This window comes from Alcanivorax sp. DSM 26293, from assembly GCF_900107995.1.
In the GTDB taxonomy this organism is placed as follows: Bacteria; Pseudomonadota; Gammaproteobacteria; order Pseudomonadales; family Alcanivoracaceae; genus Alcanivorax.
This window is the reverse complement of sequence record NZ_FNUM01000002.1, coordinates 84,283-141,953: the sequence shown is the minus strand read 5'-3', so window position 1 is coordinate 141,953 and position 57,671 is coordinate 84,283. Positions and strand designations below refer to the sequence as shown.

General features: G+C 59.4%; 52 protein-coding genes (1 of these 52 running past the window's edge). 22 read left to right on the top strand and 30 right to left on the bottom strand.

Annotated features, from left to right (window positions below; translation table 11 throughout):
- From C4S63_RS04175 to C4S63_RS04140, 8 genes are all read left to right on the top strand, one after another.
- Nucleotides 1-188: the 3' portion of a MerR family DNA-binding transcriptional regulator gene (locus C4S63_RS04175; protein ID WP_103916798.1), read on the top strand. Its footprint begins 202 nt before the window's first position; the window shows 188 of its 390 coding nt (coding positions 203-390); its start codon lies off the left edge, out of view; its stop codon occupies nt 186-188.
- A complete protein-coding gene (locus tag C4S63_RS04170) occupies nt 188-1,351 on the top strand; it encodes an isovaleryl-CoA dehydrogenase (protein WP_103916797.1) in 1,164 nt (387 codons plus the stop codon). Before C4S63_RS04175 ends, C4S63_RS04170 begins: the two co-directional genes overlap by 1 nt.
- A 97-nt stretch (nt 1,352-1,448) precedes the next feature.
- Nucleotides 1,449-3,056 carry a carboxyl transferase domain-containing protein gene (locus C4S63_RS04165; RefSeq protein ID WP_103916796.1) on the top strand — a complete coding sequence of 536 codons (1,608 nt, stop codon included), beginning with the start codon at nt 1,449-1,451 and terminating at the stop codon, nt 3,054-3,056.
- A gap of 33 nt (nt 3,057-3,089) precedes the next feature.
- Complete coding sequence (locus C4S63_RS04160; protein WP_103916795.1) at nt 3,090-3,863, top strand: enoyl-CoA hydratase/isomerase family protein; 774 nt, start codon at nt 3,090-3,092, stop codon at nt 3,861-3,863.
- A 93-nt stretch (nt 3,864-3,956) separates the two neighbouring features.
- Nucleotides 3,957-5,906 carry a biotin carboxylase N-terminal domain-containing protein gene (locus tag C4S63_RS04155; RefSeq protein ID WP_103916794.1) on the top strand — a complete coding sequence of 650 codons (1,950 nt, stop codon included), beginning with the start codon at nt 3,957-3,959 and terminating at the stop codon, nt 5,904-5,906.
- 89 nt (nt 5,907-5,995) lie between these two features.
- Complete coding sequence (locus C4S63_RS04150; protein ID WP_103916793.1) at nt 5,996-7,936, top strand: acetoacetate--CoA ligase; 1,941 nt, start codon at nt 5,996-5,998, stop codon at nt 7,934-7,936.
- Nucleotides 7,937-8,013: 77 nt separating this feature from the next.
- The gene (locus C4S63_RS04145) at nt 8,014-9,288 is read left to right on the top strand and encodes a hypothetical protein (RefSeq protein ID WP_234999928.1); all 1,275 of its coding nucleotides are present in this window, start codon (nt 8,014-8,016) and stop codon (nt 9,286-9,288) included.
- 90 nt (nt 9,289-9,378) lie between these two features.
- The gene (locus tag C4S63_RS04140; RefSeq protein ID WP_062817221.1) at nt 9,379-11,091 is read left to right on the top strand and encodes a ShlB/FhaC/HecB family hemolysin secretion/activation protein; all 1,713 of its coding nucleotides are present in this window, start codon (nt 9,379-9,381) and stop codon (nt 11,089-11,091) included.
- A 101-nt stretch (nt 11,092-11,192) separates the two neighbouring features.
- Here the strand turns inward: C4S63_RS04140 and C4S63_RS04135 are convergent, their stop codons facing one another.
- Nucleotides 11,193-11,438 (bottom strand): YdcH family protein, encoded by a 246-nt coding sequence (locus C4S63_RS04135; protein ID WP_062817220.1) that lies wholly within the window; start codon nt 11,436-11,438, stop codon nt 11,193-11,195.
- Nucleotides 11,439-11,795: 357 nt separating this feature from the next.
- Here C4S63_RS04135 and C4S63_RS04130 point away from each other — a divergent pair, with 357 nt between their 5' ends.
- A complete protein-coding gene (locus C4S63_RS04130) occupies nt 11,796-12,740 on the top strand; it encodes an oxygenase MpaB family protein (RefSeq protein WP_062817219.1) in 945 nt (314 codons plus the stop codon).
- Between the two features lie 145 nt (nt 12,741-12,885).
- Here the strand turns inward: C4S63_RS04130 and djlA are convergent, their stop codons facing one another.
- The 5 genes from djlA to C4S63_RS04105 form a co-directional block, all read right to left on the bottom strand.
- Nucleotides 12,886-13,704, bottom strand: a complete 819-nt coding sequence (djlA, locus tag C4S63_RS04125; RefSeq protein WP_234999927.1) for a co-chaperone DjlA — start codon at nt 13,702-13,704, stop codon at nt 12,886-12,888.
- Between the two features lie 3 nt (nt 13,705-13,707).
- Nucleotides 13,708-14,490 (bottom strand): hydroxypyruvate isomerase, encoded by a 783-nt coding sequence (gene hyi / locus C4S63_RS04120; RefSeq protein WP_103916791.1) that lies wholly within the window; start codon nt 14,488-14,490, stop codon nt 13,708-13,710.
- On the bottom strand, nt 14,490-15,389 hold the full coding sequence (locus C4S63_RS04115; protein ID WP_103916790.1) for an NAD(P)-dependent oxidoreductase: 900 nt from the start codon (nt 15,387-15,389) through the stop codon (nt 14,490-14,492). Before C4S63_RS04115 ends, hyi begins: the two co-directional genes overlap by 1 nt.
- A 139-nt stretch (nt 15,390-15,528) precedes the next feature.
- On the bottom strand, nt 15,529-17,490 hold the full coding sequence (locus tag C4S63_RS04110; protein ID WP_234999926.1) for an FTR1 family protein: 1,962 nt from the start codon (nt 17,488-17,490) through the stop codon (nt 15,529-15,531).
- A 45-nt stretch (nt 17,491-17,535) separates the two neighbouring features.
- The gene (locus C4S63_RS04105) at nt 17,536-18,204 is read right to left on the bottom strand and encodes a DNA-3-methyladenine glycosylase I (protein ID WP_103917047.1); all 669 of its coding nucleotides are present in this window, start codon (nt 18,202-18,204) and stop codon (nt 17,536-17,538) included.
- A gap of 102 nt (nt 18,205-18,306) precedes the next feature.
- On the opposite strand from C4S63_RS04105, the gene C4S63_RS04100 reads away from it, so the two are divergent.
- Together C4S63_RS04100 and C4S63_RS04095 are read left to right on the top strand one after the other, a co-directional pair.
- Nucleotides 18,307-19,536 carry a pyridoxal phosphate-dependent aminotransferase gene (locus C4S63_RS04100; RefSeq protein WP_063509034.1) on the top strand — a complete coding sequence of 410 codons (1,230 nt, stop codon included), beginning with the start codon at nt 18,307-18,309 and terminating at the stop codon, nt 19,534-19,536.
- 183 nt (nt 19,537-19,719) lie between these two features.
- Complete coding sequence (locus tag C4S63_RS04095) at nt 19,720-20,235, top strand: hypothetical protein (protein WP_103916788.1); 516 nt, start codon at nt 19,720-19,722, stop codon at nt 20,233-20,235.
- A 137-nt stretch (nt 20,236-20,372) separates the two neighbouring features.
- On the opposite strand, the gene C4S63_RS04090 is transcribed toward C4S63_RS04095, so the two are convergent.
- The gene (locus tag C4S63_RS04090) at nt 20,373-21,290 is read right to left on the bottom strand and encodes a class I SAM-dependent methyltransferase (protein WP_234999925.1); all 918 of its coding nucleotides are present in this window, start codon (nt 21,288-21,290) and stop codon (nt 20,373-20,375) included.
- A gap of 123 nt (nt 21,291-21,413) precedes the next feature.
- Between C4S63_RS04090 and htpX the strand changes: the two genes are divergently transcribed.
- Nucleotides 21,414-22,310: a protease HtpX gene (htpX, locus tag C4S63_RS04085; RefSeq protein WP_062817211.1), complete on the top strand. Its 897-nt coding sequence runs from the start codon at nt 21,414-21,416 to the stop codon at nt 22,308-22,310.
- 148 nt (nt 22,311-22,458) lie between these two features.
- Here the strand turns inward: htpX and C4S63_RS04080 are convergent, their stop codons facing one another.
- Entirely contained in the window at nt 22,459-23,601 is a 1,143-nt protein-coding gene (locus C4S63_RS04080) for an ATP-NAD kinase family protein (RefSeq protein ID WP_103916786.1), read from the bottom strand.
- A 73-nt stretch (nt 23,602-23,674) separates the two neighbouring features.
- On the opposite strand from C4S63_RS04080, the gene C4S63_RS17425 reads away from it, so the two are divergent.
- Nucleotides 23,675-23,875 (top strand): PA1571 family protein, encoded by a 201-nt coding sequence (locus tag C4S63_RS17425; RefSeq protein ID WP_348720684.1) that lies wholly within the window; start codon nt 23,675-23,677, stop codon nt 23,873-23,875.
- Here C4S63_RS17425 and C4S63_RS04075 read toward each other — a convergent pair.
- Complete coding sequence (locus tag C4S63_RS04075) at nt 23,847-24,962, bottom strand: 4-phosphoerythronate dehydrogenase (protein ID WP_103916785.1); 1,116 nt, start codon at nt 24,960-24,962, stop codon at nt 23,847-23,849. The two genes, C4S63_RS17425 and C4S63_RS04075, sit on opposite strands and share 29 nt — an antisense overlap.
- A gap of 11 nt (nt 24,963-24,973) precedes the next feature.
- Nucleotides 24,974-25,834: a fructosamine kinase family protein gene (locus C4S63_RS04070; RefSeq protein ID WP_234999924.1), complete on the bottom strand. Its 861-nt coding sequence runs from the start codon at nt 25,832-25,834 to the stop codon at nt 24,974-24,976.
- A gap of 165 nt (nt 25,835-25,999) precedes the next feature.
- Here C4S63_RS04070 and C4S63_RS04065 point away from each other — a divergent pair, with 165 nt between their 5' ends.
- From C4S63_RS04065 to C4S63_RS17255, 9 genes are all read left to right on the top strand, one after another.
- Nucleotides 26,000-26,518 (top strand): hypothetical protein, encoded by a 519-nt coding sequence (locus C4S63_RS04065; protein ID WP_062817209.1) that lies wholly within the window; start codon nt 26,000-26,002, stop codon nt 26,516-26,518.
- Entirely contained in the window at nt 26,515-28,431 is a 1,917-nt protein-coding gene (locus C4S63_RS04060) for a lipopolysaccharide assembly protein LapB (RefSeq protein ID WP_103916784.1), read from the top strand. Before C4S63_RS04065 ends, C4S63_RS04060 begins: the two co-directional genes overlap by 4 nt.
- Entirely contained in the window at nt 28,428-31,367 is a 2,940-nt protein-coding gene (locus tag C4S63_RS04055) for a tetratricopeptide repeat protein (protein WP_234999923.1), read from the top strand. The genes C4S63_RS04060 and C4S63_RS04055 overlap by 4 nt, the downstream gene beginning before the upstream one ends.
- On the top strand, nt 31,348-32,100 hold the full coding sequence (locus C4S63_RS04050) for a tetratricopeptide repeat protein (protein WP_082810878.1): 753 nt from the start codon (nt 31,348-31,350) through the stop codon (nt 32,098-32,100). Before C4S63_RS04055 ends, C4S63_RS04050 begins: the two co-directional genes overlap by 20 nt.
- Nucleotides 32,100-32,387, top strand: a complete 288-nt coding sequence (locus tag C4S63_RS04045) for a hypothetical protein (RefSeq protein WP_062817207.1) — start codon at nt 32,100-32,102, stop codon at nt 32,385-32,387. Before C4S63_RS04050 ends, C4S63_RS04045 begins: the two co-directional genes overlap by 1 nt.
- Before the next feature lie 140 nt (nt 32,388-32,527).
- Nucleotides 32,528-33,217 (top strand): MotA/TolQ/ExbB proton channel family protein, encoded by a 690-nt coding sequence (locus tag C4S63_RS04040; RefSeq protein WP_062817206.1) that lies wholly within the window; start codon nt 32,528-32,530, stop codon nt 33,215-33,217.
- Nucleotides 33,218-33,260: 43 nt separating this feature from the next.
- Entirely contained in the window at nt 33,261-33,791 is a 531-nt protein-coding gene (locus C4S63_RS04035; protein ID WP_062817205.1) for a biopolymer transporter ExbD, read from the top strand.
- Nucleotides 33,788-34,288, top strand: coding sequence for a biopolymer transporter ExbD (locus tag C4S63_RS04030; protein WP_062817204.1), 501 nt, complete (start codon nt 33,788-33,790; stop codon nt 34,286-34,288). Before C4S63_RS04035 ends, C4S63_RS04030 begins: the two co-directional genes overlap by 4 nt.
- Complete coding sequence (locus C4S63_RS17255; RefSeq protein WP_146063350.1) at nt 34,285-35,262, top strand: AgmX/PglI C-terminal domain-containing protein; 978 nt, start codon at nt 34,285-34,287, stop codon at nt 35,260-35,262. Before C4S63_RS04030 ends, C4S63_RS17255 begins: the two co-directional genes overlap by 4 nt.
- 212 nt (nt 35,263-35,474) lie before the next feature.
- Here the strand turns inward: C4S63_RS17255 and C4S63_RS04020 are convergent, their stop codons facing one another.
- The 20 genes from C4S63_RS04020 to C4S63_RS03925 form a co-directional block, all read right to left on the bottom strand.
- Entirely contained in the window at nt 35,475-35,906 is a 432-nt protein-coding gene (locus C4S63_RS04020; RefSeq protein WP_062817202.1) for a thioesterase family protein, read from the bottom strand.
- Nucleotides 35,906-37,063 carry an iron-containing alcohol dehydrogenase gene (locus C4S63_RS04015; protein ID WP_103916783.1) on the bottom strand — a complete coding sequence of 386 codons (1,158 nt, stop codon included), beginning with the start codon at nt 37,061-37,063 and terminating at the stop codon, nt 35,906-35,908. Before C4S63_RS04015 ends, C4S63_RS04020 begins: the two co-directional genes overlap by 1 nt.
- Nucleotides 37,064-37,276: 213 nt before the next feature.
- Nucleotides 37,277-38,875: a GMC family oxidoreductase N-terminal domain-containing protein gene (locus C4S63_RS04010; protein WP_103916782.1), complete on the bottom strand. Its 1,599-nt coding sequence runs from the start codon at nt 38,873-38,875 to the stop codon at nt 37,277-37,279.
- 9 nt (nt 38,876-38,884) lie between these two features.
- Nucleotides 38,885-39,481, bottom strand: coding sequence for a transcriptional initiation protein Tat (locus tag C4S63_RS04005; RefSeq protein ID WP_103916781.1), 597 nt, complete (start codon nt 39,479-39,481; stop codon nt 38,885-38,887).
- A 514-nt stretch (nt 39,482-39,995) separates the two neighbouring features.
- Entirely contained in the window at nt 39,996-41,534 is a 1,539-nt protein-coding gene (locus C4S63_RS04000; protein WP_062817198.1) for a GMC family oxidoreductase, read from the bottom strand.
- Nucleotides 41,531-42,160, bottom strand: a complete 630-nt coding sequence (locus C4S63_RS03995) for a hypothetical protein (RefSeq protein WP_103916780.1) — start codon at nt 42,158-42,160, stop codon at nt 41,531-41,533. Before C4S63_RS03995 ends, C4S63_RS04000 begins: the two co-directional genes overlap by 4 nt.
- Before the next feature lie 118 nt (nt 42,161-42,278).
- Entirely contained in the window at nt 42,279-43,199 is a 921-nt protein-coding gene (locus C4S63_RS03990; protein WP_103916779.1) for a cation diffusion facilitator family transporter, read from the bottom strand.
- Nucleotides 43,200-43,227: 28 nt separating this feature from the next.
- A complete protein-coding gene (locus C4S63_RS03985; RefSeq protein WP_103916778.1) occupies nt 43,228-44,028 on the bottom strand; it encodes a peptidoglycan DD-metalloendopeptidase family protein in 801 nt (266 codons plus the stop codon).
- Between the two features lie 87 nt (nt 44,029-44,115).
- A complete protein-coding gene (locus tag C4S63_RS03980; protein ID WP_103916777.1) occupies nt 44,116-45,024 on the bottom strand; it encodes a DUF368 domain-containing protein in 909 nt (302 codons plus the stop codon).
- A 181-nt stretch (nt 45,025-45,205) separates the two neighbouring features.
- Nucleotides 45,206-45,868, bottom strand: coding sequence for a protein-L-isoaspartate(D-aspartate) O-methyltransferase (locus tag C4S63_RS03975; RefSeq protein WP_103916776.1), 663 nt, complete (start codon nt 45,866-45,868; stop codon nt 45,206-45,208).
- Between the two features lie 38 nt (nt 45,869-45,906).
- Nucleotides 45,907-46,923, bottom strand: a complete 1,017-nt coding sequence (gene truD / locus C4S63_RS03970) for a tRNA pseudouridine(13) synthase TruD (RefSeq protein ID WP_103916775.1) — start codon at nt 46,921-46,923, stop codon at nt 45,907-45,909.
- On the bottom strand, nt 46,920-47,405 hold the full coding sequence (gene ispF, locus C4S63_RS03965) for a 2-C-methyl-D-erythritol 2,4-cyclodiphosphate synthase (protein WP_103917044.1): 486 nt from the start codon (nt 47,403-47,405) through the stop codon (nt 46,920-46,922). The genes truD and ispF overlap by 4 nt, the downstream gene beginning before the upstream one ends.
- A 2-nt stretch (nt 47,406-47,407) precedes the next feature.
- The gene (ispD, locus tag C4S63_RS03960) at nt 47,408-48,121 is read right to left on the bottom strand and encodes a 2-C-methyl-D-erythritol 4-phosphate cytidylyltransferase (protein ID WP_103916774.1); all 714 of its coding nucleotides are present in this window, start codon (nt 48,119-48,121) and stop codon (nt 47,408-47,410) included.
- Nucleotides 48,118-48,423, bottom strand: a complete 306-nt coding sequence (locus tag C4S63_RS03955) for a septum formation initiator family protein (protein WP_062818023.1) — start codon at nt 48,421-48,423, stop codon at nt 48,118-48,120. Before C4S63_RS03955 ends, ispD begins: the two co-directional genes overlap by 4 nt.
- 57 nt (nt 48,424-48,480) lie before the next feature.
- Nucleotides 48,481-49,773, bottom strand: coding sequence for a phosphopyruvate hydratase (eno, locus tag C4S63_RS03950; RefSeq protein ID WP_062818022.1), 1,293 nt, complete (start codon nt 49,771-49,773; stop codon nt 48,481-48,483).
- A 20-nt stretch (nt 49,774-49,793) separates the two neighbouring features.
- A complete protein-coding gene (gene kdsA, locus C4S63_RS03945; RefSeq protein WP_103916773.1) occupies nt 49,794-50,636 on the bottom strand; it encodes a 3-deoxy-8-phosphooctulonate synthase in 843 nt (280 codons plus the stop codon).
- A 17-nt stretch (nt 50,637-50,653) separates the two neighbouring features.
- Nucleotides 50,654-52,282 (bottom strand): CTP synthase, encoded by a 1,629-nt coding sequence (locus tag C4S63_RS03940; RefSeq protein ID WP_062818020.1) that lies wholly within the window; start codon nt 52,280-52,282, stop codon nt 50,654-50,656.
- 426 nt (nt 52,283-52,708) lie between these two features.
- Nucleotides 52,709-54,610, bottom strand: a complete 1,902-nt coding sequence (locus C4S63_RS03935) for an ATP-dependent DNA helicase RecQ (RefSeq protein WP_103916772.1) — start codon at nt 54,608-54,610, stop codon at nt 52,709-52,711.
- A gap of 291 nt (nt 54,611-54,901) precedes the next feature.
- Nucleotides 54,902-56,191, bottom strand: a complete 1,290-nt coding sequence (gene tilS, locus C4S63_RS03930) for a tRNA lysidine(34) synthetase TilS (RefSeq protein ID WP_103916771.1) — start codon at nt 56,189-56,191, stop codon at nt 54,902-54,904.
- Nucleotides 56,192-56,333: 142 nt separating this feature from the next.
- The gene (locus C4S63_RS03925) at nt 56,334-57,305 is read right to left on the bottom strand and encodes an acetyl-CoA carboxylase carboxyltransferase subunit alpha (protein WP_103916770.1); all 972 of its coding nucleotides are present in this window, start codon (nt 57,303-57,305) and stop codon (nt 56,334-56,336) included.
- Between the last annotated feature and the right edge of the window lie 366 nt (nt 57,306-57,671).

Sequence of the window (57,671 nt, the reverse complement as noted above, 5' to 3'; positions counted from 1 at the left end):
AAGAGTTGATCCGCATGTACCAGCCCCAGGGCGATAACCGCAGTCAGCTTCTCGCCCTGCAGGGAAAGATTCACCAGCGCCGAGCACAATTGGAACAACAACTTCGGGATATTCAGGTCATGCAGCGGGAACTCGATGACGCCGAGCAGCGCTGCCTGGACGCCCTTCACGATCTGGAGACACAATAATGTTCAACAGCACTTTCAATTTTCATCTGGGCGAAACTATCGATGCGCTCCGTGATACGGCCCGAGCCTTTGCCCAGAAAGAAATTGCCCCCCTGGCCGCCGAAATCGACCGCAGCAATGAGTTCCCCCTGCCGTTGTGGAAAAAAATGGGCGATCTGGGCCTGCTGGGCATTACCGCTGACGAAGAATACGGCGGCGCCAACATGGGCTACCTGGCCCACACCATTGTGGTAGAGGAAATTTCCCGGGCTTCTGCGTCTATCGGTCTCTCCTACGGCGCCCACTCCAACCTGTGCGTCAACCAGATTGTTATCAACGGTACCGACGAGCAGAAAGCCCGGTACCTGCCCAAACTGATCAGCGGTGACCATATCGGTGCCCTGGCCATGAGCGAGCCCGGTGCCGGGTCCGATGTGGTCAGCATGAAGCTGCGCGCCGAAAAGAAAGGCGACCGCTACATCCTCAATGGCAACAAGATGTGGATTACCAACGGCCCTGACGCCCATACCTATGTGATCTACGCCAAGACTGACAGCAATGCAGGCCCCCGAGGCATTTCGGCGTTCATCGTCGAGCGTGATTTCCCCGGTTTCTCCCGCGCTCAAAAGCTGGACAAACTGGGCATGCGTGGCTCCAACACCTGCGAGCTGGTGTTCGAAGACTGCGAAGTCCCCGCCGAAAACATCCTCGGCAAGGAAAACGAGGGTGTGAAAGTACTGATGAGTGGACTGGATTACGAGCGCACCATTCTTTCCGGGGGCCCGGTAGGCGTGATGCAAGCCTGTATGGACGAAGTGGTGCCATACATCCACGAGCGCAAACAATTTGGTCAGGCCATCGGCGAGTTCCAGTTGATGCAGGGCAAGATCGCCGACATGTACGTGATGCTCAATACCAGCCGCAGCTACCTCTACCATGTGGCCCAGGCCTGTGACCGCGGCGAGACCAACCGCAAGGATGCCGCCGGCGTGATCCTCTACTGCGCCGAAAATGCCACCAAGATGGCACTGGAAGCGATCCAGACCCTGGGCGGTAACGGCTACATCAACGACTACAACACCGGTCGCCTGCTGCGCGACGCCAAGCTCTACGAAATCGGCGCCGGCACCAGTGAAATCCGTCGCATGCTGATTGGCCGTGAGTTGTTCAACGAAACAGCATAAGGGGGTCGGACGTCTGAGGTCGGACGTCTGACGACAAGACAACATCCGCTGGAGAGAACGTCTGACGTCAGACAGCCGACGTCAGACCTCAAATGCCATGCCCAAGATCAACAGTCAGATCAATCCCGCCAGCCCGGAATTTCAGGCCAATCGGGAACACAACCTGACACTGCGCCAGCAGCTGCAGGAAAAACTGGACCACATCGCCCACGGCGGTGGCGAAGCCGCCGAGCAGCGCCTGCGCGAGCGCGGCAAGCTGCCGGTCCGTGAACGTATCAACCTGCTGCTGGACCCGGGCTCCCCGTTCCTGGAGATTTCCGCCCTGGCCGCCGAAGGCGTCTATGGGGAAGACGTGCCGGCGGCGGGCTGTGTGGGCGGCATCGGTCAGATCCACGGCGTGGAATGCATGATCGTCGCTAACGATCCCTCGGTAAAAGGCGGCAGCTACTACCCGCTGACCGTGAAAAAACACCTGCGGGCCCAGGCCATTGCCGCCGAAAACCGGCTGCCCTGTGTCTATCTGGTGGATTCCGGCGGTGCCAACCTGCCCCGTCAGGATGAAGTATTTCCGGACCGGGATCACTTCGGCCGCATCTTCTTCAACATGGCCAACATGTCCGCCCGCGGCATTCCCCAGATCAGTGTGGTACTGGGCTCCTGCACCGCCGGCGGCGCCTACGTGCCGGCCATGGCCGACGAAGTGATCATGGTCAAGGAACAGGCCACCATCTTCCTGGCCGGCCCGCCCCTGGTAAAGGCCGCCACCGGGGAGGTGGTTACCGCCGAAGAGCTGGGCGGCGCCAACCTGCACTGCGAACAATCCGGGGTGGCCGACCATCTGGCTGACGACGAACCCCACGCCCTGGAACTGGCACGTCGCACCATCGCGCACCTGAACTGGCACAAGCCCGATCAGGTCAACCGTCAGCCGGTACGGCCGCCAGCTTACGATCCCAACGAGCTTTACGGCGTCATTCCCACCACCACCCGCCAGCCCATGCCGGCACGGGAACTGATTGCGCGCATCGTGGACGGCTCGGAACTGGATGAATTCAAGGCCCGCTATGGCACTACCCTGGTGTGCGGCTTTGCCCATATCCACGGCTATCCGGTGGGCATTCTTGCCAACGATGGGGTGCTTTATTCCGAGTCTGCCCAGAAAGGCGCGCACTTCATCGAACTGTGCAATCAGCGAAAGATTCCGCTGCTGTTCCTGCAGAACATCACCGGCTTCATGGTGGGCAAGAAATACGAGTCCGAAGGCATCGCCAAACACGGCGCCAAGATGGTCAACGCTGTGGCCTGTGCCAGCGTGCCCAAATTCACCGTGATCACCGGTGGCAGCTTCGGCGCCGGTAACTATGGCATGTGTGGACGCTCCTACGATCCGCGCTTCATGTTCATGTGGCCCAATGCCCGTATTGGCGTAATGGGCGGGGAACAGGCCGCCAGCGTGCTGACTCAGGTAAAGCAGGCCTCGTTGAAGAAGAAAGGTCAGCAATGGAGTGACGAGGAAGCTGCCGCCTTCCAGGCAGATATGACCGAACGCTACGAAGAAATGGCGCAACCCTGGTACGCCAGCGCACGGCTGTGGGACGACGGCGTGATCGACCCCACTGACACCCGAGATGTGTTGGGTCTGGCCATCTCCGCCAGCCTCAATGCTCCCATTGAAGAGACACGCTACGGCGTGTTCCGGATGTGAGCATGACGCCCGACACAAAACAGGAAGCGAGCTATGAGCGTTAACACCTTGATCGAGGGCCCGGTTGCCCGGATTACCCTGAATAACCCGGACAAGCGAAATGCGTTCGACGACAGCATTATTGCCTCGCTGACAGAGGCCTTTGCACAAGCCGGCAACGATGACGCTGTACGCGTGGTGGTGTTGCAGGCCGCCGGCAAGCATTTCTCCGCAGGAGCAGACCTGAACTGGATGCGCGCCATGGGCAAGCTAGATGCGCAACAGAACCGCGACGATGCATTGAAGCTGGCGCGGCTGATGCAGTCTATCGACCAGTGTCCCAAGCCTGTTATCGCCCGGGTTCAGGGCGCAGCCTTTGGCGGTGCTCTGGGCCTGATCTGCGCCGCCGACATGGCGGTGACCGCCGACAATGCCCGCTTCTGCCTCAGCGAAGTGAAGCTGGGCATCGTGCCAGCGGTGATCAGCCCCTATGTGGTGCGGGCTATGGGCGCCCGGCAGGCCAATCGTTATTTCATGACGGCGGAAGTGATCCCCGCCGAGCGGGCCGTAGCGCTGGGCATTGCCCATGAGGTCGTTCCGGAAAGCGAGCTGAACGACAGCGTGGATTCCCTGATCAACGCCCTGCTCGCCGCCGCCCCCCAAGCACAGATCGAAGCCCGCAACCTGATCGCTCGCGTCAGCCACGGCCCCATTGATCAGACCATGCTCGACGACACCGCCGACCTGATCGCCCGGCTGCGAACCGGAGAAGAAGGCCAGGAAGGGCTGAGTGCCTTTCTGGAAAAACGAACACCCAACTGGATCTGATCCACTACCCGTAGGAGCGTCGCTGGCGGCGCGATAAGCCACGACGAAATCGCGCCGCCAGCGACGCTCCTACGGCAGGACAAAGGCAACACCATGGCAACGATAAAAAAACTCCTGATCGCCAACCGAGGCGAAATCGCCCGGCGCATTATCCGCACCTGCCGCCAGCAAGGCATCGCTACCGTGGCGGTCTACTCCGATGTGGATGCCTCCCTGCCCCATGTCCGTGAGGCGGATCAGGCAGTCTGCCTGGGTCCGGCGCCGGCGCGGGAGAGCTATCTGGTGATCGACAAGGTCATCGCCGCCGCCAGAGAAACCGGCGCCGATGCCATTCACCCGGGCTACGGATTCCTTTCCGAGAACACCGCCTTTGCTGCCGCCTGTGAAAACGCGGGTATCATTTTTGTCGGCCCCAATGCCCGAGCCATCGAGGTCATGGGCGACAAGGCCGCTGCCCGACAATTAATGGCGAACAGCGGCGTGCCGGTATTGCCCGGTTTCGATGAGGAAGGCGCCAGTGATGATGACCTGGTTCGCGCCAGCGAACAGGTAGGTTTTCCGCTACTGATCAAGGCTGTAGCCGGTGGTGGCGGCAAGGGCATGCGTGTGGTCAACAGCGCCAGCGAATTCAGTGAAGCGCTGGCAGCGGCACGACGCGAAGCCAGTGGCGCCTTTGGCGATGACCGGGTGCTACTGGAGCGCTATCTGCCAACAGCCCGCCACGTGGAGGTACAGGTATTCGCCGACAATCACGGTAACGCGGTGCATCTGTTCGAGCGGGACTGTTCGGTACAGCGTCGCCACCAGAAAATCATCGAGGAGGCCCCGGCGCCGGGGCTGGACGAGGCCACCCGGAACGCCTTTGGTGACGCCGCTGTTCAGGCGGCCAAGGCCATTGATTACCGCGGTGCGGGTACCGTCGAGTTCCTCTACGGACCCGATGGCCAGTTCTACTTTATGGAAATGAACACTCGCCTGCAGGTAGAACATCCGGTGACGGAAATGATCACCGGTGAAGACCTGGTCGCCTGGCAGCTGGCCGTCGCCGCCGGCGATCCACTGCCCAAAGCGCAGCACCAGATCGAACGTCACGGCCACGCCATGGAAGTGCGCCTGTATGCGGAAGACCCGGAACAGGGCTTCCTGCCCTCCTCCGGCCTGCTGAGCCATCTGCGCTGGCCCCATGAGGTGGCCCGGGTGGATGCCGGATATGAGCATGGCGACCGGGTGGACGATCACTACGATCCCATGATCGCCAAGTTGATCTGCCATGGTGGGTCCCGCCATGAGGCCCGCCAGAAACTGATCACGGCTCTGGACGCCCTGGAGCTGAAAGGCATCCACCACAATGCCCCCTTCCTGCACCGGGTGCTCAACGACGATGCCTTTGCCGATGGCGACCTGGATACCCGTCTTCTGGAACACCGCCCACACCTGCTCGAGGCCACGGTGACCGAACCCGCGCTGCTGGCCCTGGCCGCCAGCCAGGTAATCGCTGCCGACAGCACCAACGACTCCCCCTGGCAAAGTCTGCAAGGCTGGCGCCCCATGGGCCGGCGTTTTCGGCAAACCCTGCTTCAGGTGGATGGCGAGCTGATCACCGTCCGCGAACAGGACGGCGTTGCCTCCGTGGGCGACAAACAGGCGCCCCTTGTTGCGACACGGGATGCCCAGACCATCAACCTGCATTGGGGCACCAACGGTTTGCGCGCACGCCATGCACGCAAAGATGACAGCACCCTGCTGTTGTTCGTGGCCGGACAGGCCCATGAAATCACTCTCAATCCCAGCCGCGACAGTGCCCAACATGACGATGCAGCCGGCTTCATCGCGCCCATGAGTGGCACCATCGTTGCCCTGCATGTGTCCGCGGGCGATGCCGTTGCTGCTGGCGATGCAGTCATTACACTGGAAGCCATGAAAATGGAGCACACCCTGCGCGCAACGGTGCCGGGGACCGTGCATGACTTTTATGTGGCAACCGGAGACAGCGTCAGCGAAGGCACCTTGCTGGTGGAATTTGAAGAGGCCGCTGACGACTGACAGCCGCGGCCTGTGGGCCCGCGCAATGAGCAACCTGATGAAAACCACCGGACACTTGCTGCCGGACACCAGATACTTGGGAGAACAGAATGTCCGCACCGCTTTGGCAACCGGGTGACGCGCAACAGCACAGCCGACTGGCCAGGTTCTGGGAACAGGCCCGCCACCACAGCGGCCAGCCGCTGGCCGACTACAATGCCCTGCATGCCTGGTCAGTGGAGCAGCCGGAGGCGTTCTGGCAACAGGTGTGGGACTTCTGTGGTGTGGTGGGCGAGCCCGGCGATACCGTGCTCACCCGTCGTGATCGTTTCCAGGACACCCACTGGTTTCCCCAGGCTCGCCTGAACTACGCGGAAAATCTGCTGCACCGCAACGACACCCACCCTGCCCTGATCAGCGTGCTGGAGGACGGCACCCGCCGCGAAGTCAGTTACGCTGACCTGCGTGTGGCCGCCGGCAAGGTTGCCGCCCAGTTGCTCGCCGCCGGTGTGAAACCCGGCGACCGGGTCGCCGGCTACATGCCCAACCGGATTGAGACGGTGATCGCCGCCCTGGGCGCGGCCTGGATCGGCGCGGTATGGTCATCCTGCTCGCCGGACTTCGGCGTGTCCGGCGTACTCGATCGCTTCGGGCAGATCGAACCTGCCGTGCTGGTGGCCTGTGACGGTTACCATTACAACGGCAAGTGGATCGATCTTGGGGATCGCATTGATGCCCTGCACGATGCCTTGAAACCGGAGCTGCTGGTGGTAGTGCCCGGCAAAGGCACCAGTACCCCGGTAAGACGGGCATTGATCTGGCAAACCTGGCTGGACAGCGCCGGGCCGGCCCCGGATTTTGCTGCACTGCCGTTCAATCACCCGCTATTCATTCTTTACTCCTCCGGAACCACCGGCCAACCCAAGTGCATCGTGCACGGTGCCGGTGGCACCCTGCTGCAACAGACCAAGGAACTGCAGTTGCACGGGGATGTGGGCCCCGAGGACACCCTGTTCTATTTCACCACCTGCGGCTGGATGATGTGGAACTGGCTGATCTGTGGCCTGCATACCGGGGCCACCCTGGTGCTTTACGACGGCAACCCGGCCTACCCGAACACCGCCCGCTTGTTCGATCTGGTGGATGGCGAAGGCATCACCCATTTCGGCACCAGCGCCAAGTTTATCCAGGCCGTAGAGAAGTCAGGTCTCAAGCCCCGCGACAGCCATGATCTGTCCAGCCTGCGCACCCTCTTTTCCACCGGCTCCCCCTTGCTCCACGAGAGCTACGACTATCTTTATCAGCAGGTAAAACCGGATCTCCTGGTCAGCTCCATTTCCGGGGGAACCGATATCATTTCCTGCTTTGCACTGGGCAATCCGCTGCTGCCGGTCTATCGCGGTGAATTGCAGTGCGCGGGGCTGGGCATGGATGTGGCCGTGTTTGACGACAACGGTGAGCCGCTGGCAGAAAGCAAGGGCGAACTGGTGTGCCGACAGCCCTTCCCTTCCTGCCCGGTAGCATTCTGGAACGACCCGGATGGCAGCCGCTTCCACAAGGCCTACTTTGCCCGTTTCGACGGCGTCTGGGCCCATGGCGACTACGCCCAGCTGGTTCCCCATGAACAGCATACCGGGCTGATCATTCACGGCCGTTCCGATGCGGTACTCAACCCGGGCGGTGTGCGCATCGGCACCGCAGAAATCTACCGCCAGGTGGAAACGCTTGATGAAATCCGCGAGGCCATTGTGGTCGGTCAGGAATGGCAAGGGGATGTGCGTGTTGTACTGTTTGTGGTACTGGCCGATGGCGTCAGTCTTGACGAGGCGTTACAAGCACGAATCCGCAAAGCCATCCGCGAAGGCGCTACCCCACGCCATGTGCCGGCAGTCATTGCCGAAGTGCCGGAAATCCCACGCACAGTGAGCGGCAAGATTGTGGAACTGGCGGTTCGCGAAGTGATCCACGGGCGCCCGGTGACCAACCGCAATGCCCTGGCCAATCCGCAAGCCCTGGAGCACTTCTCCAACCTTCCTGAGCTGGCAAATTGACCACCCGTTTACCGGGCCATTGACGGCCCGGTTTAAAGGCGCATCATGTAAGGTTGTACCGGCCCAGTGATGTAAAAATGAAGAATAATAAATACTTGCCGATATCTACGGTAATAGTTGCCCTGCTGCTGTCGGCAATGTCCGGCTCCCTGCATGCCCAGATCATTACGCTCACCGGCGAGAGCTTCAAAGCACTGCATGGCAAACAGAGCGGTCTGTATTCGTTCTTCGCCATGCAGGATGGCCGACTGGCACCCGTCCCCCACCAGTGGGTGCAGTGGTCGAAGCAGGGTTACCCCTATTTTGAACAGGACGACAGCACCGACCCGGTGGGGGATCCAGCCCGTATCGATGCCGAGGACCGGCTGCTGCTACGTTTCGAGGATGGCGGCCAACCCCTGGACGGTCCGGTCACCGAGCAAGTCGCCGCTGAGCTGGCCGTGGAACAGGCCGGCGAAACCCGCTTTTTCTATCTGGTGAAAAACGCCTATCTGCAGAATACCGACCGCTACGTGCAGTTCGACGCGCAATCCATGACCATCAAAAGCACGGACTACGCCCTGAGTATGGCAGACGGAAATTTGTTCAAATGGAGCGATTTCTACTTCCGCGGCTTTGAGGGTGAAAACGGTGAGAGGCAGAGTATTCTCGATACTCTCAAATTACGGCTCAGTGCGGGCCTGTTCGGCGAAAACAACCGGGTTACCCTGAACAACAACAACCTGGATCCCAAGGTCAAACAGGTGATCAACGGCCCCCTGGCCTCACTGGTCTACGCCTCAACCTCGGTGACCGTGGCCAGGGTTCCTGTTTTGCGTATCAACAACTATTTTCTGGTAATGCCCAAGCAGGTGGAGATACACAGCCGCTTTACCCTGCCGGGCATTGCAGAAACCGTCGTGAAACGGCCCGGACTGGATATCTCCCTGGACGGCAACGGGCTCTATGACAGTCAGCTAATGACCAGTTGGACCGGTAATCATGTGGCCATCACTGATGGGCGACTCTCGGATGCGGAAAACGCCATGCTCGATCAGCCCCTGAAAGGCGACAACTGGATCTGGTTCAGCACTGGTCGGGGCTTCGACCTGCTCGCCCAGCTGGCTTTCCTGAAAGGCTTTGATACCCCTGCCCGCCTGCTCTATCAGGACGATGCGTCACTGGCCAACGAGCCGGAACGATTTGCCGGCCAGCTTCCCAATGTGGGGTTTTCACTGACCGATATTCCGTTTGGCAAAGAGTTTTATTTCGTCACCCGCCTGTACTTCAGCAAGGACAGCCATGGGCTGGCGCCCGGCGACTATGCCAACCAGCAACTGGATAACCCGCACACTCGTCTGAAATTGAAATAGCATGAAAATTGCCACGGACGGCACACCGCGACTTGTCATTAGCGCCATGGGGTTTGTAGAGTGAAGACTCTCCCGGTCAGGCGTTCGTTCATGCAGGCACTGTGTCCCGGTACGCAGCGGAAACAACTCTCCCGGGCCGGCTTTCGTCCTTTCTGGCTGGCAGCTGCCCTTTTGCTCTGGTCGTTGCAGATCTGGGCGTCCCCCCTTCCTGATGACCGCTGTGAACTGATCTATGATCTGGGTGACCCGTCCCTGTTCGAGTTTGTTGAAACCCGTCAGAGTGTGGATTTCGGCCTTTATCAGGGGCGCGCCATTGGCGAGATTCACTACAGGGTGCTGCCCATCTTCAATGAGGACGATCCCGCAGAGAATAATTGGCTGTACCGTGCGGCCAATTTTCTGCATATCGAAACGCGGGAGACGACCCTCGAAAAACAGATGATCGTGAGTCCCGGCGACCCCCTCGACCGGGATCACATCCGTGAGAACGAGCGGCTCTTGCGCCGTAATGATTACCTGGTGGATGCGATGATCGTGCCTCACCGGGTTTGTGCAGATCGTATTGACCTGCTGGTCGTGGTTCGGGATGTCTGGACCTTTTCCCCTTCTGCTTCGGCATCCCGTTCCGGGGGCGATGACAGCACCAGTGCCGGCTTTACCGAGAGCAACCTGCTGGGCACGGGCCAGCGGGTGGCCACCGGCTACTTCGATGATGCCGATCGCAGCGGCCACTTCTTCAGTTACCGCAATCCATTACTGCCTGCCCGGGTGCAGCTGAATCTCAGCTATACCAACGCCAGCGATGGGGAGTCCCTTTCCGGCGGCCTGCTTCGCCCCTTTTATCAACTCAATAGCCGCTGGTCTGCAGGCCTCGATGTGCAACGGGAAAATCTGCTCGAGCGTATCGAGGAGAATGACCAGACCGTGAACCGCTATCGTCTGGAGGACAACCGTTACGACGTCTTTGTGGGTTGGTCCCCCGGGGTTCAGGACAGCGCGGTCAGCCGTTGGCGCCTGGGTATCACCGACGAGGAAGAGCGCTTCAGTGATGTCCCCGGTGAAACCACCTCCCTGCCCGAGGATGAGCGCCGTGTTTACCCCTGGTTATCCTGGGAGTATCAGGAAAACAGGCATCTGGTGGCCTCGAACCTGAATCGCGCCCAGCGCCAGGAAGATATCCGACTGGGCTGGTATCACTTCGTGCGCGTGGGTCATGCCAGCGAATCCCTGGGCAGTAATGCGGAATCGGTGGTTTTCAATCTGAGCACCAGCAATACCCGCTTTGTACGACAGCACCATCTCTTCCGCAGCGGTCTGTCTGCCGGTGGTCGCTATGAGGATGACGACTTTGTCAGCACGCTCTACGGCGGGAGCCTGAATTACTATTATTTCCTGAACCAGAACAATCGCTGGTTTGCCCGGCTCAATCTGGATGCCGGCAGTAATTTGCGGCAGGACGAACAACTGACCATTGGCGGTAACGACAATCTGCGCGGCTATCCCACTGACTACCAACGCGGCGATCGCCGCTGGGTGTTCTCCGTGGAACGCCGCCGATTTACCAACTGGCAGATTTTCAATCTGGCCTATGTGGGCGGTGCCGTTTATGTGGATGCCGGGCAGGCCTGGGAACAGGGCCAACCCCGCGGTAGCACACTGGCCAATGCAGGACTGGGCCTGCGGCTTAGTCCCAGCAAGTTTCGTGTGGATCGGGTGCTACACCTGGATGTGGCGGCACCGCTGGTGGACCAGGATCAGGTGGACGATGTCCAGTTCATTGTGACAGGAAGGGTGGATTTCTAGGTTGCGAGAAGCGAGTTACGAGGAGCGAAAGCCGTATTTTTCGGAACTCGTACCTCGTGACTCGCAACGAGTGACTTTATCCAATCCGTAACATATTCAGATTAACCCGCGCCATTATTGAGACGATGGTACACCTCATCCTTCAATCGAATTCTTTCCCGCTTCAAGCGTTCCATGTCCAAGTCGGCAATGGGGCTTTCACGCATTTCCAGACCCCGAATCTGTTTATCCAGTTTGTCATGATCTGCCACCAACGCACGAAAAGCGGGATCATTGCTCACCAGTTCATCAATCTTCTGGCGCTGATCCGGAAATTCGTGATGGATACTGTGATTCTCTCCCAGCATGGAACTGACTCCTTTGCCGTAACGTTGAGTAACCCGGTAGGAACACCTCTAACCCTCTGACACAAAAAACTGCGCCACTGTTCCCATACATCATTAAATCACCACATTTCCCGATTAGATTCAATCAGACAGGCTCGTAAGATGAAAAGGAGCCTCTGAGTCCGCCCTCATCTGCCCGGTTTGGTCGCCAGCGAAGGAAAACGGCTCTGCCCGTGACGACAAAACACAGCAGCAGCGCCTCCAGATCCTGCCAGGACTTCAGGCCAAAGGCGTGACGCAGAGGATCTCCAAGACACTACGTTGTCACCGGCAGTTCGGTGGTAGTGGGAACCCACACTGCACAAAGGAGGCGTGCACATGGCGTTACCGCAATTACTGACCCGCGACCATTTCCAGGAAGGCCTGATCCAGGCTAGCGAACAGTGCCAGCATCCCGATGCGGGTCTGTTTGGCCCCGGCTCTATCTGCTGGCAACTGATGCGCGAAAACCTCACTTCACTAGCCCAGGGTCGGGTGGCCTTGCTGGCCCTGGCGGACAGCCGGCTGTCCCAGTTACTGGCCAACCCCCACGATCTGGTACAGCGGATTCAGCATACCCAGGTCTTCATGCTGAGGTTGGTGTTTGGCAATCTGGACCAGGCCTTACTGGCACTGGACAGCCCCCGCATGCGGCGCAAAACCTTGTTTGATGTGGAAGACAGCGAAACCCTGCTGTATGCCCTGTCGGCGTGGATGGATTCCTGTCTGCTGGTCTATCAGGAAGTGATTGAGCCGCTGAATTCCGCTCATCAGGAACGGCTGTTCGAGGAAACCATGCTACTGGCCCAGGTCATGGGGATTCCTGAAAACCGGCGCCCTGCGGACTGGCACGCATATCGCCGCTGGTGGCAGCGGCGTCTCAACCATTCCGGGCCGGTCAGTGACCGGCGCCGTCAACTTGGCCATGATCTGATCCGTGAACAGGGCTACCCGGGCCGTCTGCCCTACGGCCAGTATCTGCCGCTGGCATCGTTCCAGATTCCCGAGTTTCTGAGGCAGACATTCCGCCTGCCGCAAACCGGGCTGGACAGCCATCGCGCCTACCAGAAACACCTGAAAAAATTGATGGATATTACCCGCCGTTTGCCACCGCGACTGCGCTACCAGCCCGCCTATCACGAGGCCAGCCAGCGCCTTGGCGGTCGGGCCCGTGCTGACCTCGCCACCCGGCTGCTCAACCGATGGTGGACAGGAGAAAGCGATCTGGTGAACAGCGGCTGGTCGATCCCGAAAGTGGATCGGTTACCCAGCGTGAGTTATTGAGAGACGCAACAGGCTTCACGCTGCAGGCGGCGGATAACCGTTGGAGCTTTGCTTGCAAAGCGAAGGATGAAAGCAACGTCGTTGCTGGAACATTCGCTTTGCAAGCAAAGCTCCAACCGTGGGCGTCTTGCGTGTTGTGGGCCGCCTATTTAAAACCGCGGCTATCCTTGATCATGTCGTAGGCCTTGCTGATTTCCGCTGTCTTGTCCGTGGCCATGCGGATCATCTCTTCCGGCACCCCTTTGGCTGCCAGCTTGTCCGGATGATGCTCACTCATCAGCTTGCGATAGGCCTTTTTGATCTCCTGATTGGACGCCGACTCGGTCACTCCCAGTACCTGGTAAGCCTGCCCCAGCGAGGGCCGTGAGGGTCCCGCAGCGCCCTGCCCGCCCCGATGGGCGCGGCCAGCGCCGGAAAACTGGGCCTGGGCCAGCAGCATATTGAGAATCTGCTGGAACTGGGCACGCGGCACTCCCAGCCCCTCAGCCACCCGCACCAGTATCGCCTCTTCCGCCTGATCAATCTGTCCGTCTGCCAGCGCCACCTGCAACAGTATCTCCAGCAGCACCAGGATAAGCTGCTTGCGGTGTTTTACGGTGTTGGCGAAGTCAGCCACGGTGGCGTCCAGCGGGAAATCCGCCTCCTTGCCACGATTGAACAGGGCGATGGCTTCGCGGCGCTGTTCCTCATTGAGCTGCATGCGGTCCATCACCGCCCGGGCCTGGGCGATTTCATCCTCGCTGACCCGGCCATCCGCCTTGGCCAGATGTCCCATGATGGAAAACACCGTATCAAAAAGGGCTTTCTGGACTTGTGCCTGCTGCGGGCGAACGTTTTGCACCTGGGCCGCGCCCTTGTCGAGCATGTGGCCAACAAACAGGCCGATGCCCAGGCCGATGGGACCACCCACCAGCATCCCGAGCAGACCGAGAATAATCTTGCCGCCCCAGTTAAGTTGCATCATGAATCAGTCAATCCGTGGTCTGAACCAGCCCAGGCTGGTCTTGGTGTCCCGTTGCGGGCGATATTCCGCACTGACCCAGCCCTGATAATCGAGGCCATCAAGATGGGCAAACACCGTATCAAAATGAATTTCGCCGGTTCCCGGTTCATGACGTCCCGGATTGTCGGCGAACTGAATATGTCCTATATGGGGACAAAGTCGTGAAAGGGAACGGCACAGGTCACCCTCCATGATTTGCATGTGGTACAGATCGAACTGCAAACAGATATTGTCCCGCCCTGCTTCGTTGATGGCCGCCATGGCTTTCAGGGAAGTATCCAGAAAGAATCCGGGCATATCCACTTTCGAATTGATCGCTTCCACGGTCAGGATGCGCCCCTGGGCTGCCAAAAGATCAGCGGCAAAACGCAGGTTATCGACCAGGGTCTGAAACGCCACCTCATCAGGCAGGGAGGCAGGTCGAATTCCGGCCAGGCAATTAATCCGCTGGCAATCCAGTGCCTGCGCGTATTCCAGAGCCTGAATGACGCCTTCTCGAAATTCCTCCACCCGGTCTGGCAGGCAGGCAATGCCTCGCTCACCGGCCTGCCAGTCTCCCGGCGGCAGGTTGAACAGTACCTGGGTAAGAGAGTGCGCCTTCAACCTTGCTGCCAGGGTGTCAGCCGGCCAGTCATAGGGAAACAGGAACTCTACCCCCTGAAACCCCGCTTCTGCGGCGGCAGCAAAGCGATCCAGAAACGGCAGCTCAGTGAATAACAGGGACAGGTTGGCAGCAAATCTTGGCATCAGCTTTCCTCGTCAGCGCTGCCAAGTCGGACGCCATTGAGCCGCTCCAGTTCCAGCAACAGGCCGCTATGGTCCACTTCGCCATTGCCGCTGGCCAGCAGGGCCCGGTACTGCTCGAACACACGCTGGCTGAGCGGCAAGGTAAGTCCCTCACTGCGCGCCTCATCAAGGATCATGCGCAGGTCCTTGAGCTGAATCCGGGCCGGTGCCCCGGGGGCAAAATCACGCTGCAGCATGCGCTCGCCATGCTGTTCCAGAATCTTGCTGCCGGCAAAACCACCCAGCAGGGCCTCACGGACTTTTTCCGGTCTTGCTCCACCTTTCGCCGCCAGCAACAGGGCTTCGGAAACCGCCCCGATCGTGATGCCAACGATGGCCTGATTGGCCAGTTTGGCCAGTTGGCCGCTGCCCACGGGGCCGATATGGGTCACTGTCCCCAAAGGCTGAAAGACCGCCGCCGCCCGCACAAAGGTCTCGTCACTCCCCCCCACCATGATCGACAGCGTACCCGCCTGTGCCCCCCGGGTGCCGCCGGACACCGGAGCATCCAGGTACCCACCACCCAGTGCTTCCACCTGGGCCCCATGGCCCCGGGCCAGCCCCGGTTCGATTGAGCTCATGTCAATCACCAGCGCGCCCTGCCGAAGCTGACGAATTGCGCCACTCTGGTAAAGCACCTGATCCACCACCTGGCCACTTTCGAGCATGGTAATGACCACATCCGCGCCGGCGACGGCTTCCGCCGGGCTCGACGCGAGGCGCGCACGACCGGAGAACGCCTGCGCTTTTGCGGGTGTCCGGTTCCAGAGTGTCAGGGAAAAGCCGGCTTCCAACAGGCACGCCACCATGGGCGCCCCCATCAGGCCAACACCAAGAAAACTGATCGCAGGTTGTGACATGGGAAAGCCGATTGACAGAGCACATGGCCAGGGGCTCATGCGACAGAAAAAATCTCGGGAACGCCAAACCTGGCGCTCCTGAATGGACTGGGGGCAATTATTCCTGATTACGGCGGATGTGGCACCCCTGCCAGCTTGTCTATCGTCCTTCCTGCCGGTGGTTGCCTCGCAACCACAACACCACACCGAGCAGTACCGCAAGCACCTGAGCCGCGACACCCTGCACGGTGGGGAAGAATCCCAGCCACTCGATGGTGGGGACACCCAGGTAGTAGGCACTCAATACACCGGCTTCCTGGAGGGCAGCAATACCTCGACCCAGCAGCACCACCGAGAGCACCAGCAACACCAGACTGGTCACCCGGAAGAACAGGCTCAGTGGCAACCTCATGCCAACACGGAAGAACAGGACGCAGACCACTGCCAGAGATGCCACCGCCGCCGCGATACCGTAAAAGAGAAAGGCCTGGGTGGCCGAGGTCACCTGACTCCACAGGGCCTGGTAAAACAGGATGGTCTCGAAGATTTCCCGATACACCGAAATAAAGGCAACGAACGTCAACACCCAGACGGTTCCTCTGCCCAGGGCATCGTCCACCTTGTTGCGGATGTAGCCCAGCCATTTCTGGCTATTGCTGTTGCTGTGCATCCAGAAACCCACGTAAAACAGGATCAACGCCGCGACCACCCCGGCCACCCCTTCGGTCATTTCCCGGGAGGCACCGCTGAAAGTGATCAGGGAGTTGGCCGCATACCAGGTGAGGCCGCCAGCGAGCAACGCCGCCATCCAGCCAAGATGGATATGCCGGGTGGCGTTTGTGGCATTGGCCTTGCGGGTGAACGTGAGCAGAGCCGCCACCACCAACAGGGCTTCCAGACCTTCACGGAACAGAATAAAAAAGCTGGCGGAGAATGTGGCTGCCGGACTGAGGCCGTCACCGGACAGCGCTTCCGCGGCCTCCGCCAGGGAGGTACGGGCTGTCGCCACCCGCTCGCTGACGCGCTCTGCCCCCTGGTTGCGATCAATGGCTTCCCGCACGGCCATGAAATCCGTCTCGGCCCGGCGCATCAGGTCGCCATCCACCGCAGCCAACTGCTGCTCGATCATCTCGAACCCATCCAGATAGGCGGACAACGCCGCACTCCTTGCCCGCTGACGATCACCGTTCGCATACGCCTGCCCGGCCTCTTTCAAACGGACATCACTCAGGGCAATAAAGCGGTTTTGATTGAACAACGCGGATGGCTGCCGACGCAGATAGCCCAGCGCCGCATAGGCCTGCTCACCCTGCTCTTTCAGCACATCTTCCGGAGCCTGCGCTACCAGCGTATCCAGAGAGAGGGAGGTCTTCATGCCGGGAATCCGGTTGAACGCGGTTTTGCCGGTTTCCGCCATCTCATCGCTGACCGCTTTTGCCCCCACGTAGAACGCCAGGGCCCAGCGATCCTCGTCACTGAGGGTGTCGCCGTAGGCGGCCATACCCGTGCCATCTACCCCCTGGGTGATGGTTGTGTGCAGCCCCAGCAGTGAGCGACCGTTGTAGCGAGCCAGGTCGGTAAAATCGGTGGGCGCCGGCTCCATTGCCGCACCCGCGGGACCATCTCCCCGACCTTCCGGGCCATGGCAGGCGGCGCACTGGGTTTGATACAACGTGGCAGCACGATCCAGATCCGGCGCGGCTTTTGGCGACACCGGGATGCCGTAAACTGAAACCAGGGTGGCACGAATGGACTGGGCCAGCGTCTTGATACGGGGCTCTCCCGCCTTGTCGGTCACCGCCTGTTGCAATGCTTCCGCCTGTCTCTGCAGGTCTTGCTTGCCATCCGCATCCGGCAGCTGCGCCACGCCTTCCGCCAACAGGGCCGTGAACTCCTCCATCTCGGCATACTCTTCCGGGCTGACAATTTCGCCTTCCACCACCGCATTGATGTAATCCGCCCCCACGTATTCCACCAACTGCACCAGGGCGGTCTGGTTGCTGGCATAGGCGGGCAGGCAAAGAAACAGAACGGACAGGAGCAGCGCGGGAATACGCACTTTGGCGGGGAAAAAAACCATAAAATGAACCGGGTTCACGATGAAAAGGAGAGGCATTATCATTTAAATACCCCCTGCCATCAACCGCACCACTCCCCCGGAATCCTGTTAACCGATGGTAAAGGCCAGCACCTTGCTGATATGCGCCTGGGGCCAGCCACTTTCCTGCTGCCAGGTATTGAACGCCGCCTGGGCGGCTCGTTGGTCTCGCTGGCTGGCCGGCGGTTTATCGATGATGTTCTGGGCCTTGAGGGCGGCAATCACATCCCCGGTGGGATACCAGGTATCGCGCCCCACCATGCGCAGAAAAGCCGCCCCGGAGTTGCCCCCCAGCTGTTTACCGCGTTTTTTGAGTAGCAGCCACATGCCCACGGTGTCATCGGCGGGCCAATCCGCCAGCCAGTTGCCAACGCTGCCGTACTCCTCCGCCAGGTCCAGCACCAGCTGGGCATTGTGACGGATGGCTTTCATTTTTCCCCAATGACGGATCAGACGCGTGTCCTGCATGCGCTCATCCAGCATGGTGTCGGGCATCAGCACCTGTTTTTCCGGATCAAAGCCGAAAAAGGCCTCCTCGAACGCCGGCCATTTGTTGTCCACCAAAGAGTGCTTGAGGCCGGCCCGGAAAATGCGGCGGGTCAGCGCCGACAGGTAGAAGGCATCATCCCGGCTGCGCAGCAGGCCCGCATCTGCCACGGTCGGCAACTGCCCTTTTACGGTTTTCAGGGAGCCCTTGCGGGTTACCGCCAGGGCCAGCAAATCCTTGAATGGGGTCACGGCCTGCTCCAGTTCCATATCGTTTGTAGTGACTCGATATACAGTAATTTGGGGACATTGTAGAATCAGCCTCTTGGCTCTATCCAATTCAACGGGACCGGCATGACCATCGACCAATACCACGTCAACAAATCCGACAAATTACGCGGCGTATGTTACGACATCCGCGGCCCGGTGCTGCGTGAAGCCCATCGCCTGGAAGACGAAGGTCACCGGGTGATCAAACTGAACATCGGCAACCCGGCCCCATTTGGCTTCGAGGCTCCGGAAGAGCTGCTTCAGGACGTGATCAGCAATCTGCCGGAATCCACCGGCTACTGTCACTCCAAAGGGTTGTTCCCGGCCCGCAAGGCGGTGATGCAGTACACCCAGACCAAAGGCATCGAAGGCGTCACCGTGGATGATGTGATCATCGGCAACGGTGTTTCCGAATTGATCGTCATGTCCATGCAGGCGCTGCTCAACAGCGGTGATGAAGTGTTGTTGCCGGCACCGGACTACCCACTCTGGACCGCGGCCGTGCGCATGTCCGGTGGCACCCCGGTTCACTATCTGTGTGATGAGCAGCAAGACTGGCAACCGTCACTGGAAGATATCCGTGCCAAGGTGAACAAGAACACCAAGGCCCTGGTGATCATCAACCCGAACAATCCCACCGGCGCCAACTACGAACCGGCCATGCTGCAAGAGCTGCTGCAGATTGCCCGGGAAAACAACCTGATCGTGTTTGCCGACGAGATCTACGACAAAATTCTCTACGACGGCGAAGAGCACACCTCGATCGCCTCCATGGCCGACGATCTTCTCTTTATCACCTTCAACGGCCTGTCCAAGAATTATCGCGCCGCCGGTTTCCGCGCCGGCTGGATGGTGATCTCAGGCGCCAAACACCGGGCAGAGAGCTATATCGAAGGCCTGGATATGCTCGCCAGCATGCGCCTGTGTGCCAACGTGCCCAGCCAGCATGCCATCCAGACAGCCCTGGGCGGCTATCAAAGCATTGGCGATCTGGTGCTCCCCACCGGGCGACTGGGACGCCAGCGGGATCTGGCCTGGGAAATGCTCGACTCGATTCCCGGTGTCAGTTGCGTAAAACCCAAATCCGCCCTGTACCTGTTCCCGAAGCTGGATCCGAAGGTCTTCCCGTTTGAAGACGATGAAGCCTTTGCACTGGACCTGCTGCGCGAAGAGAAGGTACTGATTGTCCAGGGCACCGCCTTCAACTGGCCGGAGCCGGATCACTTCCGCGTGGTGTTCCTGCCCCGGGTGGACGACCTGGAAGATTCCATCGGCCGGATTGCACGTTATCTTGATCGGGTACGAAAAAAATAAAAAAACGCCTGTAGGAGCGTCGCTCGCGGCGCGATAATCCAGTAACGAGGTGCGAGTTTCGAGAAGCGAAAATCAAGCTCCCATTTGTTCAGGTTTGGACTTTCTAAACCCGCTGCTCACAACGCGAAACTCTCGTTATCACACCGCCAGCGATACACCTGCAGTTGCCTGGAAGCATTGAACATGTCACACCTGCACATCGACGACTTCAGCCATGATGTTGCCCGCATTCTCATGCAGGCGTATACGAGCTTCCCGCGCCCCGGGGCGTTGTATGTGGAAGATATTATCGGGCCGACGGAAGTGGACGATGTGGGGCTGCACAGCAGCCGACACATGGCTTGCCTGGGCGCCATGTTGTGGCTGGCTGAAGAAGGTTGGCTTCGCTATGAGGCGACCATCTTTCAGGAAGGGATTGAGCAGGCGATACTGACCAACAAGGCTTTCGTAGTGTTGACCGCCATCAGCCAGTTGCGTTTCGACCAACCCGATCCATCTTTGCCCGCCACCGTAAAGCACGAAAAGGCGACACTGGCCGAACAGTTCCTGCAAGCCATTCGTGCCCGGGATTCGGTGCGAACCACAGCGGTGGTCCGCTATCTGCTGTCACGGCAGCCGGAACCGGTTCAGGCCGAAGAGTTCGCCGATCTGCTGAAGCCGGAAGACAACCCGCCCTTCGCCACCGAAGACGGCTTTTAAGCCCCGCCCGTTGCCTATGCGTAGGGTGCACTGAGCCTAAGGCGAACTGCACCATCAAACGCCGGATCGGTGCAGTTCGCCTTAGGCTCAGTGCACCCTACGGTAGCTGTTGCAAATGCAGGAGCCAGCGATCCGTCTCAGCTATCGAGCTCTGCCGGTCGCCGGTAGTGATAATGCACCGTCTTCAAGGCTGGTTCCCCCGCTTCGTCAAATCCCGGAGCCCCCGGTAAACGCCCTACCCGCTCTGCTCCCGGCAGATTCTGCTCCACACAGGCTTCAAGCCAGCCATAATCCAGCCACGGCGCATTCACACAGGCGAGAATTTCCGCTTCGGGAGCGAGCAGTTTGTGCAGCTTCTTCAACACCCTGGCATAGTCTTTTTCGACCATGAAACTGCCTTTTTGGGCGCTGGGTGGATCGATCACGATAATGTCGTAACGGCCCAAGCTGTGGAGTTTTTTCCAGCTACGGAAAATGTTGTGTGGCAGGTAATGCACCCTGGCATTCTCGAACCCGTTAAGTCCGTGGTTCTGCTGCCCCAGCCTGAGCGCCGGATCGGAAAGATCAATATTCACCACCGATTCCGCACCACCGGCCAGGGCCGCCACGGAAAAACTGCAGGTAAAGCTGAATAGGTTGAGGACTTTCTTGCCCTCGGCGCGCTCACGAATCCAGCGCCGCCCTTGCGCCATATCGGCAAAGAAACCCAGATTCTGTCCGCGCTGGAAATCCAGCTTGTAGACCAGTCCATCCTCTTTCGCCAGGGGCGACTCCGGCAGCTCACCACATACCAGCACATTGTCGGCTTTGCCGTCATAGCGATGCTGAATCACCAGGGTGTCACAACCCAGGTCGTTCAGCCTTGCGGTCAGGCAGTTTTCCAGCTCCTGCAAGGTGGTCTCGTCCTGGGACCGGAATACCGTGGCGACCAGTACCGGCGCAAAGCAATCGACGGTTAGCCACTCCAGGGCGGGTACGGTTTTCCCCCGGCCGTGAAAAAGACGATGGCGAGGCTGCGAGGGGGGAACCAGATACGGGGCAAGCAGGTCTGACAATTGGGAGGAATGCATAGGACCGGGAGAGCATGTGGCGGGTACGTTTGCCGCGCAGTATACCTTGCCTTCACGGCCTTCGCCCCCATAATCAAGTGTTCCGATAAGACGTGGAGACAACCGACGATGATGCGCATAGCGCTTTATCTGCTGACTAACCTGGCGGTGATTGTGGTCGCCAGCATTACTCTGAGCCTGCTCGGGGTGAATTCCTATTTTGCCGCCAGCGGTTCCGGGCTGGACCTGACCAGCCTGCTGATTTTCAGTGCCGTATTCGGTTTTGCCGGCTCGCTGATTTCCCTGTTGATCTCCAAGCCCATGGCCAAATGGTCTGCGCGGGTGAAGATCATCGAGCAACCCGGCAATGACGCGGAGCGCTGGCTGTTGCAGACCGTCAAAGAGCTGTCTGACAAGGCTGGCATCAAAATGCCGGAAGTGGGGATTTTCCCGGCGCAGCAATCCAATGCCTTTGCCACCGGGTGGAACAAGAATGACGCCCTGGTAGCGGTTTCCCAGGGGCTGCTGTCCCGCTTCCGTCCGGAAGAAGTGCGCGCGGTATTGGCCCATGAAATCGGCCATGTGGCCAATGGCGACATGGTTACCCTGAGCCTGGTACAAGGCGTGGTGAACACCTTCGTTATCTTTGCCGCCCGCGTGGTGGGCTATGTGGTGGACAGTTTCATGCGCCGTGACGGCGGTGGTGGCCTGGGCTTCGGTTACTTCATTGTGGTGATCGTGGCGGAGATCATCTTCGGTATCGCTGCCAGCGCCATTGTCATGTGGTTCTCGCGCTTCCGGGAATACCGGGCCGATGTGGCCGGCGCCCAGCTGGCAGACCGCCGCGACATGATCTCGGCCCTGCAACGGCTGAAGGCGGAATCCCAGATGCCCAACCAGATGCCCGACACCCTGGTTGCCTTCGGTATCAACTCCGGCCTCGCCAAGGGCCTGAAAGCGTTGTTTGCTTCTCACCCGCCGCTGGATGATCGGATTGCCGCCCTGCAGGAGAAGCGGCACGGCTGAGGATAGTGAACAGTTAATAGTGAATAGTTAACAGTGCGCGATCAGCGCACTTAGCTCCTGAGACGCAAGAGGCCGCGCCCATGGTTTGGGCGCGGCCTCTTGCATTCCAAAGCATGACAACCTCTTCCGCGACGCTGTTCACTGTTAACTATTCACTGTTAACTGCCTCTGTACTCACCCGATACAACACCTGATCTTCATAGCCGGTCGTCACCGGCCACAGCCCACACAACTCCCGGTCGAGCTCTGCATCGCCGGTATCCACCACCAATGGTCGCCCTGCCAGCGTCTTCAGTTTGGTGCGGGTTGCCAGTATCTGGATATTGTCCTTGCCCAGGCGCCGAATGAGCGCCGGACTGAATTGCTGGTTGCCACGGCCGAACAGATGCCCCTGGCCGCCGATCACGGTAATAACCGCCCGGGCCGGGGCATCGCCGATTTCCTCCAGCAGGGCCCTGGCACCCAGATCCCGACCGACCACTTCGTGGTTATAGACCAGATCCACCCCCAGCAGGGTGTTTTCCAGACCCAGTTGCTCCATGACCAGCGCCACGGTGGAACCGGAGCCCATCAGGTAATAGGTGTCGTCTTCCAGGTTATCCGCCATCCAGGCCGCCACTTCCGTCACCACCAGGTCTTCCACTTCCCGGCCACCGCACTTGACCTGCTGCAGGTAACGGGCCTCGGCAGGAACCTGTAGCTCGCCATAATGACGGGCACGGACAACTCCCTCGCGGAAAGCGTCCTCATCGATATCCCGTACTTCTGCCAGTTGCAAACCCACCAGTTCGCCGCTGGCCAGTTCTGTCAGCAGGCTGCCTGCCGCTTCCGGATTGATGGCGTAAACCGCAGAGTGCATCTTGCAGCCGGCAGGTACCCCCAACACCGGGGTTCCCTGTCCCACCGCATCCACCAGATCCCGGGCAGTACCATCCCCGCCGGCGAACAGGATCAGCTCCGCCCCGGCGTTTTTCAGCGCTTCTGCAGCCCGGCGGGTGTCCTGGGGACCGCTGGGCATGGCGGACTCACCGATGACCTGACAGGGCAATCCGGCTTCGCGGCAGCTTGCCTCGCCCATCTCGCCGGCCCAGGTGAGCACCGTCAGGTTTCGGGCAGCGGACAGGGCCTTGAGTGCACGGCTCATTCTGGCGGGCGCCTGCGGCTCGGCACCCCGTCGCAGGGCTTCTTCGCGGGTTGCCTCACCATCACTGCCCTTGAGGGCGACGCTGCCTCCCAGGCCCGCGTAGGGGTTGACCAGAACACCGAGGCAGAGACTTTGGTCGACTTTCATAAAGCGGTCATATCCAGATACAAAAATGGCATTGCTGTCCACGGGGACCAGCGCCTAAATAAACAACTTAATCATGCATATTTACAGGGATGCAGCCATGAATCTCGACAGCCAGCAACCCGGCAATCCTTTCCACGGTGGAGCCATCATTGATGAGCAGGGCCGGGAAATTCCCATTACCGAAGCGATGATCCAGCAGGCGTTCCAGCGCCTGGAAAAGAGCTGGCAGCCCCCTGCCCGTTCACTCAATCCCGGGCAAAAAGCCGGCGCATGATCCGTTGCCAGGGCGCGGCGATTTCACCCTGGTGGCACCAGTCATGAAGCTCGTGGCGCACCGGGTATTCCTTGCGCAGCCGGTCAAAGGCCGTAGCCGGCTCCGCGGCACCAAGGCTGTTTCCCAGCGCCTGGTGGTCCACTGCTAACCGGTATGCCACCTGCAATACCCTGAGCAAATCCTCTTCGTTTGCCACCGCCTGGCGGATAATGCCATTCCTTGCTGCCTGGGGAGCGGGGGCAGCCGTCACACCCAGCCAGTCACAGAACGCCAGATAAAGCATCTGGGACCCCTTGAGCTTGCCCTCGGCGCTGTATCCGGCAATATGCGGAGAGCCGAGCAGAACCTGCTCAAACAGCGAAGGCGGCACCCGGGGTTCACTTTCCCAGACATCCAGAATCGTGGCCGGGCCCTGGCCCGCCTGCAGGCTTGCCAGCAGGGCCTGATTATCAATCACGGGCCCCCGACAGGTGTTGATCAACATCTGTGATGCTGATAACCGCGCCAGCCGATCCGCATCCAGCAAATGCCGGGTAGCATGGTCACCCCGGTCTGTCAGCGGCACATGCAAGGTAATCAGGTCCGCATCGAGTATGGCATCCAGGGATTCGAGACGATAAGGGCCGCTGTAGCCCTGTTCTGCCAGCGGCGGGTCACAGGCACGCACCTGCATCCCCAGATCAGCCAGCCAGTCCGCCACCCGGTGCCCCACATTTCCCAACCCCACCACTGCCACCGAAGCGCCACGGGGTGACCGGTTGCCTGCCAGACAAAGCAACAGCACCGCCTGCAGCACATACTCGGCCACTGCCCGGGCGTTACAGCCCGGCGCATGCGCAAAACGAATGCCCTGCTGTTGCAGATAGGTCAGGTCCACATGGTCGGTGCCAATGGTTGCCGAGCCCACAAAGCGGACCCGGGACCCTGCCAGTAACGCCGCATCCACCCGGGTCACCGAGCGGACCAACAAGACGTCCGCGTCCGCCAGTTGCTGCCGGGTCAGGTTGCGCCCCTCCACCCGTGTCACGGTCCCCATGGCAGCGAAGGGCTCCAGCCCGGGCATATTGGCATCGGCAACGATATGCATCGGTTTTCCCGTCAGCGGGCAGCCAGCAGACGACGGGCGGTATCATCCACTGCCCGGGCATACTGGCCACCGAAAAGGTTGTAGTGATTCAGCCAATGGTACAGGTCATAGACTGGCCAGGCCTGGTATTGCAACACCGTGGCAGACTCCGACTGGTAGCCCTGAAAAAACGCTGCAGGCACTCCACCAAACAGATTGAGCATGGCCAGGTCCACCTGTGGGTCGCCATGATAACAGGCCGGATCGTAGAACACCGGATCGCCGTTAACCTGACCCAGGTTGCCCTGCCAGAGATCACCATGGAGCCGGGCACAGGGTGGCCGGGAAGGTAGCCAGCGGTGCAGCTGGTCAATGACCTGCCCGGTCCGTTCAACCGCCGTGGTCGGCAACCCCCGTTGCCGCGCCCGTTGCCATTGGGGAAGCAGTCTTTCATTGGCAAAAAAGGCCACCCAGTCGCTGTGGCTCGTATTGCTCTGTGCGCTGCCGCCAATAAAGTTGTCCGGGTGATTGCCATAGAGGGCCGGGCACTCGGTGCGGTGCAGACAGGCCAGTGCTGATCCGGCGGCCATCCACTGGCTACTGCCCGTGAGAGGGGCAATGTCCAGGTATTCAAGAATCAGCACCCCGCCCTCCGGGGCCGAATGGCAATGCACCACCCGGGGAACTCTCAGGGTGGGTGCCAGCGTCTCCAGGCCGAGGGCTTCCGCCTCCAGCAACAGGGGATTGCGATGCTGTTTGACGAAATAACGGCTCTCTCCGTCCTCGAGCATTGCGCTACGGGCGGTATCGCCCCCCGCCATCGGCGTCAGGGTCCAGTTGCCCTCCAGGCCAGCTTCATTCAGCCCCTGTTGCAGCAATACAGGTAATTTCATAAAAATAAACGCAACTCTTTGACTATAGAAGCCACCAAAATCGGCTCTCACGGCCAATAATGACTGACTGTTCCCCTTGATTTAAGCCATTCTTCTGATTACAACTAGGCATTACGCCAGCCGGGTTACCGGCCAATAACAACAACATAAAGCGATCGCCACCCCATGAAAGCAATCTTGCCCCTGTGCGGCGCCTTCCTTGTCGGCCTGTGTTCGTTCGCCAGCGCCGCTGATGACGACGGTCTGTCCGAACAGATCCGCCAGTTGAAAAGCGAAGCGCTGGACCTGAACCGTGACCTGACCCTTCTGGAACAGGAGCTGCTCTACGCCAGCCCGCAGACCAGTATCTTCGTGTCCGTGGATGTGGGCACGCCCATTCGCCTGGTTGATATCAATCTGACCATTGATGGCGAGCATGTGGGCTACCATTTCTACAGCGACCAGGAATTCGAAGCCCTCACCAAAGGGGGCATCCAGCGCCTTTACACCGGCAACCTGGCCAGTGGTCGTCATGTGATGGAAGCCACCATTACCGGCTACGACCCCCTCGGCAAGGACTACCAGAAGACCACCAGCTATACCTTTACCAAGGGACCTGGCAAAAAAATGGTGGAAATGCAGGTGGTGGATGACCTGAACAAGCAGCAACACAAGTTTGAATTCCGTGAGTGGAACCAGCAATGATACAGCGGCGGCGAAAACGGTGGCTGGTCGCGGCGTGCTTCGCCACTCTGTTATCCCCTGCCCAGGCGGCCAAGGTCGAGTTTTTCGATGATATCAACGAAGGCCCCGTTCCGCTTGGTATGGAAGAACATCGTTATTTGGCCTTTGGCGAGGTCATGTTCGACTACTATCGACACGCCAATTTCAATGCGATCAACAAGCTTCTGGTCAATCAGGAGCTGTCGCTGTTCAACGAGGATACCGATTACGCGGAACTGCTGCTGGGGGACCTGTATGTCACTTACGGCCTGCCTGGCAAGGCCGAGGTGATCTTCAACCGGCTACTGGAAAAGGACATTCTCAGCCGGACCCGGGCGCAAACCTGGCTTCATAAAGCCGCATTACACTACCGCGAGGGCAATCTGGCAGAAGCCGCCATGATCCTCGACGGTGATAACGTGGAAGGCCTGGACCCGGCTGACGACGCCCGGCGGCGCCTGATGCTGGCGAATATCCTGATGGCCGAGGAGGACTTCACCGGCGCCCTGGATTACCTGCACTCGGTCCCCCTCAGCACGGACGAAGGCCGCTATGCCACTTATAACATGGGTGTGGCATTGATCCGTGGCGGCCATCGCGATCAGGGACTGGCCTTGCTGAAATCTCTGCTGGAGGCCGGAGGCAGTTCCGATCAGGCGCTCGCCCTGCGTGACCGGGCAGCTCTGGCTGCTGGTCTGACGGCATTACGCGAAGGCAACTTGCAAAGCGCCCGCGCCGACCTGCGTCAGGTACGCAGCGATGGCCCCTTTTCCGAAGATGCCCTGCTGGCTCTGGGCCTGGCAAACTACCGGGCCGGCGAGGTGAAGCGTGCCCTGCCCCTGTGGCTGGAAGCCGTTCGGCGCAACAGCAGCCACCCGTCCGTCCAGGAAGCACTGATGCTTGCCCCGCGCGCCTATGAAGAGCTGGGCGGGCTTCCCCAGGCGCTGGCTGGTTACCAATATGCCGCCGCCGAATATCGCCAGGCCCTGAAGGATGTCCAGCGGGCCATCGATAATATCGCCAAGCCAGGCTGGTCAGAGGCCTTGTTACCGGAGGATCGCAACCAGACCGGTCTGCTGCCGGCCAACAGCGGCGATCTTGCCCAGGGCAGTGAGCTTTCCTATCTGTACAAGCTTTTTTCCAGCAACGACTTCGCCCAGCGATTCGAGCACTACCGGCAGATCCACCAGATCAAGACCATGGTAGAAAATTGGCAGCAGGCCTTGCCTGCGCTCCAGGAAACCCACCAAATCCAGCAACAGCGCCTGAGTCGCAATCTGCCCCATGTGCGCGGGGAAATGACCCGTCACATGAGCCGCCAGGAACAGCTGGCCATGGCCAGCGACCGGGTCTCCGCCGCCATTCCCAACTTCGTCGACATGAGCAACCCCGCGGACGTGGCCACCCCGGAACAGGCTGTCATGTGGAAAAAAGTGGATGCCCTGGCTCGCCAGTTCGGCACGCTGCCCGGCTCCACCCACGCCAATGCACTGAGGCTGCGCAAGGTTCGCGGCCTGTTGTTGTGGGATATTGCCCACCAGTCGATAGAACAACGGGAAAAACAGGAGCAAGCTGCTACCCAATTACGGGAAGAAAGCAGCGTGCTTGGCGAACGAATCGCTGCTGTGCAACAGCAAATACGTGATGCCACCCTGCGCACACGGGACGACCTGGGCCAGCGACTGGCCGGGCAAACCCAGCGAATTGAAACAATAAAACGTCTTACCGAAGACACACTTGAGGCTCTGGAAAAGAGCATGAAAGCCGACGCCCTTGCGCTTCTGCTCGCCAACCAGCAAAGACTGGCCGACCAGTTGGCCGAGGCCCATCTGGCCGTTGCTCGCCTGCAGGACTCTTCGGTATCCGACGGCAGTACACAGAGGAAAGGATCGTGACCCGATTTCGCCTGCATGGCCTGGCCGCCGCAATGATTGCCCTGGGCGGCTGCGCGTCTGCCCCACAAAACGGCACCCTGGAACAACAGGCTCGCTTCGGCGGGACCACCCTGGCGGATCTGGAAAGTACCGACATCATCATTGAAGAGCAGCAACTGGAAAGCGCCAGCACCCAGGATGCCTTGAACAGCTATCGCCAGGCTGCCGAACTGTTTGATGATCCGGAACGCCGGGCCAAAACCCTGCGTCGCATGGCGGACCTGGCACTGACATCGGCTACCGAACAGGAAATGGGTAGCGAGGATGACAGTGATCTGGAACAGAAAGTGGACAAGGTGGTTTACGACAACACCATGGAACAGGTGAATACCACCCCGGATAACGAGCGTAAGATGGCGCTGCTGGATCTGGCCGGCACCATGGCACCCTCACTGGCGGACCATGATGTGGACTACGACACCGCCATTTCCCTGTATCAGGAGCTGCTCAATAGTACCGACGATCCCGGCCAACGGGCCGAAGCCTATTACCTGCTGTCCAAGGCCTATGCCATGGATGGCAACCTGGAGCAGGCCCAGGCCAGTCTGGACGCTCTGGTCAGCCAATACCCGAACAGTGAATGGGCCCTGGAATCCCAGTTCCGCCGCGGTGAAATGCTGTTTTCCGATGGCGACTATGAATACGCCGAACAGGCCTACGCGGACGTGATAAAGCGTGGCACCGACAATGAATTCTATAACCAGGCGCTCTACAAACGTGGCTGGAGCCATTACAAACTGGGTGACTATGAATTGGCCCAGGGCAGCTTCTTCACCCTGCTGGACAATCTGAACGGCCGCAGCGAACTGGCTGACGACACCAGCATGGAAAACAAGCTGTTCACTGATACTCAGCGCGTGGTCAGCCTGGCCTTCAGTAATCTGGATGGTCCGGATTCAGTGAGAAACTGGTTTGCCCGCAACGGTAACCGGGACTATGAACCGGCGATTTACCGCTCTCTTGGCCAGGTCTATCTTGGCCAGGAGCGTTTCCGGGATGCGGCAGAAGCCTTTGATATGTTCGTCCAGGTGTATCCGGATTCGACCCTGGCGCCGGAGTTCTCCAGCCTGCAGATCGAGGCCTATCAGAAAGGCGGCTTCCCTACCCTGGTGCTTCCGGCAAAAGAGAAGTTTATCCAGCACTATGGCATCAACAGCGATTACTGGGGACGCCACCCGGACATTCGCGAACAGTATGTATCGCTGCTCAAGGGACATATTCTTGACCTGGCCGAATACCACCATGTGCTCGCCCAGCAATCCGGCAAGCCCGCGGATTACCGCGAGCCGGCCCGCTGGTACCAGGAATATCTGAATACCCCGCCAGCCAGCGAAGACCAGGGCAAGGTCAATCACCGCTATGCGGAAGTGCTCTACGCCGCAGAGGACTACGCCACCGCCATCAGCGAGTTTGAACGCACCGCCTATCAATACCCGGATTACGAGAAAGGGGGAGACGCCGCCTTCAATGCCCTGGTTGCCTACCAGAAAATTCTCGACGGCAATCCGGACGCCGAACAGGAAAACGCCTGGCGGAAAAAGAAAATTGCCAGTGCTCAGCAATACGGCCAACGCTTCCCCGCGCACCCGGAAGTCCCCAATGTGCTGCATGACACCGCCGAGGATCAGCTGGCACTGGGTGACGTGGAAGGTGCGGTCAAGACCGCCGGTATTCTGGTCAACCGCCAGCCGCCGCCTTCTGCCGAGCTAATGCGCTACGGGTGGGCCACCATTGCCAATGGCGAATTCGACCTGGGTCGCTTCAAGGTGGCGGAAATGGCCTATGGCAAACTGCTTGATATGCAGATGTCTCCCGAGCAGCGCAGCCTGTACCGGGAAAAACTCGCCGTCAGCATTTACCGCCAGGCCGAGCAGCAGCAGGAACAAGGCAATCTGGATATCGCTGCTGCCACCTTCCTGCGGGTGGGCCAGACAGTACCGGAAGCGGCGGTGCGCAAGAACGCAGAATTCGATGCCGCGACCCTGTTCATCAATCAGGGGCGCAGCACCGCTGCAATCCCGGTTCTGGAAGCCTTCCGCGAACGCTATCCCGACGATCCATTGACCGACACCATTCCGGACAAGCTCGCCATTGCCTACGAGAAAGAAGGCAACTACACAGCGTCCGCCGGCGAGTTGCAGTTGATCGCCGCCAATTACAAGAGTGATGATCCGGAACTGTCCCGCCAGGCATTGTGGAAAGCGGCAGAAATGCAGGACCGGGCCGAACAACCCCAGGCGTCCATCGCCCTCTATCAGCAATACCTGCAGGAATGGCCGCAGCCCTATGATTTCCGCTCTGAGGCCCAGTTCCGGCTGGTGGAGCTGAACCGGAAAACCGGCAACAGCGAACGGGAAACTTATTGGCTGCAACAACTGGTCACCAGTTACCGGGAAGCCGGTAACGAGGCCAACGACCGGGTTGCCTGGTTGGCCGCCTACGCCAGCTTTACGCTGGCAGAGCCCAACTTCCAGGAATTCAAGCGTATCTCGCTCAGCCAACCCCTGAAGACCTCACTGGCCGCCAAGACCGATGTGATGAAAAAAGCCCTTGCGGATTATCAGGCGGTCGCCGATATCGGTGTGGCAGAATACGCCACCGCCGCCAACTACAAGATTGGTGAGATGTACCGGGTTCTGGCCCGAGATCTGATCGCATCCGAACGCCCCAAAGGCCTGGATGAACTTGAGCTGGAAGAGTACACCATGCTTCTGGAGGACAAGGCCTTCCCCTACGAGGACCAGGCCATCGATATTCTTATCGCCAATACCAACCTGGTGACTGATGACATCTATGACCAGTGGGTAAAGAAAAGTTTTGGTGCCCTGGCAGAATTGATTCCCGGCCGCTATGCGAAGTTTGAACAGGTAGAAAGCTATGTGGACATTATTTACTGATCGCGGCCGCCTGGGCGCGGCCACCGCATTGCTCGCTGCATTGGTGCTGTCAGGTTGTGCCAGCAAGGGCGGCCTCGGACTGGAAGGCTCCGGCGAAGGCGGCACCAGCAAATATGAGCAACAGAAAGACGGTGGTGCTGCCGCCGACAGTGACGCCATTCATATTCCGCCAGTCCCCCATGACCCCAAGGTGGAAAAGATCGCCGAGCAGGCCATGGCGGAATATGCCCGTGCCCTGCAGGCACGAATGGCTGGCAACGACAAGCAAGCCCTGGTGATGTTTCGCTCACTGAGTGAGCGTTTTCCGCAACTGTCCGGTCCTGCGCTCAATGTGGGTCTGATCTACATGGAACAGGAGGACTACCCCAAAGCACAGCAGGCCTTCGAACAATCCCTGGCCATCAACGATGCAAACCCTTATGCCCACAATGGCCTTGGCCTGGCGTTGCGGGAACAGGGAAAGTTCGATGATGCGCGCATTCATTACGAACGGGCGCTGGTTCTGGATCCAAAATATGCCCGTGCCCATTTCAACATGGCCGTGCTCGCCGAGCTCTACTTGCAGGATCTGAATCTGGCACTGAAGCATTTCCAGGCCTACCAGAATCTACAGAAACAGCCCGATGAGAACGTCGCCAACTGGATTGTGGACTTGCAACGCCGGGCGCCGGAGTCCCCCGCCCAGCCAGTGGCAAACCAGGATGCCGGGAACAAGAATGGAGAACTGAACTGATGCGACTATTACTCGTCATGGCTGCCCTCGCCTGTGCCTGCGTCAGCCAGGCTGATGACACTGGACAGGAAGCGTCAACCAATGTGATCGGCACCCAGGAAGCCCCCACGGTATTGAATGTGGTGCCCTGGAAAGACCGTGAGGTGAAGCTTGAGAAAAAAGATCCCACCTCGTCCCTGCTCAATCGGGTACTGGAACCCCTTGATCAGGAGGTGCTGATGCGGGAAATCGAGTATCACCAGCTACTCAATCAGGAGCCGGATAACGACGATCTGTTCCTGAAATAATACATCCATCAATATCATTAGATGCACCCACGCCTTTTTTCTGATAAAAATTGGCACTTTGGGGAAGGTGCGGCAACCCGAGTCCGGGCAATGTCGCATGGGAAACAATAACTCTAACAGGTATACCGCAGGAGAAGTCCATGCCCACCACCGCCACCGCGCAGAACACCGGCGTTGTTGAGACCGCAATCACCTTTATTCAGGATGGCGGTTTCTTCATGTATCCCATTCTGGTTGTCCTGGCACTGGGCCTAGCCCTGTCCCTGGAACGTATCATTTACCTCCAGGCCACCAAGGCAAAGAACCAGAAAACCTGGAAAGATGTTTACCCGCTGATCGCCAAAGGCCAATTCCGTCAGGCCCTGGATGTGGTCAGTAACAGCAATACCGGCATGGCCAAGGTGATCGGCTATGGTCTTGAGCGAGCCAAGACTGCCAAGCGTCACGACGATATCGAACTGGCCATGGAAGAAGGCCTGATGGAAATCATCCCGCGCCTGGAAGCCCGTACTCCCTACATCGGCACCTTTGCCAACATCGCCACCCTGCTCGGCCTGCTGGGGACGATTCTGGGTCTGATCAGCGCGTTTACCGCCGTAGCCAGTGCCGACCCGGCACAGAAAGCCGATCTGTTGTCTGCCTCCATTTCCGTGGCCATGAACACCACCGCCTTCGGCCTGATTGCCGCTATCCCCATGCTTCTGGCCTTTGCCTTTATCAACGCCATGGCCGGCAAACTGGTGGACAGCATGGAAATGGCCTCGGTGAAATTCGTTAACGTCTTCCGCCAGGTTTCTGCCCAGCAAGAGCGCAAGAACGACGGCCAATAAGCCGTATTTTCTTGTTTTCGCCAATCTGGTGTAAGGATCTGGTATGCGATTTCGCAGACGACGTTCGCGCGACACCGATGTGGAACTGAACATCACTGCCTTTCTGAATCTGATGGTAGTGCTGATTCCTTTTCTGCTGATCAACGCGGTCTTCGCGCAGGTCTCCATCCTGCAGTTGAATCTGCCCGCGGTGAATGACAGCAGCACTCCCTCGGAAGACGACGAAAAAGACAAACTGGTACTCGAAGTACTGATTTACGGTAACCGCTATGAAGTGGTGGACCGCAACACCAGTGCCGTACTGAAAATTGTCGATAACCAGGGGGACAAACACGATAGTAAAGCCCTGCACGACTATCTTGTCACCCTGAAAGAGAAATTCCCTGAAGAGACAGCCATTACCCTGCTCTGTGAGGATGACACCCCCTATGAGGTGATGATCCACACCATGGACGCAGTGCGTCTTTACAACACGCAGATCAATGGCCAGACCATCAAGAAAGAGCTGTTCCCGAGTATCAGCATTGGCTCGGCACCCCAGGATCAGACTGCGGCAGCGGGAGGTGAGGCATGAAAAAGTCTGCCCGCGCACGCCGTATGGCACGACACCATGGTCGCCACAAGATGGTTGCCACCCTGAACCTGACCGCATTGATGGATATCTTCACCATCCTGCTGATCTTTCTGTTGGTCAATAACAACAATGCCGCCAAATTGCCGGATGATCAGGATATCCAGTTACCGGAATCCACCGCTCAGGAACTGCCTAACGATGTGCTCATTATTCAGGTGAGCCCCTCCTCGGTGGTGATTGATGGGCGCAAGATTGCCGATACCCAGGCGGTAAGAGCACAGGAAGAGCGCACCGTTGAGGCTCTGGTAGAAGAGCTGAAATTCCGGGCTTCCCGGGCACTTGCCCTGGATTCGGAAGAAGAGCGGGAAGTCATGATTCAGGCTGACCGGGATGTGCCCTATGCAGTGATCAAGAAACTGATGCGCAGCTGCATGGAAACGCCCTATACCAAGGTCGCCTTTGCTGTCCTGAAAGTGGCAGAGGAGGAGTCTGAATGACGCAGAAAAACAATAACACGCTGCGCATACTCATCGATGGCTCACTGCCCTGGGACAAACAAGAGGGGGAAGACCGGCGACTGTACGGCATCATTGTCATTTTGCTGATTCTGTCGCTGCTGCTGATGATCGTGGTGGAATCAGTGACCATTGAAAAACCGGATCCGCGAGAACAGCAGGAAATCCCGGAACGACTGGCACAGCTGGTTCTTGAAAAACAAAAAGAACCGCCACCGCCAGAACCCGAACCGGAGCCCGAACCTGAGGAAGAAGAGCCTGAAGAAAAGCCCGAACCGGAAGAGCCAAAGCCGGAACCCAAGCCTGAGCCAGAACCGGAACCACGGCCTGCTGAGGTGGAACGGGAACAGGCACGGGAAAAAGCCCAGGCCAAGCTGGAAGAAGATCTGGGAGACTCACTGGCCGGGCTGGATGATATCGGTCCCCTGGTCAATGCCGGCGACAACCTGCGTACCGGTGGGGATAGCGCCGCCAAGGCCGAGCGTGACCTGATCGGCAAGCGTGCCGGTGCCGGCTCCGGCGGAATTGCCACCGCCAGAGCGTCCAGCGGTGGCGGCGGTGGCGGCACCCTGTCGGCCGGCACGGTTGGCGGCGGCAAGGTGGATAGTAAGATCGCCGAATCCGGTCAGGCAGCCAGCACAACCCGCAAGGGCAGTGACGGCAAGAGCCGCCGCACCCAGGAGCAGCTACGTCGCGTATTCGACCGTTACGCTGGCAAGTTCAACAGTCAGTACCAGCGGGCGCTGCGCAGCAACCCTGCCCTGCAGGGGACTGTCGTGCTCTACCTGGTGATTGCCCCCAGCGGCGAGGTACAGGATGTGAAAGTGAAATCCAGCCAGCTGGGCGACAGCCAACTGGAAAGACGCATCATGCTGATTGCCAAAGGCATGGACTTCGGTGCCATGAATGTGGAAACCTGGAAGGGAGACTACAAGTTGAACTTCTTCCCGAACTGATCCGGACGATCAGCCACAAAAAAAGCCCGGCTCAAAAGGCCGGGCTTTTTTTGTGATGGGGCAACCTCGTCCTGGCTGTTAATGCGCAGGGTGCACTGAGCCTCAGGCGAACTGCACCGATTCGGCGTTTGATGGTGCAGTTCGCCTGAGGCTCAGTGCACCCTACCCCAGACACCATTGGGTGGCTGCCAAAGTCAAAACGCGCCTGCCTGTCAGGCAAGCGCCTCCAGCGCTGCGCGCAACGACGCCGGGATCGGTACCGGCCGTCCGCTTTCCCGGTTCACAAAAACGTGAACCACAAAGCCGGTGGCCTTCGCCGGCCCTTCAGCCCCGAACAGGGCCAGACCGTAGCGCACCGAACTGCTGCCCAGTTTTTCCACCTTCATGCCCACCACCAATGAATCCGGATAGGCAGCGGCTTCCAGATATTCACAACCCGAGCTCACCACAAAAGCAATCTGCTCCCCATCGTGAATATCCAGGCCGCCCTCGTCGATCAGGTAACGGTTGATGGTGGAATCGAAATAGCTGTAATAGACCACATTATTGATGTGACCGTAGATATCGTTATCGCTCCAGCGACTGTCAACGGGACACAGATAACCATACTCGCCGCGCTCAGGCCGGCTCCCTTTCTCTGCCATCAGTACACCGCCTTGTAGATTGCCAACGCATCCGCTTCGGAAACGTCCCGGGGATTGTTGACCAGCAAGCGCTGTTGAAGCATGGCATCCGATGCCAGGGTTTCCAGGCTCTCTTCAGTAACGCCGGCATCGCGCAAACGCACCGGCAAGCCAACCGCATCGATCATCGCCTCCAGGGCTTCTATGAGCACCTGGGCACCGTCATTGGCATCCGTGAAGGGCCGGTCGCTGAGAATCGGCGCCAACTCCGCATACAGCGGGGCCGCCACGGTGGCGTTGAATTTCAGCACCTCCGGCAACACCAGGGAATTACTCAGTCCGTGGGGAATATGGAAATGGCCGCCGAGGGGATAAGCCAGCGCATGGACCGCGGCCACCGGTGCATTGGCAAACGCCTGCCCGGCCATCATCGCTCCCAGCAAACAGGCTTCCCGGGCCGCCAGGTTGTCGCCCTCTTTCACCGCGGTCACCAGGTTGCCCCCCAGCAGTCGTAGTGCTTCACGGGCCAACATATCCGAATAGGGGTTTTTCTTGTGGGCACTGGTGTAGGCCTCAATGGCATGAACCATGGCATCCACACCGGTGGCCGCCGTCACATGGGCCGGCAAGCCAAGGGTCAGCGTTGCATCAAGCACCGCCAGATCCGGCAGCAACGATGGCGCCACCACACCCGCCTTGGTGGTGGCACCGGTGGTGACAATGGCCACCGGAGTCACCTCCGAACCGGTGCCCGCCGTGGTCGGCACCTGTATCAGCGGCAAGCGGGGTCCGGTTGCCATTCCCACACCATAGATATCCGACAATTGCTGGCTGGAATCCGGGTGTGCCAGCAACGCCACCAGCTTGGCCACATCCATGGAGGAACCGCCACCGAAGCCAATCACCAGATCTGCTTTCGCTTCCTTCGCCTGCCGTGCGGCATCCAGCACAATGGTATCTGCCGGGTCAGCGCTAACCTGATCAAAGACGGTCAGCGGCATACCCGCTTGACGAAAGCTGTCTTCCACCGGTTCCAGCAGTGGCGTGCTGCGAATACCCGGATCCGTGACAAGCAGTACCCGACTGGCGCCGCGCTCCTGACAGAGGGCCGGCAGACGGCCGGCAGCACCCGCCTCTACCAGCACACGATGGGTGGTTGCGAATTCGAAACCCGGCATGATGACTCTCCTGAAAAAACGTGCCGACTGAGGCATCAATGCTAGCACAGGCGGGGATGGCGGATGACGCCGTGGGAGCGGCATTTTGCGTCGCGCCAGCCTGTCGACGCACGCCAAAAATCCGCTTCACCCGAGACAATGGCGTTAACAGAATCAAACCGGAATCGGACAGGAAGGCAGGCCCGGGACACGGTTGTCCCGAGCCGTTAGCGGTCAACCGATAAAGTAATTGTGTGCGTTTTCGTTGATCTGGTCACTGACGTACTGGGCCAGGGCCTGCACGGTCCACTGAATCGGTGCGGTCATGGGTGCCGGAATCAGGCTGGCATCCGCCACGAACAACCCCGCAGTGCCATAGACCTGGCCAGTGGGAGCCACCACCGCCTCATAGGGGTCAGATCCCATGCGACAGGTTCCGTGGGGGCTGAAGCTGTTGGCCCGGAAGGTGTACATGCCCTTCAGACCGTAATCCACCTTTTCCAGGGTTTCATCTAGGGCAAACACGGAATCCACCTCCAGATTCTGGAACGTCGGCATGTAAACCTTTTCCGCACCACCGGAAAAGAAAATACGTGCTGCCAGGGCGGCGGAAGCCTTCATGTTATTGAATTCTTCCCGGTTGGGATTCCAGTGGATGGTCTTGTCACCGCTGTAGGCATCCCCGGACCATTCCACATATCCCCTGCCCTGGTCGGTGCTGAAGGCATTTACACCGGCGTAGTACTTGTAGTCTTTCATGAAGTCGATATGGGCCTTGCCCGCCTTCATGTCACCCTGAGCCAACAGGGATTCCGGTTCAGCCAAACCGGAGAAAATGGTGTAACCATCGCTGCGGGTAAACTCGTCAACCTGCACGCCGACCAGTGCTCCACGGAAGCCATAGAGCGGCTCCTTGAACTTGCCCAGAACCTGAGTGAAAGGCTGAATAGACAGATTTCGACCCAGCTGACCACTGCGATCCTCCAGCTGGCTACGCTGCATGATCAGTGGCGTATGGATAGCCCCGGCGGCCAGTACCACCATGTCCGCATCCACCTGCATGTCAGCCACGTGGGCGCCGCTGTCGGGATCGGTAATGCGCGCTTCTACCCCCCGGGCACGACCATCACGGGTGCGCACACGGACCACTTCCGTATCCGAGAAAATCCGCGCGCCATGGGCGGCCGCCCATGGCAGATGGGTCACCAGGGAACTCATTTTTCGGTCGGAGGGGCAGCCTGCCAGACAGTGCCCGGTAAGGGCACATTGTTTCACGTTGCGCTGGGCCGGTTTCCAGGAAAACTGCATTTTCTCGCAGCCCTGAATCACCTTGTGGGCGCAGGCGTTGATTTCGTGCGCTTCATTGATGTGGATCTGCAACTGGTCGGCCACCCCATCCAGATAGGGGCGGAATTTTTTCGCCGCCAGGTTCTCAAGACCATAGTCACTGGCCCAGCGATCCAGTACTTCATCACCGGGTTCTTCCATCACGCAAGCGCCGATCACCGTGGAGCCACCGACACAGGCCCCCTGGACAAAGATGATGTCCGCAGTGGTATTCACCTGGCCAACCTGATCCTGATAGATCTGGGTCATGGTATCGCCCAGGTGTTCGGTAAACTTGGAGCTGGGGTAATAGCGACCGGATTCCAGCACCAACACGTCCCGGCCGGCTTTCGCCATTTCATAGGCGACAATGGAACCGGCCGCGCCGGAACCAACCACAACCACATCGGTTTTCAGGGTAAACCGTTTGCCCAGGTTTGCGTCCAGGGCCACATCTTTTGCCTCGGTGACAGGGACACCGTCACGGGCGACACGTACAAAAGCCATAATTCCCCCTCAGGCTCGCGGCAACGGCGCATTACCGAGGCGTCGTACGCCCCACACTTCGGTTACCGGACCGTGGTATTCCAGTCCCGGCCAGGTGCGCTCATCACGCCAATAGTTCAACGCCACCAGCGCTTTCAACGTGGTCATCAGGCCTCGCTCGAAAAAGGAGCCTTCCTGCATGGCGTTGACGTAATCCAGGGCCTTGTCGTCGGAGAGGGAGGTGAACTGACTGAACTTGAAGCTGACCATTGGCCGATTGTTGAATACCCAGATCCCGAGACCAAGCAACTCCCGGGTCTGCTGAGGCATACGCTGCGCCATGGCATCCACGTTTTTGACGGTGGGCACAACCTCGGTGCTGGACGGCAGTCCGTAATGAGCCGTGGGTAGCATCACTTCCGTGAGGCGACTGATAACCCGGGCTTCATCCTGATTGAGACTGTGATATTGCAGCGTTTGCGGGGCGTCTCTGCGCCCGAACATGCTGGCACAACCGGAAGTGACTGCAGCGCTGGCAAGCACGGAGCTACGCAGAAAACTGCGGCGGCTCAACGGCTCCAGGCCGGCAAGGAAGCCGGGCAGCGGCGCACGCTTGTTGTTATTCATCGAACCCTCTCCTGGGCAGGCCCGGCGTCCATTGGGCCCTTGTTGTTATTGGTGGAGCGGTAATCTTTTTAGCGATCCGAATCCGTGGCCCTAGCGGGGATGCATGGTGAAGACGTTGTTGTCACAGGCCTTTTCGTGAACAAGCGGCGTATCTGGCAATACAACCGACTGAAGAAAATTTACTGTAACGGCAACGGCTTACGTCAGGCATCGCCATGAGGCTACGGACGCAGACCCCAGTCTATAACAAACCGTTACAAACGCCAAAGCCCTTGGGAGCCCTGAATACCCCCTTGGGTACTCAGCGTGGCCAGAAGGATGCCGATGGTTCCCGTTCCCGGCGACAGCACGCAGCCCATGGGCCCTTCAGACCAGGCCCTGGCTCTGGCGTGCTCAGCCCATGCTCCCGGGTCATCCAGACCGGGCATTCAAGGGGGGATTCAGAGGCTCCCCGGTGACCGGGAACAGCCTGCCCCCCTGTCAGGCATTTCCCGGTCGGGTCGCAGGACCTGAGTCAGGCCATCTGGCGGGCAATCCGTGTCGCCAGGGCATACACAGTAATCTGCGGGTTAACGATGATGGAAGTGGGCAGCACACTGGCGTCTGCCACGTACAAGCCTGGCACATCATGGGTCTGGCCATTGGCGGCGACCACGCTTTGCGCCGGATCGGCTCCCATCCGACAGGTACCCTGCGGGTGGTAGCTGACCATACGCAGGTGCTGAGGCAGGTTTTCCAGGCTGTCCACCTGACTATCAATCTCTGCTTCACTACGGATAACCCGCTGATCACTGGCTGGCACATAGACTTCGGTCGCCCCGGAGGCAAGGTGCAACCGGGCAGCGGCTTTCAACGCCCGCTGCATGGAAGGAAAGTCAGTATCACTGAGCTTGTAGTTGATTTTTTTGCGCTCGCCATCCCATTCAATGCTGCCCACATTATGATCGTGGATCAGGGTAACCAGTCCGGCCAGATACTTGGCATTTGCCATGTAGTCCATGAACGGTTTGCCGGTGCCGGGTTCTGCGGCCATGGTCAGCTCCACCAGCCCTGCTCCCCCATCTTCCAGCACAAAACCGCCCTTGTCCGGATGCATGAACTCATCCACATAGACCCCCAGCATGGCGCCACGCCAGGGGTATACCGGCTCCGGGTAACGGGCCGGCACATACAATGAGGGGTGGCAGGCAAAGTTTTTGCCCACCTGACCGGACCGGTTAGCCAGTCCGCTCTTGAGCAGGAGCAAGGGAGTCTGAACCGCCCCGGCGGCCAGGATGACACGGGGCGCAGACACCGTCAGGGTTGCCGCCACCGCCCCGTCGCGGCCAGTGATGATCGCCTCCACACCGCTGGCCTTGCCGTCACGGGTAAGGATCTTTTCCACCCGGGTATCCGCATAAATCTGCGCGCCATGGGCCGCAGCCCAGGGCAGATAGGTGACCAGCATGGATTGCTTGCGTTCGGTTTTGCAGCCGGACAGGCAATGACCGGTAAGCCCGCATTGCCGGATATTGCGCTTGAGAGGTTTCACCGACCAGCCCAGTCGGTTGGCGCCGGCGCGAATCAGGCGACCATGCCGGGGGATTTCGTGCTCACCGTTATCATGAACCGCCAGGTTCTTTTCCACTTCATCGAAGTACGGCGCCAGTTCGTCAACGGTGAGTTCATTCAGCCCGAAATCCCGCTGCCAGTCCTGAAGAATGAAATCCGGGGTACGGAAGCAAACACAACCGTTGACCACGGTGGAGCCGCCCACACAGGCCCCCTGCAAGACCAGCAAATCGCCATCATTGTTACTCTGACCACCGTGATCCTGATAGAGGGTATCCAGGCTGTCGGTAAAGTTCTCGGTGAAGTCTTTGGAGGGCACATACGGACCCGCTTCCAGTACCACTACCTTGAAACCTCGTTTGGCCAGTTCATAGGCGCTCACCGCCCCACCCGCCCCGGAACCGACAATCACCACATCGGCGTCCAGCTGCAGCTGGTCACGGGTGACATCACTGGCCTGGTGAACACGCAAACCGGATGCCTGCCATTTCACTTCGCTCATGCCCGTGCCTCCCCGTCAGCCACACTCTCCGGCAGCGGTGCATTGCCCAGATACGCCAACCCCCACTTGTCACTCACCGGGCCATCGAACTCGGTGGGCGGCCAGGTGACAGGGTCCTGCCAATAAGCGCTGTAGACCAGTTGCTTGATCACGGTGGCCAAGGTTCGCTGGATCACATTGCCCTGCCCCCAGCTATCGAAATAGGCGCGGGCATCCTCATCATTCAGGTCCACAAAACGACTGCCCCGGGTCAGCACTGCAGCGTTGTCGAACAGACCCAGACCGGAGGCTACCTCCTTGCGCGTCAGCGGGTGCAGGTGCCCCAACAGGGTTTGCACATTTTGCACCACTGGCACCTGTTCGCTGGGCAGCAACGCTGTGCCGTCAACGGGTAACAGCACCTGCCGGGCACGGTTGAAAAGATGGTATTCCGCATCGGACAGGCCCTTCGCCCAGGCCGGTGAGGATTGCTGATCCAGTGGAGAACGGCGCAGCAAGGCAAAGCCGCCGGCGGCCACCGCAGCCACGCCGGCAGAGCCCAGCAGGCCCCATTTCAGAAACCGTCGGCGGGCCATGCCCTGTTGCCACATAGCGGAAATCCGCCGCGCCTGAAGCTGGCTTTTCATGGTCTGTCCTCAACGCAAAAATACAGCCTTGAAGCTACTCAAAAGACCACATGAATACAATGTGTTTACTCAGACAGGGAGACTTGACCGCACAGAACAATTGGCCGGTAAACAGGGATCAGGAATCGTTTTTTTCTGGACGGGACAGCGGCACGCTGGGGCCCACCGCCACCGGATCCTGATGGATAATCACATCCGCCGCCGGATAAGCCTGACGGATTCCCCGCTCGATACGTTCGGCCAGATCATGGGCTTCCCGCAATGACAGGTTCTGATCCATATCCACATGCAGTTGGATAAACTGGGTGCGCCCAGACTGGCGGGTACGCAGGTCATGGAAACCCAATGCCGGGGAATGCTCCGCCACAATGGCGCCAATCACATCGCGCACATCACCGGGTATCTCACGGTCCAGCAGCAACTGGATGGACTCGCCGGCAATCGACCAGGCGCTGTAAAGAATAAACAGGGCTATCACTAGCCCCATGGCCCCATCCAGCCACAGAAAACCGTATTGGCTGACCACCAGCACCAGGATGATCCCTGCATTGACAGAGAGATCTGACAGATAGTGAAGCGAATCCGCCTCGATGGCGGTTGAACCGGTCTCTCTGACCACGAATTTCTGGATCAGCAGCAGTCCGAAAGTCAGCACGATGGAAAAAACCATCACCGCGACCCCCACGGCGTTCTGCTCAATCGGTTGCGGATCCATCAATTTGAAAACGGACTGCTGGATCAGGAATAGCGACGAGCCGGCAATGAAAATTGCCTGCCCCAGACCCGCCAGGGCTTCCGCCTTGCCATGGCCAAAGCGATGTTCCTCATCCGCGGGCACCAGGGAATAGCGAATGGCAAAGAAATTGATCAGCGAGGCCAGCGAATCCATCACCGAATCCACCAGGGATGCCAGCAGACTCACCGACCCGGTCATCAGCCAGGCCACCGTCTTGGCGGCAATCAGCAGCAACGCGGTGACGATTGACGCCAGTGCGGCGATCATCAACAGGCGATGTTCCCGGCGGTTTTCACTGGTCATGAATGCATTCCGTTAGCGACCATGGAGGCTATTTCTTCGGCAGATAGAGGAGCGGATCCACGGGTTTGCCGTCCTTGCGAATCTCGAAATGCAGCTGAGTCCGGAAAGTACCGGTGGCTCCCATGGCGGCGATTTGCTGTCCGGCTTTCACTGCATCGCCTTCTTTCACCAGCATCTTGTCATTATGGGCGTAGGCGCTTAACCAGCGATCACTGTGCTTGAGAATGAGCAGATTGCCGTACCCGGTCAAGCCGCTGCCGCGATACACCACCCGGCCGTCTGCGGCTGCCACCACCGGGCTGTTGTTTTTACCGGAAATAGCTATCCCCTTGCGACCATGATTGGCACTGGAAAAGGTCTCCACAACCTGGCCCCCTGCCGGCCAACGCCAGCTCACCGGACCCACCGTGGAGCCGGCAGAAGCTGTATCAGACGTTTTGGAGGCAGGCGGGGTTTGCGGCTTGGCCGGTTCCGGCTTACTGACGGGTTGGCGTTGAGGTTTGCTTGCGGTTTGCGTTGCCGGTTTGCTGTTGCCGGTTGACGAAGGTGAGCCACTGCTGGCGGGGGCTTTCAAGGCCAGGGAAATTCGCTGTCCCGGATAAATGGTATAGGGCGCCGGTATGCGGTTGGCGCGGGCCAGCTCTCGATAGTCCCAGCCATAACGCCAGGCAATGGAGTAAAGCGTCTCGCCGCGACGCACTTCATGGGTCCCCGCCGTTACCTTGCTGGTTCGCGGCTCTTGTCCGTAGATATCAACAACCGGCGCGAAATTACGCGCACTGCAGCCGCTGACCATCAGGAATATCAATGCCGTCGCCAGGGTACGCATCAGAAGGAATTGCTACCTGTCGCCTGTTGGCAAACCATTACCCACTCCGTCGTAAGGGTACCCGCCCGCGGTACCGAAATGCATTGGCTACGAGCCCTGCGCAACATTATGCACCGGCGCCAGCCGATACAATAGCCACACCAGCACGGACGCCATCAGCGCGGCCAACAGGGCCAGTCCCAGTTGCGCCCCCTCGCCGGTCAGGGTGGCGTATTGCGCGGGTGTGAGCCAGCGATCAGCCACACCCTCACCTTCCGCTATCCGCCAGGGCCACAGTTTCAGCAGCGAACCGGCCATAAACCCGGCGAGCAACGCCATTACCGTGTCGTGGTAACGGTGCAGGGTCCATTTAAGCACATGCACAAAACTCAGCAGCCCGATGGCGCAGCCGGCCATAAAAGCCAGCAACAACGGTATCTCACCTTGCTTCACCGCCTCCAGCACCGGTTGGTACATTCCCAGTAAAAGAAGGATAAAACTGCCGGAAATGCCGGGCAGGATCATGGCACAGATAGCCAGCATGCCACTGAAGAAAAACACCGTGGCGCCGCTCCCCACTGCCGACAGGGCGGGGGCCAAGCTGATAGCAACGGCCACGGCGGTGCCTGCCAAAAACGCCATAATCTGAGCGCCCCCTCGCTGTTGCAGGGGTTTTAACACCAGAAAGATACTGGCCAGAATCAGGCCGCTGAAGAAAGCCCATACCGGCACTGGATGGGTATCCAGCAGCCAGGTTATCAGGCGGGCCAGCAGGGCAATACTCGTGACGATGCCCGCTAACAGGGTGATCAGAAAAGTCAGGTTGGCCTGGGCCCAGAACGCCATGAAACCCTGCTGGCGCCACACCTTCAGCAGGCGCGGTGTCAGCCCCCCCAGGGTATCGATCAACTCTTCATAAATGCCCGTGATCAACGCCAGGGTGCCACCAGACACACCGGGCACCACATCGGCCGCGCCCATGGCCATGCCGCGAAAAAAAATACCGGGTCGGATCATGTTGCCCCTGCGTTGTTGATAAGCCGCAAGCTACAAGCTTCAAGCTGCAACACGGGCTCAGTATTGTAGTTTCATCGCCACCAGATTCCGCGCTCCAGACGATTGGCCGCGGGCAATGCTTATTCGCTAATTTCCATTCTGGTCGCGCCTTGTAGCTTGTAGTTTGAAGCTTGTAGCTGCCTTATCGCATTACCCCACGCTGGAACGGCACAAAACGAACAGCATCCAGTGATTGCACATGAAACTTGTCTCCGTCGCGGTCGACGACCGTGAGGATCTGCTGACGGTCACCACCCACCGGCATCACCAGACGACCGCCGTCTGCCAGTTGTGACAACAAATCATCGGGAATTTCTGCACGGGCACAGGCGGCGAGAATGCCATCAAAAGGCGCTTCGCTCTTCCAGCCGAAACCGCCATCCGCATGTTTGAGTTGTACCCGCGCCAGGCCCAGCTTTATCAACCGCTTGCGCGCCTGATCCTGTAACGGCCGGATCCGTTCCACGGAATAAAGTGCATCACAGAACTGGGCCAGCACCGCTGTCTGATAACCACAGCCGGTACCGATCTCCAGTACCTTGGTGGGCCTGCCGTTAGCGATCAACAATTCGGTCATACGTGCCACCACCCACGGCTGGGATATGGTCTGGCCGTGGCCGATGGGCAGCGCGGTATCGTCGTAGGCCTGGTGAGCCAGGGCTTCTTCAATAAACAGGTGACGTGGAGTATTGCGAATGGCATCAAGTACCCGCTCATCACTGATGCCGGCATCGCGTAGCCGCTGCACCAGACGATCCCGGGTCCGAGCAGAGGTCATGCCGATGCCACTAAGTTGGATATCCATCTGTACTTCTTTTGCCTCTGGATTTGCCTCTCGGCGGATTATTCAGGCTTTATAATTTCCGCCATCACTGTCGTGGCAAAAGCGCCTGTAGGCAGCGTAAACGCCAGCTCCAGACACGCTTCTCCTTCCCTTTCCGATTGCCAGGACCATTGCAAGTCCCGTACCGGCAAGCGTGTGGCCCGACGAGCTTCGTCAACACCCATCTTGCACAGGCCGTGGATAACGGTGGCATGCGGAGCAAGCACCTGCTGCTCCAGTTCCCGGCAAGGGCCAGATGATGCCATGCCCGGCACCCCCGGCAAAGGGCCGGTGGGATGAACCTGACCGGCAATCACCCTTTCCCCGGCGTCAGGATCCTCGTCCGCCGGAAACAGACCACGACTTCCTTCCGGCTGCAGCAGGTCGCCAGCCAGTACCCGGTCCCAGCATTGGCGTTCAACGCGCTCGGCCAGCACACGATTGAACAGGTCGCTGCGCACTGCTGACAGCCATAAGCTGCGCAGGGCTTTCTTGCGGGGCGCTTCGCCGCCACTCAACCATGCTGTACCGCGAACCAGATTGCCTTCACCACGACCAAAGCGTTGCTCGCCGAAATAATTCGGCACGCCCTGGCGATCAATGGTCGCCAGTTGCTGCTCCACAGTCTGACGATCACCCTGAAAACCGGTAACGCGAAGCACAAAGCCGTTGGCCCGGTGGGTACCCCGATTCAGCTTGCGTCGGTGCCGTATCCCCTGCAAAAGCCGCAGTCCTTCAGGCCAGACAAAGTCAGGATCGTCCTTGCCCGGCAGGTGCAGGCTGAACCACTGGCGGGTAATGGCATGCTTGTCCTTGAGTCCACTGTACCCCACGGCCAGACGGTGAACGCCCGCCTGCTTGGCCAGCAGCAAGGCCACATCTTCCGTATTCCAGCCGCTTTTCTCGATTTCCAGCCACAGATGCTCACCCTCGCCCTCCGGGCGCACGTGCATATGTTCGACTACCTGGAAATCCGCAGGAGAGGCTTTCAATACTCCCCTGGCCGCCGGGCCACCATGGGCGCGAGGCAGGCTCATCGGGGCCCCGCTGTTGCCACCAGCAGCACGACCGCCTGCACTGCAATGCCTTCCTTGCGGCCGGTGAAGCCCAGCTTTTCGGTGGTGGTCGCCTTCACCGAAATCTGTGCCGCACTGCAACCGAGCAGGTCAGCAATACGCTGACGCATGGCGCCGATATGGGGTGCCAGTTTAGGGGCCTGGCAAATAACAGTCAGATCCGCATTGCCCAGTTGCCAGCCGGCAGCGGTCACATCCTGATAAATCGCGGCAAGCAGCTTGCCGGAATCCGCGCCCTTCCACTGTGGGTCTGTGTCGGGGAAATAATGGCCGATGTCACCCAGCGCCAGAGCGCCAAGCAAGGCATCCGAGAAAGCATGCAGCGCCACATCCCCATCTGAATGGGCCTTGAGCCCCTGGTCATGGGGAATCGCCACGCCACCCAGCATGACATGGTCACCTTCCGTGAAGGCATGGACATCAAAACCCTGACCGATACGGATACTCACAACATGTTCTCCTCATCGCCCAGCTGGCGGCCCAGATAATAGCGCGCCAGGGCCAGGTCTTCCGGCACGGTAATCTTGATATTGTCGCCATGGCCGGCCACCAGCGCCGGACTGCAACCGGCTCTTTCCATGGCGGACGCTTCATCGGTAATCCCGGTGAGATCGCCCTGCAGCGCGTCGAGCAGCGGGCGTGCGGGAAACAGTTGCGGAGTCAGGGCTCGCCAGATGCAGTCACGATTCAAGGTCGCCGAAATGTGGTTACTGTCATCCGCCTGCTTGATGGTATCCACCACGGGCAGTGCCAGGATGGCACCCTGCCTGTCCGTCTGATCGAGCAGGTTTTGAATATCCGATAACCGCACCAGGGGTCGGGCCATGTCATGGACCAGCACCCAGGCGCTTTCTCCACCCAGCGCCAGGGCCTGGCTAACACCATTGCGCACGGATTCCGCCCGTGCCGCCCCACCGGTAACGGTGGCAATCCGGGGATGAGAGGAAACCCCCAGGGTCGGCCACCAGGGGTCCTGCGCGGATACGGCCACCAGAACCCTGTCGATAGGCGCAAACGACAACAGACGATTGAGGGTATGTTCGGCCAGGGTTTTCCCGGCCAGGGACAGGTATTGCTTGGGAAAACCTGCCCCCATGCGTTCACCGATACCGGCAGCCGGTACCACCGCATAGAGGGGGCCGCCAATGACTGGATTCACTCGCCGCCCCGGGGTTGTTCGAGAATCAGGAAGAAGGTTTCACCGTCGCGGATCATGCCCAGGTCCTTTCGGGCAATCTCTTCCACCGCTTCGGTGCCCCGCTTGAGATCTCTCACGTCAGCAGCCATCAAGCGGTTCCGCTCATTCAATTTGGCATTGCTCTGCTTGAGTGCGGCCACCTCTTTTTCCAGGGTGGCCACGTGCCGAACACTGCCTTCGCCGAACCACAGGCGAGCCTGCAGACCGACGAACACCAGCGCCAGCAGCGCAATCACGATCTGTCTGGCGGGAGACAACTGCATGGCCTCCCGCTTTCCCGATCCCTTGGCTGCTCTGCTGGGCTTGGTCTCCGACATCATTTAGCCGAGGAACTTGAACTCTTTGCGGCCATGGTAGGCGGCACGGCCCAGTTCCTGCTCAATGCGAATCAGACGGTTGTACTTGGCAACACGATCCGAGCGACACAGGGAGCCGGTCTTGATCTGGCCGGCGGCAGTGGCAACGGCCAGGTCGGCGATGGTGCTGTCGGCGGTTTCACCGCTACGGTGGGAAATGACCGCGGTGTATCCTGCATCCTTGGCCATCTTGATGGCATCCAGGGTTTCGGTGAGAGAACCGATCTGGTTGAACTTGATCAGGATCGAGTTGGCCACCCCTTCATCAATACCGCGCTTGAGGATTTTGGTGTTGGTCACGAACAGGTCGTCGCCCACCAGCTGCACCTTGTTACCCAGCTTCTCGGTCAGGATTTTCCAGCCATCCCAGTCAGATTCATCCATGCCGTCTTCGATGGAGATAATCGGATAACGGTCGCACAGCTCCGCCAGGTAGCTGGCAAATTCTTCGGAGTTCATGCTGCGGCCTTCGCCGGCCAGCACGTATTTTCCATCCTTGTAGAATTCGCTGGCAGCGCAATCCAGGGCCAGAGTCACGTCATCACCGGCTTTGTAGCCGGCAATCTCGATGGCTTCCATGATGGCTTCAAGGGCGGCCTCGTTGCTGGGCAGGTCCGGGGCGAAACCGCCTTCGTCACCCACTGCGGTGTTCAGCCCACGTTTTTTCAGCACGCCTTTCAGGGCATGGAAGATCTCAGCACCATAACGGATGGCCTCGGCCACGGTGGGCGCGCCCACCGGCTGGATCATGAACTCCTGGATATCCACGTTGTTATCCGCGTGTTCGCCGCCGTTGATGATGTTCATCATCGGCACCGGCAAGGAGTACTCGTTGTCGTCGTCCTGCAGGTCGGAAATGTACTCGTACAAGGGCTTGCCCTGATCGATGGCAGCGGCTTTGGCGGCGGCCAGGGACACGGCGAGAATCGCATTGGCACCGAACTTGGCCTTGTTCTCGGTGCCGTCGGCATCGATCATGGCCTTGTCCAGCGCCTTCTGGTCGCAGGCGTCCATACCCACCAGCAATTCACGGATGGCAGAATTCACATTGCCAACGGCCTTGGTAACGCCCTTGCCCAGGTATCGGGCCTTGTCACCATCGCGCAGTTCCAGCGCTTCACGGGAGCCGGTGGATGCGCCACTGGGGGCACAGGCACTGCCGGAAGCACCGGATTCCAGAACCACATCGGCTTCAATGGTGGGATTGCCACGGGAGTCGAGAATTTCGCGGGCTTTGATGTCAACGATCTTGGACATGACAGTCAATCTCTCTTCAATCAGTTGTTTTCAAAGGCAGGCAGTGCCTTGACGGTATTATCCAGCGTTTGCATCTGGGCAAGGAATGGCTCCAGACGGTCCAATCGCAGGGCGCAGGGGCCATCGCATTTGGCATTATCCGGATCCGGATGGGCCTCCAGGAACAGTCCGGCTATACCCTGGCTGATGCCGGCACGGCCCAGTTCGGCCACCTGGGCACGGCGGCCATCGGCGCTGTCAGCGCGACCGCCCGGCTTCTGCAGGGCATGGGTCACGTCGAAAAACACCGGGTAATTGAACTTCTTCATGATGCCGAAGCCGAGCATATCCACGACCAGGTTGTTGTACCCGAAACTGGAACCACGCTCGCAGAGGATAAGCTGATCGTTCCCGGCATCCTCGCACTTGTGCAGGATGTGGCTCATCTCGTGGGGAGCGAGGAACTGGGGTTTCTTGATATTGATGATGGCACCGGTTTTCGCCATGGCCACCACCAGATCGGTCTGCCGCGCCAGAAAGGCCGGCAACTGGATGATATCGCACACCTCTGCCACTGGTGCGGCCTGATAGGGTTCATGCACATCGGTGATCAGCGGGCAGTTGAAGGTCCGCTTGATCTCTTCAAAGATCTTCAGGCCTTCGTCCATACCCGGGCCCCGGTAGGAACTCAGCGAGGAGCGGTTGGCCTTGTCAAAGCTGGCCTTGAACACCCAGGGAATGCCCAGTTTGCTGGTCACTTCCGCATATGCTTCCGCCACCTGCATGGCCAGATCACGGGATTCCAGCACATTCATGCCACCGAATAGGGCCATAGGCTTGTCGTTGGCAAATTCCAGCTCGCCGAGTTTGATGGTCTTCTGCATTACGGGATCACCTTTCCTTAGTGTGTTTTCTGTGCCGCCAGAGCTGCGGCCACATAACCCTTGAACAGGCCATGGCCATCACGAGGCGTGGAGGTAAACTCCGGGTGGAACTGACAGGCCACAAACCAAGGGTGGTCTGCCACTTCGATCACTTCCACCAGTTCACCATCCACGGAGCGACCGACAATCTTCAGACCGGCGCCTTCCAGCTGGGGCAGGTAATTATTGTTCACTTCGTAGCGATGACGGTGACGCTCGACGATGCGGGTGCTGCCGTAACACTCGGCCGCACGGCTGCCCGCCTCCAGAATACATTCCTGACCACCCAGACGCATGGTGCCACCCAGATCGGATTCTTCCGAGCGTTGCTCCTTGTGGCCATCTTCTGTGGTCCACTCGGTGATCAGCCCCACGACCGGGTCCGGCGTATCCGGACGCAGTTCGGAAGAGTGCGCCTTTTCGATGCCGGCCACGTGACGGGCATATTCGATCACCGCCAGTTGCATGCCAAGGCAGATACCCAGGTATGGCACCTTGTTTTCGCGGGCGTAGCGAATCGCGGCAATCTTGCCTTCAGTGCCCCGGTCGCCAAACCCGCCGGGCACCAGGATGGCGTCCAGATTGGCCAGCACGCCGGTGCCCTCGCGCTCAATATCTTCCGCATCCAGGTAGAGGATATTGACCTTGGCCCGGTTGCTGATGCCCGCGTGGATCAGAGCCTCGTTGAGTGACTTGTACGCATCCACCAGTTCGATGTACTTGCCCACCATGCCCACGGTGACTTCATTCTCCGGGTTGAGCTGGGCTTCCACCACTCGATCCCACTCGCTCAGATCCGGTTCCGGCAAATCCAGCCCGAACTTGTCCACCACGATGGCATCCAGGCCCTGCTCGTGCATGCCGCGGGGTACCTGGTAAATGGTTTTGCAGTCCGGCGAGGAAATCACCGCCCGGGCTTCCACATTGGTGAACAGGGCGATCTTGTCCCGGGCGCTCTGCGGAATCGGGTCATCCGCACGGCATACCAGAATATCCGGCTGCAGGCCGATGGAACGCAGCTCTTTCACGGAATGCTGGGTGGGTTTGGTCTTGATCTCGCCGGCGGTGGCGATATAGGGCACCAGGGTCAGGTGCACCAGGAGGGACTGGCTGGACCCCAGCTCCACGCGCATCTGCCGGGCTGCCTCCAGAAACGGCAAGGACTCGATGTCACCGGCGGTACCACCGATTTCCACGATGGCCACATCCGCATCCCCTGCCCCTTCGCGGATCTTCAGCTTGATCTCGTCGGTAATATGGGGAATGACCTGGACGGTGGCGCCCAGGTACTCGCCGCGACGCTCCTTGTCCAGCACGTCCTGATAGACACGGCCGGTGGTAAAGCTGTTGCGGCGGCTCAGGCGAGTGCGGATAAAACGCTCGTAGTGACCCAGGTCCAGGTCGGTTTCGGCGCCGTCTTCGGTCACGAATACCTCACCGTGCTGGTAAGGGCTCATGGTGCCAGGATCCACATTGATGTAGGGATCCATTTTGATCAGGGTGACGTTGAGGCCGCGGGCTTCCAACAAAGTGGCCAGGGATGCGGAAGTGATCCCCTTACCCAGAGACGACACCACACCGCCGGTGACAAAGATGAAACGTGACATGCACTCACCAGATTGCTAGTGGGTTGGTAGCACTCTCACCAGTGTAACCGGCACCAATAAAAAAACACCCTGCACGCATGACACGGGCAAGGGGCTTTCTGAATCGGGTTGGCCAGCTACGCAAGTGATGGTTGAACACCTGAAAATTCAGGGGCTTGCGCTACATCAGGACGGGAGAAAATGTTAACAGAAGGCGTCGTTCGCCTCAATCGGAATCGCTCCTGTGAGCGTAAAAAGTGGTGCCGGACGTTACCCGTTACAAACGCATCCGGATCCCCTAAGGCCTTATTCCGACTTCCGGTGCGACTTATCAGACCCAGCGAGTTGCGAGGGGCGAGCCCCGAAATGCAAAACCGGGCAGGCCTTTCGTCACCCGCAACTCGCTCCTCGAAACGCCTCCCGGGGCCACACCCCACGTTCCCCACATCAGGCACTCTCGCAGGCGGCCAGCACCTCGGAAAACGGCGCGTCCATCTGCGAGCCAAACGCCGGGTGCCGGGCCAGCCGGGCACGGCTGGCCCGGGGGCTGCTGATGCCGCAGAGAAAACGGGCCAGTTGCCGGGGTGAAGCCAGCGCCTGATGGTTTTCCTCACGGACAGCCTGTATCAGTGCCAGGTCCGGTGCCCTGCGACGACGGGCTGGCAACTGCGGCTTTTCCCCGAGGCACACACTGCACTGGCCGCAGGGGGCCGCCAGGGTCTCGCCGAAATAGCGCACCAATGCCTGTTGGTGGCACTCGGTGCTCTCTGCCCAGTCACACACAGTCTGCAGACGCTGAATATCGCGCTGCTCTCGCAGCGTAAACTGCTCCTGCATACGCTGTATCACTGGCTCAGGATCCGCTGGCACATTCAGCATCCGATACCCCTGACGTACACCGGCCACCCGTAACTCGATCTTCTGCTGCTGCTCCAGATAGTTCAGGGCATTGAGAATTCGCAAGCGGTCCTCTCCCAAGGTCTGGGCGGCATCAATAGGCCGCAGGGTCAACCAGATACGCCCCTCCTTGCCGGTGGCAAACAGGCGCTCCAGAAAACCGGCCCGGTCCGGGTCAAAGCCAGCCAGAACCGCCTCCCGGGAGGACGGGAACGCCACTTTGTATTCGGTATAGAACGGCGCCGTGGCGCGCACCACCCCATCCAGTTCCAGATAAGTGAGCAAGGTGTTGATGACCAAGGGGCGCACATCGAATTGGCCGGACAACTCATGAACAGAAAGATCGAACTGGGCTGGCTGTGCCAGAAGCCAGCGAATCAGGGCGGCCAGCGACCCACTGTCCGGTGTATCCCCATAGGTGAAATTCTCCAGAACCGTCAGGTCGTCCGGGTTGGCCAGCAGCTGACAGTGTGCAGGTTCCCCGTCGCGCCCGGCCCGGCCAATTTCCTGCATATAATTTTCCAGGGACTTGGGTAGGTTGTAGTGGTAGATCGCACGAATGTCTGCCTTGTCGATGCCCATCCCGAAGGCGATGGTGGCAACCACGATATCGGCCTCACCCGCCATGAAGGCCTCTTGCACCTGATGGCGGGGCTCGTCTTTCAGCCCGGCGTGGTAGGCCTGCGCCTTCAATCCCTGTTTCTGTAAAAAAGCCGCCACTGTCTCAGCGGTCTTCTGCAAGGTGACATACACGATGGTGGACTCGGCAGGCCGGCTGGTGAGCTGTTCCAGCAGGTACTGATCACGCTCGTCGGTGCGGCAAGGGCGCACCGCCAGGGCCAGATTGGGACGGAAAAACCCGGTCTGGATATGATCCGCCCCGGCGATCTCGAAACTGTCGCAAATCTGCTCTGCCACCTGCGGAGTGGCCGTAGCCGTCAGTGCCAACACCCGCCCAACCTTGAGATCCCGGGCCAGCTGCGCCAGTTTCAGATAGTCGGGGCGAAAGTTATGTCCCCACTCGGACACACAGTGCGCCTCATCCACTGCCATCATGCTGATCGACAGGCGTTTCAGCCGTGCCAGAAAACGCTCGTTGCCGAGGCGCTCCGGCGCCACATAGAGCAGCTTGATGGTGCCATCGTCGAGCCCTTGATAGATCGCCTGCAGCTCACCGGCATCCACACTGGAATCCAGTCGTGCTGCCGGGATATTCAACCGATTAAGCTGGTCTACCTGATCCTTCATCAGCGCAATCAACGGCGACACAACCAGCGTCAGCCCATCCAGCATCAATGCCGGCAACTGATAACACAGGCTCTTGCCACCGCCGGTGGGAAACACGGCCAGCGCCGAACGCCCGGCCAGTAGCGCGTCGATGACGGCCTGCTGACCGGGACGGAAGGTCTGGAGTTTGAATGTCTGTTGAAGTAATTGCTGCACGTCTTGCATGAAGGCTCTTCGGTAGTCAGACGGAAGTTCAGAGCAAGGAGGCAGAGGTCATGGGAGCCACCTTGCAGATCCAAGACCTCAGGGTACAGACCCAAAATCCCCGTCTATATCAGTCAGTGTTGATCAACCCCGTAGGACATTGGCCAATGAGGCTCGTCGCCTGTATTGGTGTGGAGACGGCCAACGATACGTCCAGCTCCTACCGCCATCCCATGTCATCGCAGGGTGCACTGAGCCGGAGGCGAACTGCACCTTAAGCAGCGTTCGCGGTGCATACATCACTTCACATCGCTAACGGGAGTGCGGCAACAAAAACCATTCTTCGCATTGATCAGCCTCTTCGCCATCGGCCACCCCCACCAACGGCACCGATACCAGCGTCTCGCCCCGATATACCAGTGGCCATTGATGCCGCTGCCAGGGGGGCACGCCAGCCGCTCGCCACAGTTCCTTGATGCGCTGGTGCATGCCGTTGCGCAGCAAGCGCGTGCCACCGGTAAAGGGACGCAGGGTCAGATCGCCTGGCGGCCGCATCAGGCTTATTCCGCCCTCCCCGGCTGTGGGCGACAGTTGCCAGAATGGCAGTGATGGCGGCGGCGCCCCCTGCGGCCAGGACAAGGTGCCCTGCCAGGGTGCCAGGGCCTCACGGGGGAGCAGATACAGTGCCCCCCGGAACAAGCGCACGGCCCAGTGCCCCCACTCCACCCTGGCCTGGCTATCCTCCGCGGCATCCTGCAGGGCCAGCAATTCGGCAAGCACCGCGGCGCTGGGCGCACTGGCGCCCTGGCGATGGAGCCACCAGCGCAACAGGTTGCGCTGTCGGGCCGGGCGCAAGGCTGCCAATCCGGCCAATGGAAATTGTTGACCGTTGACACCACAGGCGTCGGCATCCTCCTGCGCCCTTTCGTCCAGCAATTCACTGGCATCACTCATGTGCCTGGCGGTTCGGGCCAGGATTTCATCGGCACCCCGCCAGCGCTGACGCAGGGCCGGTAAAATACTGTGGCGCAGATAGTTGCGGCGCAGGCGTTGATCCTGATTACTGGGATCTTCCTGCCATTGCAGCCCCCTCTCCCGGGCACTACGCTCCAATGCAGAGCGAGGCAGGTCCAGCAGGGGGCGCCAGAGGGTCGTCCCCTGACGATGATCCAGCGCTCCCATGGCCGCCAGGCCTTGCACGCCGGCACCACGCAACAATCGCAACAACAGGGTTTCCGCCTGGTCATCCCGGTGATGGGCAGTGATCACCGTGGCGCCGTCATGCCGGGCGTCCGCAAACAGGGCCTGATAGCGGGCCTGGCGGGCCCCGGCTTCGATACCCTTGTCCGTATCGACCGTTACCGTGACCACCCGGAATGGCAAAGCCAGCCCGGCAACCCTCTGCTCGCAGTGAGCTGCCCAGTTCGCGCTGTCTGGCTGCAGTTGATGATTGATATGCACCACGCGCAACCGTGGCCCCAGCCCAGCCTCAACCAGCAGCTGCAACAGCAGGGAAGAATCCAGCCCACCACTAAAGGCAAGGAGCAGCGGCCCTGGCGGGGCCTGTTCTGCCAGATCGGGAATCAGTGGCGACGTTGGCATCGGGGAGGTCATCACTCGCACGGAAACAGACAGGGTCAACCTTCAGGGTTGAGCGCATACCCTGCAAGCATAGCAGTTGCAGGACGCTTGCCCTATCCATGGGCCCGGGCCTTAACCCGGTAGTCAGGGAGGCAGTAATCGATTATTCGTCAGCGGGGACGCTATCCACGTTGCCGTAGCTCATCAGGCGGTCGTAGCGGCGGTCCACCAGCGCGTCTATCTCCAGGGCCTTGAGCGCATCCAGCTGTTTCACCAGGGCCTTGCGGATCGCATCGGCCGCTTGGTCATAATCACGGTGGGCTCCGCCCAGGGGCTCCTTGATCACCTGATCGACAATGCCAAGCTCGTGGAGTCGACCGGCAGTCAGGCCCATGGCGGCGGCGGCTTCCGGCGCCTTGTCGGCACTGCGCCAGAGAATGGAGGCACAACCCTCCGGGGAGATCACCGAGTAGGTAGAGAATTCCAGCATTTGCAGATGATCGCAGACACCAATGGCAAGCGCCCCGCCGGAGCCGCCCTCGCCGATGACGGTGGCGATGATCGGCACTTTCAGCTGGGACATGACCCGCAGGTTGCGGGCGATGGCTTCAGACTGCCCCCGCTCTTCCGCATCAATACCGGGAAAGGCACCCGGGGTGTCGATAAAGGTGAGAATGGGCATCTTGAATCGCTCGGCCATTTCCATCAGTCGCAGGGCCTTGCGGTACCCTTCCGGCTTGGGCATGCCGAAATTGCGACGCACCTTCTCCTTCACTTCGCGGCCTTTCTGATGACCGATCACCATCACTGGCTTCGAATTCAGGCGGGTAATGCCACCGACGATGGCCGGATCGTCAGCAAAGGCCCGATCCCCGTGCAGCTCGTCGAAGTCGGCGAAAATCCGCTTGATGTAATCCAGCATGTAAGGCCGCTTGGGATGGCGGGACAGCTGGGAGATCTGCCAGGCACTCAGGTTGCTGAAAATATTTTCGGTGAGCGAAATGCTCTTTTCCTGCAGCTTGGCCACTTCCTCGGAAATATTGACTTCGCTACCACTGCCAACCAGTCGTAACTCCTCGATTTTCGCTTCCAGGTCTGCGATGGGTTGTTCAAATTCGAGGAAGTTCGGGTTCATATGTCTGAGCCTGTTTATGGTGTTTTGCTGGCAAGCGCCGGGATAGTACGCCTTGTGTCTGGCGCATGGCTGGCGGAAACGTCATCCATGACGCCGGAAATTGGCCTGCACAAGTGTAGCCGTAACCGGATGACAAGGTCGAGACGCGAAGCGCACCGCTAGGTTGCAAACTGTTTCAAGGACAAGCGGCAAGCCTCAAGCTGCAAGCTGCAACACGAGCTGGCGCAGTGCAAACCGAACACGTCCCAGCCCACGCTTCCAAGCTTGGAAGGGGAACAGAGTCCAACCCGGAACTTTTCCATTTCTCCCGATCCAATCGTAGCTTGTAGCTTGTATCTTGTAGCTTGTAGCTTGTAGCTTGTAGCT

Bases quoted from the DNA above. Each gene is read 5' to 3' on its own strand.
- C4S63_RS04150 (WP_103916793.1), top strand. From the start codon at position 5,996: ATGTCCGCACCGCTTTGGCAACCGGGTGACGCGCAACAGCACAGCCGA.
- C4S63_RS04070 (WP_234999924.1), bottom strand. From the start codon at position 25,834: ATGAAATTACCTGTATTGCTGCAACAGGGGCTGAATGAAGCTGGCCTG.
- C4S63_RS17255 (WP_146063350.1), top strand. From the start codon at position 34,285: ATGACGCAGAAAAACAATAACACGCTGCGCATACTCATCGATGGCTCA.
- C4S63_RS03955 (WP_062818023.1), bottom strand. From the start codon at position 48,423: ATGCAGTTGTCTCCCGCCAGACAGATCGTGATTGCGCTGCTGGCGCTG.
- C4S63_RS04165 (WP_103916796.1), top strand. From the start codon at position 1,449: ATGCCCAAGATCAACAGTCAGATCAATCCCGCCAGCCCGGAATTTCAG.
- C4S63_RS04115 (WP_103916790.1), bottom strand. From the start codon at position 15,389: ATGTCACAACCTGCGATCAGTTTTCTTGGTGTTGGCCTGATGGGGGCG.
- C4S63_RS03980 (WP_103916777.1), bottom strand. From the start codon at position 45,024: ATGATCCGACCCGGTATTTTTTTTCGCGGCATGGCCATGGGCGCGGCC.
- djlA (WP_234999927.1), bottom strand. From the start codon at position 13,704: ATGATGCAACTTAACTGGGGCGGCAAGATTATTCTCGGTCTGCTCGGG.
- tilS (WP_103916771.1), bottom strand. From the start codon at position 56,191: ATGCCAACGTCGCCACTGATTCCCGATCTGGCAGAACAGGCCCCGCCA.
- C4S63_RS04145 (WP_234999928.1), top strand. From the start codon at position 8,014: ATGAAGAATAATAAATACTTGCCGATATCTACGGTAATAGTTGCCCTG.
- C4S63_RS03935 (WP_103916772.1), bottom strand. From the start codon at position 54,610: ATGCAAGACGTGCAGCAATTACTTCAACAGACATTCAAACTCCAGACC.
- kdsA (WP_103916773.1), bottom strand. From the start codon at position 50,636: ATGCAGAAGACCATCAAACTCGGCGAGCTGGAATTTGCCAACGACAAG.
- C4S63_RS04130 (WP_062817219.1), top strand. From the start codon at position 11,796: ATGGCGTTACCGCAATTACTGACCCGCGACCATTTCCAGGAAGGCCTG.
- truD (WP_103916775.1), bottom strand. From the start codon at position 46,923: ATGAGCCTGCCTCGCGCCCATGGTGGCCCGGCGGCCAGGGGAGTATTG.
- C4S63_RS03975 (WP_103916776.1), bottom strand. From the start codon at position 45,868: ATGGATATCCAACTTAGTGGCATCGGCATGACCTCTGCTCGGACCCGG.
- C4S63_RS03985 (WP_103916778.1), bottom strand. From the start codon at position 44,028: ATGCGTACCCTGGCGACGGCATTGATATTCCTGATGGTCAGCGGCTGC.
- C4S63_RS04135 (WP_062817220.1), bottom strand. From the start codon at position 11,438: ATGCTGGGAGAGAATCACAGTATCCATCACGAATTTCCGGATCAGCGC.
- C4S63_RS04095 (WP_103916788.1), top strand. From the start codon at position 19,720: ATGTCACACCTGCACATCGACGACTTCAGCCATGATGTTGCCCGCATT.
- C4S63_RS04005 (WP_103916781.1), bottom strand. From the start codon at position 39,481: ATGAATAACAACAAGCGTGCGCCGCTGCCCGGCTTCCTTGCCGGCCTG.
- C4S63_RS03925 (WP_103916770.1), bottom strand. From the start codon at position 57,305: ATGAACCCGAACTTCCTCGAATTTGAACAACCCATCGCAGACCTGGAA.
- C4S63_RS03995 (WP_103916780.1), bottom strand. From the start codon at position 42,160: ATGAAAAGCCAGCTTCAGGCGCGGCGGATTTCCGCTATGTGGCAACAG.
- C4S63_RS04035 (WP_062817205.1), top strand. From the start codon at position 33,261: ATGCGATTTCGCAGACGACGTTCGCGCGACACCGATGTGGAACTGAAC.
- C4S63_RS04075 (WP_103916785.1), bottom strand. From the start codon at position 24,962: ATGCATATCGTTGCCGATGCCAATATGCCCGGGCTGGAGCCCTTCGCT.
- C4S63_RS04000 (WP_062817198.1), bottom strand. From the start codon at position 41,534: ATGAGCGAAGTGAAATGGCAGGCATCCGGTTTGCGTGTTCACCAGGCC.
- C4S63_RS04030 (WP_062817204.1), top strand. From the start codon at position 33,788: ATGAAAAAGTCTGCCCGCGCACGCCGTATGGCACGACACCATGGTCGC.
- C4S63_RS04155 (WP_103916794.1), top strand. From the start codon at position 3,957: ATGGCAACGATAAAAAAACTCCTGATCGCCAACCGAGGCGAAATCGCC.
- C4S63_RS04170 (WP_103916797.1), top strand. From the start codon at position 188: ATGTTCAACAGCACTTTCAATTTTCATCTGGGCGAAACTATCGATGCG.
- C4S63_RS04020 (WP_062817202.1), bottom strand. From the start codon at position 35,906: ATGGCAGAGAAAGGGAGCCGGCCTGAGCGCGGCGAGTATGGTTATCTG.
- C4S63_RS03990 (WP_103916779.1), bottom strand. From the start codon at position 43,199: ATGACCAGTGAAAACCGCCGGGAACATCGCCTGTTGATGATCGCCGCA.
- C4S63_RS03940 (WP_062818020.1), bottom strand. From the start codon at position 52,282: ATGTCACGTTTCATCTTTGTCACCGGCGGTGTGGTGTCGTCTCTGGGT.
- C4S63_RS04140 (WP_062817221.1), top strand. From the start codon at position 9,379: ATGCAGGCACTGTGTCCCGGTACGCAGCGGAAACAACTCTCCCGGGCC.
- C4S63_RS04015 (WP_103916783.1), bottom strand. From the start codon at position 37,063: ATGCCGGGTTTCGAATTCGCAACCACCCATCGTGTGCTGGTAGAGGCG.
- C4S63_RS04010 (WP_103916782.1), bottom strand. From the start codon at position 38,875: ATGGCTTTTGTACGTGTCGCCCGTGACGGTGTCCCTGTCACCGAGGCA.
- C4S63_RS04160 (WP_103916795.1), top strand. From the start codon at position 3,090: ATGAGCGTTAACACCTTGATCGAGGGCCCGGTTGCCCGGATTACCCTG.
- C4S63_RS04100 (WP_063509034.1), top strand. From the start codon at position 18,307: ATGACCATCGACCAATACCACGTCAACAAATCCGACAAATTACGCGGC.
- C4S63_RS04065 (WP_062817209.1), top strand. From the start codon at position 26,000: ATGAAAGCAATCTTGCCCCTGTGCGGCGCCTTCCTTGTCGGCCTGTGT.
- C4S63_RS17425 (WP_348720684.1), top strand. From the start codon at position 23,675: ATGCATATTTACAGGGATGCAGCCATGAATCTCGACAGCCAGCAACCC.
- C4S63_RS04040 (WP_062817206.1), top strand. From the start codon at position 32,528: ATGCCCACCACCGCCACCGCGCAGAACACCGGCGTTGTTGAGACCGCA.
- eno (WP_062818022.1), bottom strand. From the start codon at position 49,773: ATGTCCAAGATCGTTGACATCAAAGCCCGCGAAATTCTCGACTCCCGT.
- C4S63_RS04050 (WP_082810878.1), top strand. From the start codon at position 31,348: ATGTGGACATTATTTACTGATCGCGGCCGCCTGGGCGCGGCCACCGCA.
- htpX (WP_062817211.1), top strand. From the start codon at position 21,414: ATGATGCGCATAGCGCTTTATCTGCTGACTAACCTGGCGGTGATTGTG.
- hyi (WP_103916791.1), bottom strand. From the start codon at position 14,490: ATGCCAAGATTTGCTGCCAACCTGTCCCTGTTATTCACTGAGCTGCCG.
- C4S63_RS04060 (WP_103916784.1), top strand. From the start codon at position 26,515: ATGATACAGCGGCGGCGAAAACGGTGGCTGGTCGCGGCGTGCTTCGCC.
- C4S63_RS04110 (WP_234999926.1), bottom strand. From the start codon at position 17,490: ATGATAATGCCTCTCCTTTTCATCGTGAACCCGGTTCATTTTATGGTT.
- C4S63_RS04045 (WP_062817207.1), top strand. From the start codon at position 32,100: ATGCGACTATTACTCGTCATGGCTGCCCTCGCCTGTGCCTGCGTCAGC.
- C4S63_RS04080 (WP_103916786.1), bottom strand. From the start codon at position 23,601: ATGAAAGTCGACCAAAGTCTCTGCCTCGGTGTTCTGGTCAACCCCTAC.